54 protein-coding genes, 3 tRNA genes and 1 riboswitch (1 of these 58 running past the window's edge) are annotated in these 57326 nt (G+C 65.1%); of the genes, 26 read left to right on the forward strand and 31 right to left on the reverse strand.

Going from position 1 to position 57326, the window contains the following annotated elements:
• Positions 1-107: 107 nt before the first annotated feature.
• The 9 genes from hpnA to LDL28_RS09165 all read left to right on the forward strand — a co-directional run bounded on the left by hpnA (position 108) and on the right by LDL28_RS09165 (position 12145).
• A complete protein-coding gene (hpnA, locus tag LDL28_RS09125) occupies positions 108-1103 on the forward strand; it encodes a hopanoid-associated sugar epimerase (protein WP_116702173.1) in 996 nt (331 codons plus the stop codon).
• Between the two features lie 11 nt (positions 1104-1114).
• The gene (locus tag LDL28_RS09130) at positions 1115-2365 is read left to right on the forward strand and encodes a glycosyltransferase (protein ID WP_233058260.1); all 1251 of its coding nucleotides are present in this window, start codon (positions 1115-1117) and stop codon (positions 2363-2365) included.
• Positions 2362-3225 carry a squalene synthase HpnC gene (gene hpnC / locus LDL28_RS09135; RefSeq protein WP_233058261.1) on the forward strand — a complete coding sequence of 288 codons (864 nt, stop codon included), beginning with the start codon at positions 2362-2364 and terminating at the stop codon, positions 3223-3225. The genes LDL28_RS09130 and hpnC overlap by 4 nt, the downstream gene beginning before the upstream one ends.
• A 105-nt stretch (positions 3226-3330) precedes the next feature.
• Entirely contained in the window at positions 3331-4212 is an 882-nt protein-coding gene (hpnD, locus tag LDL28_RS09140) for a presqualene diphosphate synthase HpnD (RefSeq protein WP_233058262.1), read from the forward strand.
• Between the two features lie 4 nt (positions 4213-4216).
• The gene (gene hpnE, locus LDL28_RS09145) at positions 4217-5530 is read left to right on the forward strand and encodes a hydroxysqualene dehydroxylase HpnE (protein WP_233058263.1); all 1314 of its coding nucleotides are present in this window, start codon (positions 4217-4219) and stop codon (positions 5528-5530) included.
• A gap of 52 nt (positions 5531-5582) precedes the next feature.
• The gene (gene shc / locus LDL28_RS09150; RefSeq protein WP_233058264.1) at positions 5583-7586 is read left to right on the forward strand and encodes a squalene--hopene cyclase; all 2004 of its coding nucleotides are present in this window, start codon (positions 5583-5585) and stop codon (positions 7584-7586) included.
• Positions 7587-7605: 19 nt separating this feature from the next.
• Positions 7606-8286 carry a hypothetical protein gene (locus LDL28_RS09155; RefSeq protein WP_233058265.1) on the forward strand — a complete coding sequence of 227 codons (681 nt, stop codon included), beginning with the start codon at positions 7606-7608 and terminating at the stop codon, positions 8284-8286.
• Between the two features lie 220 nt (positions 8287-8506).
• The gene (locus tag LDL28_RS09160) at positions 8507-9733 is read left to right on the forward strand and encodes an acetate/propionate family kinase (RefSeq protein ID WP_233058266.1); all 1227 of its coding nucleotides are present in this window, start codon (positions 8507-8509) and stop codon (positions 9731-9733) included.
• A 42-nt stretch (positions 9734-9775) separates the two neighbouring features.
• A complete protein-coding gene (locus LDL28_RS09165) occupies positions 9776-12145 on the forward strand; it encodes a phosphoketolase (RefSeq protein WP_233058267.1) in 2370 nt (789 codons plus the stop codon).
• An 83-nt stretch (positions 12146-12228) separates the two neighbouring features.
• Here the strand turns inward: LDL28_RS09165 and LDL28_RS09170 are convergent, their stop codons facing one another.
• The gene (locus tag LDL28_RS09170; protein WP_233059321.1) at positions 12229-13695 is read right to left on the reverse strand and encodes a L,D-transpeptidase; all 1467 of its coding nucleotides are present in this window, start codon (positions 13693-13695) and stop codon (positions 12229-12231) included.
• 163 nt (positions 13696-13858) lie between these two features.
• Here LDL28_RS09170 and rfbB point away from each other — a divergent pair, with 163 nt between their 5' ends.
• Both rfbB and rfbA read left to right on the forward strand, forming a co-directional pair.
• Entirely contained in the window at positions 13859-14914 is a 1056-nt protein-coding gene (gene rfbB, locus LDL28_RS09175) for a dTDP-glucose 4,6-dehydratase (protein ID WP_233058268.1), read from the forward strand.
• 4 nt (positions 14915-14918) lie between these two features.
• Positions 14919-15818 (forward strand): glucose-1-phosphate thymidylyltransferase RfbA, encoded by a 900-nt coding sequence (gene rfbA, locus LDL28_RS09180; RefSeq protein ID WP_233058269.1) that lies wholly within the window; start codon positions 14919-14921, stop codon positions 15816-15818.
• A 9-nt stretch (positions 15819-15827) separates the two neighbouring features.
• Here rfbA and LDL28_RS09185 read toward each other — a convergent pair whose 3' ends face one another.
• Together LDL28_RS09185 and gmk are read right to left on the reverse strand one after the other, a co-directional pair.
• Positions 15828-17054: a multidrug effflux MFS transporter gene (locus LDL28_RS09185; protein ID WP_233058270.1), complete on the reverse strand. Its 1227-nt coding sequence runs from the start codon at positions 17052-17054 to the stop codon at positions 15828-15830.
• A gap of 143 nt (positions 17055-17197) precedes the next feature.
• Positions 17198-17860 (reverse strand): guanylate kinase, encoded by a 663-nt coding sequence (gene gmk / locus LDL28_RS09190; protein ID WP_233058271.1) that lies wholly within the window; start codon positions 17858-17860, stop codon positions 17198-17200.
• Between the two features lie 94 nt (positions 17861-17954).
• On the opposite strand from gmk, the gene LDL28_RS09195 reads away from it, so the two are divergent.
• The 5 genes from LDL28_RS09195 to LDL28_RS09215 all read left to right on the forward strand — a co-directional run bounded on the left by LDL28_RS09195 (position 17955) and on the right by LDL28_RS09215 (position 24815).
• A complete protein-coding gene (locus tag LDL28_RS09195; RefSeq protein ID WP_233058272.1) occupies positions 17955-18785 on the forward strand; it encodes an SDR family oxidoreductase in 831 nt (276 codons plus the stop codon).
• Between the two features lie 37 nt (positions 18786-18822).
• Positions 18823-22116 (forward strand): efflux RND transporter permease subunit, encoded by a 3294-nt coding sequence (locus tag LDL28_RS09200; RefSeq protein ID WP_233058273.1) that lies wholly within the window; start codon positions 18823-18825, stop codon positions 22114-22116.
• Positions 22117-22187: 71 nt separating this feature from the next.
• Positions 22188-22264 (forward strand) — tRNA-Arg (locus LDL28_RS09205).
• A gap of 155 nt (positions 22265-22419) precedes the next feature.
• Positions 22420-23634, forward strand: coding sequence for a cytochrome b N-terminal domain-containing protein (locus tag LDL28_RS09210; RefSeq protein ID WP_233058274.1), 1215 nt, complete (start codon positions 22420-22422; stop codon positions 23632-23634).
• 67 nt (positions 23635-23701) lie between these two features.
• A riboswitch (TPP riboswitch) is annotated at positions 23702-23798 on the forward strand.
• A 48-nt stretch (positions 23799-23846) separates the two neighbouring features.
• Positions 23847-24815: an ABC transporter substrate-binding protein gene (locus LDL28_RS09215; protein WP_233058275.1), complete on the forward strand. Its 969-nt coding sequence runs from the start codon at positions 23847-23849 to the stop codon at positions 24813-24815.
• A 2-nt stretch (positions 24816-24817) separates the two neighbouring features.
• Here LDL28_RS09215 and LDL28_RS09220 read toward each other — a convergent pair whose 3' ends face one another.
• Entirely contained in the window at positions 24818-25339 is a 522-nt protein-coding gene (locus LDL28_RS09220; protein ID WP_233058276.1) for a DUF2721 domain-containing protein, read from the reverse strand.
• 91 nt (positions 25340-25430) lie between these two features.
• Here LDL28_RS09220 and LDL28_RS09225 point away from each other — a divergent pair, with 91 nt between their 5' ends.
• Together LDL28_RS09225 and LDL28_RS09230 are read left to right on the forward strand one after the other, a co-directional pair.
• Positions 25431-25685 carry a hypothetical protein gene (locus tag LDL28_RS09225; protein WP_233058277.1) on the forward strand — a complete coding sequence of 85 codons (255 nt, stop codon included), beginning with the start codon at positions 25431-25433 and terminating at the stop codon, positions 25683-25685.
• A gap of 451 nt (positions 25686-26136) precedes the next feature.
• Positions 26137-27897 (forward strand): porin, encoded by a 1761-nt coding sequence (locus tag LDL28_RS09230; RefSeq protein ID WP_233058278.1) that lies wholly within the window; start codon positions 26137-26139, stop codon positions 27895-27897.
• 164 nt (positions 27898-28061) lie between these two features.
• Here LDL28_RS09230 and LDL28_RS09235 read toward each other — a convergent pair whose 3' ends face one another.
• The 16 genes from LDL28_RS09235 to LDL28_RS09310 all read right to left on the reverse strand — a co-directional run bounded on the left by LDL28_RS09235 (position 28062) and on the right by LDL28_RS09310 (position 42056).
• Complete coding sequence (locus LDL28_RS09235; protein WP_233058279.1) at positions 28062-29732, reverse strand: glycosyltransferase family 39 protein; 1671 nt, start codon at positions 29730-29732, stop codon at positions 28062-28064.
• A gap of 12 nt (positions 29733-29744) precedes the next feature.
• On the reverse strand, positions 29745-30500 hold the full coding sequence (locus tag LDL28_RS09240; protein WP_233058280.1) for a glycosyltransferase: 756 nt from the start codon (positions 30498-30500) through the stop codon (positions 29745-29747).
• A 21-nt stretch (positions 30501-30521) separates the two neighbouring features.
• Positions 30522-31016 carry a F0F1 ATP synthase subunit B gene (locus LDL28_RS09245; RefSeq protein ID WP_233058281.1) on the reverse strand — a complete coding sequence of 165 codons (495 nt, stop codon included), beginning with the start codon at positions 31014-31016 and terminating at the stop codon, positions 30522-30524.
• Positions 31017-31046: 30 nt separating this feature from the next.
• Positions 31047-31661 (reverse strand): hypothetical protein, encoded by a 615-nt coding sequence (locus tag LDL28_RS09250; RefSeq protein ID WP_233058282.1) that lies wholly within the window; start codon positions 31659-31661, stop codon positions 31047-31049.
• A gap of 16 nt (positions 31662-31677) precedes the next feature.
• Entirely contained in the window at positions 31678-31902 is a 225-nt protein-coding gene (locus LDL28_RS09255; RefSeq protein ID WP_003616715.1) for an ATP synthase subunit C family protein, read from the reverse strand.
• Positions 31903-31963: 61 nt separating this feature from the next.
• Positions 31964-32713: a F0F1 ATP synthase subunit A gene (locus LDL28_RS09260; protein ID WP_233058283.1), complete on the reverse strand. Its 750-nt coding sequence runs from the start codon at positions 32711-32713 to the stop codon at positions 31964-31966.
• 12 nt (positions 32714-32725) lie between these two features.
• Entirely contained in the window at positions 32726-33067 is a 342-nt protein-coding gene (locus tag LDL28_RS09265; protein ID WP_233058284.1) for an AtpZ/AtpI family protein, read from the reverse strand.
• Between the two features lie 123 nt (positions 33068-33190).
• On the reverse strand, positions 33191-33952 hold the full coding sequence (locus tag LDL28_RS09270; protein WP_233058285.1) for a hypothetical protein: 762 nt from the start codon (positions 33950-33952) through the stop codon (positions 33191-33193).
• A gap of 100 nt (positions 33953-34052) precedes the next feature.
• A complete protein-coding gene (gene purH, locus LDL28_RS09275; protein WP_233058286.1) occupies positions 34053-35633 on the reverse strand; it encodes a bifunctional phosphoribosylaminoimidazolecarboxamide formyltransferase/IMP cyclohydrolase in 1581 nt (526 codons plus the stop codon).
• A 113-nt stretch (positions 35634-35746) separates the two neighbouring features.
• On the reverse strand, positions 35747-36559 hold the full coding sequence (locus LDL28_RS09280) for an aminotransferase class IV (protein ID WP_233058287.1): 813 nt from the start codon (positions 36557-36559) through the stop codon (positions 35747-35749).
• Positions 36556-37926, reverse strand: a complete 1371-nt coding sequence (gene pabB, locus LDL28_RS09285) for an aminodeoxychorismate synthase component I (RefSeq protein ID WP_233058288.1) — start codon at positions 37924-37926, stop codon at positions 36556-36558. Before pabB ends, LDL28_RS09280 begins: the two co-directional genes overlap by 4 nt.
• A gap of 7 nt (positions 37927-37933) precedes the next feature.
• Positions 37934-39772, reverse strand: coding sequence for a phosphoenolpyruvate--protein phosphotransferase (gene ptsP, locus LDL28_RS09290; protein ID WP_233058289.1), 1839 nt, complete (start codon positions 39770-39772; stop codon positions 37934-37936).
• The gene (locus LDL28_RS09295) at positions 39759-40049 is read right to left on the reverse strand and encodes an HPr family phosphocarrier protein (protein ID WP_233058290.1); all 291 of its coding nucleotides are present in this window, start codon (positions 40047-40049) and stop codon (positions 39759-39761) included. The genes ptsP and LDL28_RS09295 overlap by 14 nt, the downstream gene beginning before the upstream one ends.
• Before the next feature lie 3 nt (positions 40050-40052).
• On the reverse strand, positions 40053-40511 hold the full coding sequence (locus LDL28_RS09300) for a PTS sugar transporter subunit IIA (protein WP_233058291.1): 459 nt from the start codon (positions 40509-40511) through the stop codon (positions 40053-40055).
• The gene (rapZ, locus tag LDL28_RS09305; protein ID WP_233059251.1) at positions 40508-41479 is read right to left on the reverse strand and encodes an RNase adapter RapZ; all 972 of its coding nucleotides are present in this window, start codon (positions 41477-41479) and stop codon (positions 40508-40510) included. The genes LDL28_RS09300 and rapZ overlap by 4 nt, the downstream gene beginning before the upstream one ends.
• 133 nt (positions 41480-41612) lie before the next feature.
• Complete coding sequence (locus LDL28_RS09310) at positions 41613-42056, reverse strand: HPr kinase/phosphorylase (RefSeq protein WP_233058292.1); 444 nt, start codon at positions 42054-42056, stop codon at positions 41613-41615.
• Here LDL28_RS09310 and LDL28_RS09315 point away from each other — a divergent pair.
• The gene (locus LDL28_RS09315) at positions 42033-42500 is read left to right on the forward strand and encodes a RidA family protein (RefSeq protein WP_233058293.1); all 468 of its coding nucleotides are present in this window, start codon (positions 42033-42035) and stop codon (positions 42498-42500) included. The genes LDL28_RS09310 and LDL28_RS09315 overlap by 24 nt on opposite strands.
• A gap of 125 nt (positions 42501-42625) precedes the next feature.
• On the opposite strand, the gene LDL28_RS09320 is transcribed toward LDL28_RS09315, so the two are convergent.
• Positions 42626-42701: transfer RNA gene (locus LDL28_RS09320), tRNA-Ala, on the reverse strand.
• A 157-nt stretch (positions 42702-42858) separates the two neighbouring features.
• On the opposite strand from LDL28_RS09320, the gene LDL28_RS09325 reads away from it, so the two are divergent.
• On the forward strand, positions 42859-43164 hold the full coding sequence (locus LDL28_RS09325; protein WP_233058294.1) for a YggT family protein: 306 nt from the start codon (positions 42859-42861) through the stop codon (positions 43162-43164).
• Positions 43165-43224: 60 nt separating this feature from the next.
• Positions 43225-43677, forward strand: a complete 453-nt coding sequence (locus LDL28_RS09330) for a YjjA family protein (RefSeq protein WP_233058295.1) — start codon at positions 43225-43227, stop codon at positions 43675-43677.
• A gap of 25 nt (positions 43678-43702) precedes the next feature.
• Here LDL28_RS09330 and hemJ read toward each other — a convergent pair whose 3' ends face one another.
• Genes hemJ through hemE form a run of 3 tightly spaced genes read right to left on the reverse strand, consistent with a single transcriptional unit; the run spans position 43703 to position 45924 of the window.
• Positions 43703-44149, reverse strand: coding sequence for a protoporphyrinogen oxidase HemJ (hemJ, locus tag LDL28_RS09335; protein ID WP_233058296.1), 447 nt, complete (start codon positions 44147-44149; stop codon positions 43703-43705).
• Positions 44149-44859, reverse strand: a complete 711-nt coding sequence (locus LDL28_RS09340) for an HAD family phosphatase (RefSeq protein ID WP_233058297.1) — start codon at positions 44857-44859, stop codon at positions 44149-44151. Before LDL28_RS09340 ends, hemJ begins: the two co-directional genes overlap by 1 nt.
• Before the next feature lie 3 nt (positions 44860-44862).
• Positions 44863-45924, reverse strand: coding sequence for a uroporphyrinogen decarboxylase (gene hemE, locus LDL28_RS09345; protein WP_233058298.1), 1062 nt, complete (start codon positions 45922-45924; stop codon positions 44863-44865).
• A gap of 406 nt (positions 45925-46330) precedes the next feature.
• Between hemE and LDL28_RS09350 the strand changes: the two genes are divergently transcribed.
• The 4 genes from LDL28_RS09350 (at position 46331) to rfbD (ending at position 48974) form a co-directional block, all read left to right on the forward strand.
• Positions 46331-46975 (forward strand): nucleoside triphosphate pyrophosphatase, encoded by a 645-nt coding sequence (locus tag LDL28_RS09350; protein WP_233058299.1) that lies wholly within the window; start codon positions 46331-46333, stop codon positions 46973-46975.
• Positions 46976-47072: 97 nt separating this feature from the next.
• Positions 47073-47148, forward strand: a tRNA-Ala gene (locus tag LDL28_RS09355).
• A gap of 345 nt (positions 47149-47493) precedes the next feature.
• On the forward strand, positions 47494-48054 hold the full coding sequence (gene rfbC, locus LDL28_RS09360) for a dTDP-4-dehydrorhamnose 3,5-epimerase (protein ID WP_233058300.1): 561 nt from the start codon (positions 47494-47496) through the stop codon (positions 48052-48054).
• Positions 48051-48974 carry a dTDP-4-dehydrorhamnose reductase gene (rfbD, locus tag LDL28_RS09365; RefSeq protein ID WP_233058301.1) on the forward strand — a complete coding sequence of 308 codons (924 nt, stop codon included), beginning with the start codon at positions 48051-48053 and terminating at the stop codon, positions 48972-48974. The genes rfbC and rfbD overlap by 4 nt, the downstream gene beginning before the upstream one ends.
• Here rfbD and LDL28_RS09370 read toward each other — a convergent pair.
• Positions 48966-50399, reverse strand: a complete 1434-nt coding sequence (locus LDL28_RS09370) for an MATE family efflux transporter (RefSeq protein ID WP_233058302.1) — start codon at positions 50397-50399, stop codon at positions 48966-48968. The two genes, rfbD and LDL28_RS09370, sit on opposite strands and share 9 nt — an antisense overlap.
• Positions 50400-50893: 494 nt before the next feature.
• Between LDL28_RS09370 and LDL28_RS09375 the strand changes: the two genes are divergently transcribed.
• Positions 50894-51097, forward strand: a complete 204-nt coding sequence (locus LDL28_RS09375; protein WP_233058303.1) for a hypothetical protein — start codon at positions 50894-50896, stop codon at positions 51095-51097.
• A 70-nt stretch (positions 51098-51167) separates the two neighbouring features.
• Here the strand turns inward: LDL28_RS09375 and LDL28_RS09380 are convergent, their stop codons facing one another.
• From LDL28_RS09380 to LDL28_RS09405, 6 genes are all read right to left on the reverse strand, one after another.
• Entirely contained in the window at positions 51168-52106 is a 939-nt protein-coding gene (locus tag LDL28_RS09380; RefSeq protein ID WP_233058304.1) for an electron transfer flavoprotein subunit alpha/FixB family protein, read from the reverse strand.
• A gap of 2 nt (positions 52107-52108) precedes the next feature.
• The gene (locus tag LDL28_RS09385; protein ID WP_233058305.1) at positions 52109-52858 is read right to left on the reverse strand and encodes an electron transfer flavoprotein subunit beta/FixA family protein; all 750 of its coding nucleotides are present in this window, start codon (positions 52856-52858) and stop codon (positions 52109-52111) included.
• A gap of 71 nt (positions 52859-52929) precedes the next feature.
• A complete protein-coding gene (locus LDL28_RS09390; protein WP_233058306.1) occupies positions 52930-54570 on the reverse strand; it encodes an electron transfer flavoprotein-ubiquinone oxidoreductase in 1641 nt (546 codons plus the stop codon).
• Between the two features lie 147 nt (positions 54571-54717).
• Complete coding sequence (locus tag LDL28_RS09395; RefSeq protein ID WP_233058307.1) at positions 54718-55359, reverse strand: 2OG-Fe(II) oxygenase; 642 nt, start codon at positions 55357-55359, stop codon at positions 54718-54720.
• Between the two features lie 69 nt (positions 55360-55428).
• Positions 55429-56796, reverse strand: a complete 1368-nt coding sequence (gene hemN, locus LDL28_RS09400; protein ID WP_233058308.1) for an oxygen-independent coproporphyrinogen III oxidase — start codon at positions 56794-56796, stop codon at positions 55429-55431.
• A 4-nt stretch (positions 56797-56800) separates the two neighbouring features.
• On the reverse strand, positions 56801-57326 hold the 3' portion of the coding sequence (locus LDL28_RS09405) for an OmpW family protein (protein WP_233059252.1). 275 nt of this gene lie beyond the right edge of the window; 526 of the gene's 801 nt are visible here — the last part of the coding sequence; the start codon falls outside the window, past its right edge; the stop codon is at positions 56801-56803.

Genomic DNA, 57326 nt, shown 5'->3' on the forward strand with positions numbered 1-57326 from the left:
AGGGTCTGGCGCCACCGGGAGGTGTCGGGATAAATGGAACCTTCTCCGGTTGCGAGTCCGTATCGCAATCGTGAATTCTGTCCTCTGACGGAGTGATCATTCAGACCATGACTGCCCCAACCCTTGTGACCGGCGCGACCGGTTTTGTCGGCTCGGCCGTTGCCCGCAACCTGGTGGAACGTGGGCACACGCTCCGGCTCATGGTGCGCAAGGGGAGCGACCTGACCAATCTGCGCGATCTCCCCGCCGAACTGGTGGAGGGGGATCTCTCCACCCCCGGCAGCTTCGACGCGGCGGTGAAGGGCTGCCGCTACGTCTTCCATGTCGCGGCGGATTACCGGCTGTGGGTGCCCGACCCGGTCCCGATGATGGTGGCCAACGTGGAGGGCACGCGCGCGCTCATGCTCGCGGCGCAGAAGGCGGGGGTGGAGCGGATCGTGTACTGTTCCTCCGTCGCGGCGCTGGGGCTGATCGGGGACGGCACGATTTCGGATGAGGAAACGCCGGTGCACGAACATGGCGTGATCGGCATCTACAAACGCTCCAAGTACCGCGCGGAGCAGGAAGTCCTGCGCCTGGTGCATGAACGCGCCCTGCCCGCCGTGATCGTGAACCCCTCCACCCCCGTCGGCCCGCGCGACATCAAGCCCACGCCCACCGGGCAGATGATCCTGGACTGCGCGGCGGGGCGCATGCCGGCCTATGTCGATACCGGCGTGAACATCGTGCATGTGGATGACGTGGCCGAAGGCCATGCGCTGGCGCTGGAGCGCGGGCGCATCGGGGAAAAATACATTCTGGGCGGCCAGAACTACCTGCTGCGCGACCTGTTCGCCATGACGGCCGAACTGGCCGGTGTCGCGCCGCCGCGCATAAGCCTGCCGCAGGCGGTGATCTGGCCGGTGGCGGTGGCGAGCGAATGGCTGTCCCGCGCTTTTGGCATCGCGCCGCGCGTCACGCGTGAGATGCTGGCCATGTCGCACAAGAAAATGTTCTTTTCATCGGACAAGGCGATCCGGGAACTGGGCTACGCCCCCCGCCCCGCGCGTGAGGCGGTGAAGGACGCCATAGACTGGTTCCGCCAGCACGGCATGCTGGACTGAGGTTTCCGGTCATGCTCGTGCTCCCCCTTTCCATCCTGACCCTTGTCATCTGGCTGGGGCTGATCTTCTGCCATGGCCGCTTCTGGCAGGCGGGGCCCATCCTGCGCCCGGTGCGCGGCGCGCAGCTTGCCGCCGCCGGGAACCGCCCCGAAATGTGCCTGCCCGAGGTGTGCGTGGTGGTGCCCGCGCGTGATGAGGCGGCCTCCATCGCGCGGTGTGTCGGTTCCCTGCTGGCCCAGGATTACCCCGGTGAGCTGCATGTCATCGTGGTCGATGACAACAGCACCGACGGCACCGGCAGGCTGGCGCGCTCCGTGCCGGATCCGCGCAGGCGGCTGACGGTGGTGACGGGCAAGTCCCGCCCGCCGGGATGGAGCGGCAAGCTGTGGGCGGTGTCGCAGGGGGTGGCGCGGGCGCGTGAACTCATGCCCGATTCCAGCGGCTTCGTGCTGCTGACCGATGCCGACATCACCCACGACCCGCGCCATGTCTCGACACTGGTGGCCAAGGCGGAGGCCGACCATCTCGACCAGGTGTCCGAAATGGTGGAGCTGAACTGCGCCAGCCCCGCCGAGCGCATGCTGGTCCCGGCTTTCGTGTTCTTCTTCACGCTGCTCTATCCCTTCGCCAGCGTGAACAATCCGCGCAGCCGGGTCGCGGGGGCGGCGGGCGGCACGGTGCTGGTGCGCTGGGCCGCGCTCGCGCGCATCGGCGGGATCGAGAGCCTGCGCGGCGCGCTGATCGATGACTGCACGCTGGCGGCCCATATCAAGCACAGCGGCGGCGCGATCTATCTGGGCCATAGCTGCCTGGCCCGCTCGATCCGCCCCTATCCCGACCCGGCGGATATCTGGCGCATGGTGGCGCGCACGGCCTATGTGCAGCTCGACTATTCGCCGATGATGCTGGTGGGCACCATCATCGGCATGATCCTGCTGTGGATCGTTCCCATGCAGCTTGCCCTGTTCGGCCACGGGCTGCCCTGCCTGCTGGGGGCGGGCGCGTGGATCATGTCCATGGCGTCGTACACCCCCACGCTGCGCCGCTTCAGACAGTCACCCGCATGGGCGATGTTGCTGCCGGCCATCGCCGGGTTCTATATGCTGGCGACAATCGGTTCGGCGGTGGACCACCACCGGGGCCGGGGCGTGGTGTGGAAAAGCCGCGCCTATACCGAGCCTGACGGCGCGATCTCGACCTCCATGCGGGGCGAGGGCAACGCCACCGTAATGAACCGCACCATGGGAGACGACGTAGGGTGAACACTGATGAGCGGGCCGTGTGGGGAAACGCGGATGTCTCGTCCGGCAAGGACGCCGGCGATGAGAATTTTCCGGTAGGCTCCCTGCTGATCAGCCGCAGGCTGCGTCCGCACGTACATGCCTATTACGATTTCGCGCGCGTGATCGATGATATCGTCGATACCGACCGCCTGGACCCGCAGGCCAAGATCGCGCGCCTCAACGCCATGGAAGACGTGGTGCTGGGCCGCCGCGACGCCCCCCCACGGCGCGACGCGCAGACGGCAGTGCGCGTGGGCCGCACGCTGGCGCAGACCGGCGTTTCCACCTCCACCGCCACGGACCTGATCGTGGCGTTCCGGCAGGACGCGGTGAAGAACCGGTATGATTCGTGGGAGGAGCTGGCCGAATACTGCCGCTATTCCGCCAACCCCGTGGGGCGGTTCCTGCTGGAGCTGCATGGCGAGGATCCGCGCACCTTCGGCCCGTCCGATGCGCTGTGCACCGCGTTGCAGGTCCTGAACCACCTGCAGGACTGCGCCGATGACCTGCGCAATCTCGACCGCTGCTACCTGCCGCGCCCGTGGCTGGAGCGTGAGGGCGTGCGGGTGGACGACCTGCGCGGGGCCGCCACCGTGCCGGGCCTGCGCCGGGTGTTCGACGCGCTGCTCGACCAGGTGGACAGGCTCAACCGGGAGGCCGCCCGCCTGCCCGGCCTGATCCGCGACCGGCGCATGCGCATGGAGGCGGCGGTGATCGTCGGGCTTTCGCGCAGGCTGGCGGCCCGGCTGCGCGTGCAGGATCCGCTGGCGCAGCGCGTCAAGCTGTCCCGCCCCGATGTGCTGCGCGCCCTTGCCGGTGCGCTGCGCACGCTGCTCTAGGGCCGGGCTCCGGGACCGGGCTCTGGCGCCGGATTTTGTCCTTGGCCGTGATTGCCGCTAAGAACAGGCGGACTGTAATTCGTAAAGTGAACGGAACACGCGGGAATGGGTTTTTTGCGCGCGCGGCATGATGAGGCCCCGGTACTGGGCTGCGATCCCGCCGATCTGGCGGCGGTCGAACGGGTGGTGGTGCGTTCGGGCACCTCCTTTGGCAAGGGCATGCGCATCCTGCCGCCCGAGCGGCGGTATGGCATGTACGCGGTCTATGCCTTCTGCCGCCTGGTCGATGACGTGGCCGATGACGCGGGCGAGGCGGACGACAAATGCCGCAGGCTGGAGGAATGGCGCGCGCGCATCGCCCGGCTTTACGCCGGTGAGGCGCGTGACGGCATCGACCGCGTGCTGATGGCCACCATCCGCCGCTTCGACCTGCGGCGCGAGGATTTCGCCGCCGTGATCGACGGGATGGAAATGGACGCGCGCGGCCCCGTCGTCGCGCCGGACGAGGCGACGTTCGACCTGTACTGCGACCGCGTGGCCTCAGCGGTGGGGCGTCTGTCCGTGCGGGTGTTCGGTGATTCGTCGGCCGATGCGGACCAGGTCGCCTACCATCTGGGCCGTGCGTTGCAGATCACCAACATCCTGCGCGACGTGGCGGAGGACGCGCGGCTTGGCCGCCTGTACCTGCCGCGCGAACTGCTGGCGCGTTTTGACATCCCGCCCGAGCCCGATGCCGTGGTGCGCGCGCCCGGGCTGGAGCAGGTGGGGCGCATCCTTGCCGGTCGCGCGCATGACCATTTCCGCGCCGCCGCCGCCGCCATGGCCCGGTGCGACCGCACGGCCATGCGCCCGGCGCGCCTCATGGGGGCTACCTACGCCGCCATCCTCGGCGCGCAGGAACGCCAGGGATGGGGAACACCGGAACGGCGCGTCTCGCTTTCGCGCCCGCGCAAGGTGCTGATCGCCCTGCGCGCGCTGGTGGGCTGAAGGCATGTCCGGGCATGTCCATATCGTGGGGGGCGGGCTGGCGGGACTTTCCGCCGCCGTGGAGCTGGCTGGCGGCTCCGAGCGTGTCACGGTCTATGAGGCCGGGCCGGCCTGTGGCGGGCGGGCGCGTTCGTATCTCGACCGGCATCTGGGCTGCCGCATCGACAATGGCAACCACCTGCTGCTGTCGGGCAACCCGGCGGTGTACCGCTATCTGGGCCTGATCGGCGCGCGCGATACGCTGGTCGGGCCCAGCCGCCCGGTCTTCCCGTTCGTGGATCTGGCCGAGCGGCTGCGCTGGACGCTGGACCTGTCGCGCGGGCGGGTGCCGCTGTGGGTGCTCTCGCGCCGCAGGCGCGTGCCCGGCATGCGGCTGGGGGAACTGCGCGGGCTGCTCGCACTCATGGACGCGACACCGGACATGGTGGTGGCGGACTGCCTGCAACCCGGCACCCTCGCGCGCCGGCTGCTCGAACCCTTCGCCATTTCCGTACTCAACACCATGCCCGATACCGGCAGCGCCGCCCTGCTGGGCGCGGTGGTGAAGGAAAGCCTGGCGCGCGGTGGCCGCAACTGCCTGCCGCGCTTTCCCGCCCGCGGCCTGTCCGAAAGTTTCGTGGACCCGGCCCTCGATCACCTGTCGGTGCTGAAGGCGGAGGTCCTGCATACAAGCCGGGTCAGCGCCGTGGAAATGGATGATGGCCTCGTCACGGCCCTGCGGCTGGGCGCGGCACGCATTGCCATCGGCCCGCGCGATACGGTCATCATGGCCGTCCCGGCCCCGGTCGCGGCCAGCCTGCTGGCGGCGGAGCTGCCCGGTTTCAGCGCGCCCGATGCGTTCGAATCCATCCTGAACGTGCATTTCGTGCTGCCGGAGGCCCCGCGCCTGACGGGCGGGCTGGCGCAGGCGCGCTTTATCGGCGTGGTGGGCGGCGTGAGCGAGTGGGTGTTCGTCAAGGACCGGATCCTGTCGGTCACGGTCAGCGCCGCCAACCGCTACGACACGCGCGATCAGGATGAACTGGCCGCCATCATCTGGAACGAGGTGCGCGCCGCGATCGACCCCGCCGCCACGGCCCCGCTGCCCGTGGCCATGCCGCCGCTGCGCATCGTGCGTGAAAAGCGCGCGACCTTCGCCGCAACGCCTGCGCAGGACCGCCTGCGCCCCGCCACGCGGACCATGGCGGCCAACCTGCTGCTGGCGGGAGACTGGACGGCAACGGGATTGCCCGCCACAATCGAGGGCGCGATCCGGTCAGGCCATGCTGCGGCGCAGGCCGTCCATGCCCGCAGGGGCCTGCCGGGCCGACCGGAATGAAAACGATATACGGATTTGCAACAGGCCCCCGTCACGCGACGGGGAACGTGGAATGATGGCGAACACAATCGATACACTCACCGCTACCCGCAACACCACAGGCCCGGCGGACGCCGCCGCGCCGGTGGACACGGCCAGCCTGGAGCGGGCCGTCACCCGCGCCCACGCCGCGCTGGGCAGGCGACAGGCCGATGACGGCCACTGGGTCTTCGACCTCGAGGCCGATGCGACCATCCCGGCCGAATACGTGCTGCTGGAACATTACCTGGACCGGATCGACCCGGCGCTGGAACAGCGTATCGGCGTCTATCTGCGCCGTATCCAGGGCACGCATGGCGGATGGCCGCTCTATCAGGATGGCAAGTTCGACCTGTCGGCATCGGTCAAGGCGTATTTCGCCCTCAAGGCCATCGGGGACAGCGTGAACGCCCCGCACATGATCCGCGCCCGCCAGGCGATACTGGACCATGGCGGCGCCGAGCGGACGAATGTGTTCACCCGCCTCCAGCTTGCCCTGTTTGGCGAGGTGCCGTGGGAAGCCGCGCCCGCCATGCCGGTCGAGATCATGCTGCTGCCGCGCACGGCCCTGTTCTCGGTCTGGAACATGTCCTACTGGTCGCGCACGGTCATCGCCCCGCTGCTGGTGCTGGCCGCGCTGCGCCCGCGCGCCATCAACCCGCGCGAGGTACATGTACAGGAACTGTTCGTCACCCCGCCGGCAAAGGTGCGCGACTGGATTCGCGGGCCGTACCGCTCGGTATGGGGGCGTGTGTTCAAATATGTGGATACGGTGCTGCGCCCCATCGAGCGCATGATCCCCGAAAAAACCCGCCGCAGGGCCATCCGGGCGGCGGTGGACTTCATCGAGCCGCGCCTGAACGGCCTGGACGGGCTGGGCGCCATCTACCCGGCCATGGCCAATACGGTCATGATGTTCCGCGCCCTGAACGTGCCCGATACCGACCCGCGCGCGAAAACCGCGTGGGAAGCCGTGCAGCGCCTGCTGGTCAATCAGGGCGAGGAGACCTACTGCCAGCCCTGCGTCTCCCCCATCTGGGATACGGGACTGGCCGGTCACGCCATGATCGAGGCCGCCTCCGGCCCCACGGGAATCGCCCCCGAAGAGACGAAAAAGAAACTGGAAGCGGCGGGAAAATGGCTGCGTGAGCGCCAGATCCTGGATGTGAAGGGCGACTGGGCCATCAACCGCCCGGGCCTGCGCCCCGGTGGCTGGGCCTTCCAGTACGCCAATGACTATTACCCCGATGTGGATGACACCGCTGTCGTGGGCATGCTGCTGCACCGCGAAGGGGATCCCGCCAACGCGGAAGCCATTGAACGCGCGCGGGAATGGATCATCGGCATGCAGAGCACGAATGGCGGCTGGGGCGCGTTCGATGTCGATAACAACCTCGACCTGCTCAACCACATTCCCTTTGCCGACCATGGCGCGCTGCTCGACCCGCCCACGGCGGACGTGACGGCACGGTGCATCTCCTTCCTGGCGCAGCTTGGCCATGTCGAGGACCAGCCCGTCATCGAGCGCGGCATCGCCTATCTCCGCGCGGATCAGGAGGAAGACGGTTCATGGTTCGGGCGCTGGGGCACCAATTACATCTATGGCACATGGTCGGTGCTGTGCGCGCTGAACGCGGCCGGCGTGGCCCATGACGACCCCATGATCATCCGCGCCGCCGACTGGCTGCGCAGCCACCAGCGCGAAGATGGCGGCTGGGGCGAGGACTGCGCCAGCTATGAAGGCGCCGCCCACGGCACCTACAAGGAAAGCCTGCCGTCACAGACCGCATGGGCGGTACTGGGCATGATGGCCGCCGGCCTGCGCGACGACCCCGCCGTCGCCCGTGGCATCACCTATCTGGGCCGCACGCAGGGCGAGGATGGCGAATGGGCGGAAGAGCCGTACAACGCCGTCGGGTTCCCCAAGGTGTTCTACCTGCGCTACCACGGCTACCGCCAGTTCTTCCCGCTCATGGCCCTGTCGCGCTACCGCAACATGCAGGTCAGCAACAGCGGCCGCGTGGGCTACGGGTTCTGAGGGCGGGGGAGCGCTGAACATGTCCGATACGGTATCCGCCCCCCCGTTTTCCCGGCTCGGGATTGTGGTGGGGATGGAGGCGGAAGCCTCGCTGATCCGCCCGTTCCTGCCGCATGCCCGCATCGGTCTGAGCGGGGCGACCCTGTCGGGCGCGCGGCAGGCGGTGCTTGACCTGCTGGAAGGCGGCGTGGACGCCCTGCTGTCCTTTGGTCTGGCGGCGGGGCTCGATCCGGCGCTGCCCCCCGGCACGGTGGTCATTCCCCGGCATGTGATGGTGAATGGCGAACGTCTGCCCGCCACGCCGCCCCTGCTGGCATGGCTGGGCGCGGAGCGGGCCGATGTGACCGGCGGCGACCTGCTGCATAGCGATGTGATCGTGACCGCCGCCCGGCGCAAGACGGAGTTGTTCAGCCAGACGGGCTGCGTGGCGCTGGATATGGAAAGCGGGGTGGTGGCGGAAATGGCCAGCATGCGCAAGGTGCCCTTCGCCGCGCTGCGCGTCATATGCGACCCGGCGGACCGCACCCTGCCGCCCGCCGCCGTCGTGGCGCTGCGGCCCGATGGCAGCCTTGCGGTGGGCGCCCTGATCCGCAGCATCCTGTGCGACCCGTTGCAGATTCCCGCCCTGATCCGCGTCGGCCGCGATGCGGGGCAGGCGCGTGCCGCCGCGCGGACCGTGCTGGCGCACCGTTTTTCCTGATGACGGCCCCCGCCCGGCCGGGGCCTGACACGCGGATGTGATGGGCGGCCTCCCGCCCGCCCCGGCGGGAAACCGGGCGGGGACGGATGTGCTATGCGGGACGCTGCTCCTTACCAGGGATCCTTGACGCCCCGCGCAATGCGGGCAATTGATTCGCATCAATGTCAGTCACGCCGGATGGGCGTGACATTGGCTGGCTGAAAGATCAGGAGAGACAGGCATGACACGCGCTGTGCTGGCACTGAACGCAGGATCGTCCAGCCTCAAGTTCGCCCTGTTTTCCATCGAAAAGGGAGAAGGCGCCACCTCCCCCAGCCACCGCATCGCATCGGGTGAGCTGGAGGGTATCGGCACGCACCCCCATTTCATCGCGCATGACGCCAATGGCCATGTGCTGGTGGATGAACGATGGGATCCCGCCCCCCCTGATGCCGCAGGCAAGGCCAGTGCGGATACCGCCCATCACGGCCCCATGGCGACCCTTATGGAATGGGTGGGCAGGCAGCTTGGGGATGTGGACCTGATGGCGGTGGGCCATCGGGTGGTGCATGGCGGGGCGGAGTTCATCGCCCCCGTCCGCATCACGCCCGACGTGCTGACCCGCCTTACGGCCCTGACGCCCTTCGCGCCGCTGCACCAGCCCGGCAGCCTGGCCCCGATCCGGGCGCTGCTGGCGCAGTATCCCGCCCTGCCGCAGGTCGCGTGTTTCGATACGGGATTCCACCATACCCTGCCCCCCGTGGCGCAGGCGCAGGCCCTGCCGCGCGACTATGCCGCGCGCGGGGTGCGCCGGTACGGGTTCCACGGCCTGTCGTATGAATATATCGCCGCCGCCCTGCGCACATGCGCGCCACGGCTGGCGCAGGGGCGCACCATTGTCGCGCATATCGGCAGCGGCGGCAGCCTGTGCGCCATGCTGGGCGGGCGCAGCATTGACACGACCATGGGCTTTTCGGTGCTGGACGGGCTGGTCATGGGCACGCGCTGCGGCCACCTGGACCCGGGCGTGATCCTTTACATGCTCAAGGAAGAAGGGCTGGGCGCGGCCGAGATCGAGAACATCCTCTATCACCGCGCCGGCCTGCTGGGCGTGTCGGGCATGTCGGCCGATATGCGCGACCTGCACGCCAAGGCCGGAACCAGCCCGGAGGTGACGCAGGCGCTGGACCTGTTCGTCTACCGTTTCACCCAGCAGGCCGGCGCCATGATGGCGGCGCTGGAGGGGCTGGACGGGCTGGTGTTCACCGCCGGCATCGGGGAAAATGACGCCATCATCCGCGCCGCGATCTGCGCGCGGCTGGGATGGACGGGGATCCGCCTCGATGCGCAGGCCAACGCCACGCATCAAGGCATCATCAGCGCGCCCGACAGTGCTGTCGAGGTGCGGGTCATCCCCACCGATGAGGAAACAACAATTCGTCGGCATGTGCTGATGTGTCTGACCTGAACACAGGCCGGATTGGGATGGAATATCTCGGAAGGAACGGAAATGAGTGAAACTGCATCCGCAACACCGCTGTCAGCAGCGGATGTCGCGCTGTTCAACAAGTGGTGGCATGCAGCAAACTATCTGTCGATCGCCCAGATCTATCTGCTGGCGAACCCGCTTCTGCGGGAACCGCTCAAGCTGGAACACACCAAGCCGCGCCTGCTGGGCCACTGGGGCACCACGCCGGGGCTGAACTTCCTGTACCTGCACCTCAACCGCATCATCCGCGAGCAGGACCGCAATGTCCTGTTCATCGCGGGGCCGGGCCATGGCGCGCCGGGCGTGGTCGCCAGCACCTATCTGGAAGGGACGTACACCGAGTATTTCCCCTCCGTCACGCAGGATGCGGACGGGCTGGCGAAGCTGGTCAAGCAGTTCTCCTTTCCCGGTGGCATTCCCAGCCACGCGGCCCCGACCACGCCCGGCTCCATCCATGAAGGCGGCGAACTGGGCTACTCCCTGTCCCACGCCTATGGCGCGGTGTTCGACAATCCCGACCTGGTCGTGGCCTGCGTCGTCGGTGATGGCGAGGCCGAAACCGGCCCGATGGCCACATCGTGGCACAGCAACAAGTTCCTTGACCCCAAAACCGATGGCGCGGTGCTGCCGATCCTGCACCTGAACGGCTACAAGATCGCCAACCCCACGGTTCTGGCCCGCATCTCGCCCGAGGAACTGCTGAACCTGTTCCGTGGCTATGGCTACGACCCCATCGTGGTGGAAGGTGACGACCCGGACACCATGCACCAGAAAATGGCCGTGGCGATGGATACAGCCTTCGCCATGATCACGGACATCCAGAAAGCCGCGCGCGAGAAGGACCAGACCGCCCGCCCGCTGTGGCCCATGATCATCATGCGCACGCCCAAGGGCTGGACCTGCCCCAAGACGGTGGACGGCCTGCGGACGGAAGGCTACTGGCGCGCCCACCAGGTGCCCATTACCGACATGACCAAGCCGGGGCACCTGGAACTGCTCGATAAGTGGCTGCACAGCTACAAGCCCGAGGAACTGTTCGACGAAAACGGCACCCTGCTGCCCGAAATCGCCGCCCTGGCCCCCAAGGGCGATCGCCGCATGAGCGCCAACCCCCACGCCAATGGCGGGCTGCTGCGCCGTGACCTGCGCCTGCCGGACATAACGGAATATGCCGTGACCGTGTCCACGCCGGGGCATGAAACGGGTGAAAGCACGCGCGTGCTGGGTGCATGGCTGCGCGACGTGATGAAGGAAAACCTGCCCGCGGGCAATTTCCGCGTGCTGGCGCCCGATGAAAACAATTCCAACCGCCTGAACGCCGTACTGGATGTGACCAACCGGGCGTGGAACGCCACCACCTATGATTATGACGACCACCTGCGGGTGGACGGCCATGTCATGGAAATCCTGAGCGAGCATACCTGCCAGGGCTGGCTGGAAGGCTACCTGCTGACCGGGCGGCACGGCTTCCTGTCATGCTATGAGGCGTTCATCCACATTGTGGATTCGATGGTCAACCAGCACGCCAAATGGATAAAGCAGGCCGATGAGGTGCCATGGCGCGCGCCGATCGCGTCGCTGAACTACCTGCTGACGTCGCATGTCTGGCGGCAGGACCATAACGGGTTCAGCCATCAGGATCCCGGCTTCATCGACCATGTGCTGAACAAGAAGGCCAAGACGGTGCGGGTATTCCTGCCGCCCGACGCCAATACCCTGCTGTGCGTGGCCAAGACCTGCCTTGAAAGCCGTGACCGTGTGAACGTGATCGTGGCGGGCAAGCAGCCCGAACCGCAATGGCTGGATATGGACGCGGCCATCGCGCATTGCGCCAAGGGCATCGGCATGTGGGAATGGGCCAGCAATGACAAGGGGGGCGAACCCGATGTGGTCATGGCCTGCGCGGGTGACGTGCCGACCATGGAAACGCTGGCGGCGGTCCAGATCCTCAACCGTCACCTGCCGGACCTGAAGATCCGCGTGATCAACGTGGTGGACCTGCTGACGCTTGAATCCAAATCCCAGCATCCCGATGGTCTGGATGATTCCGTGTTCGACAGCCTGTTCACCACGGACAAGCCCGTCATCTTCGCGTTCCATGGCTATCCGGCGCTGATCCACAAGCTGGTTTACAAGCGGGCCAACAGCCGCAACTTCCATGTGCATGGCTACCGGGAGGAAGGCTCCACCACCACGCCGTTCGACATGACGGTGCGCAACAACCTGGACCGCTTCCATCTGGTGCAGAACGTGATCCGCCACGTGCCCGGCCTTGCGGCCAAGGCGGCCTATGCCAACGAGGCCATCAGCGACAAGCTGATCGAGCACAAGCGCTATGTGGCCGAACATGGCGAGGATCTGCCCGAGATCCGCAACTGGCGCTGGTCGTAAGCCCTCCGGCCCCATCGGACAGTGCGGAAAAAGGGAGCAGCAATGCTCCCTTTTTTCATGGCCGCATGAATCGCGGGCAGGGCCTATGGCTGGCCCTGTTCGGGCGGGGTGAGCGGCTGCGGCACCGGAGCCCGCGCCGCCATGTCGGATGAGCGGGGCGGTGGCATTGGCCGGATGGAGATGACCCGCCGCCGCGACGCAGGTGGCGGCATGGCGGACGCTGGAGACCGGGACGGAGCAGGTGGCGGCGTGACGGGCGGCGCGGGCTCGGGCGCGACGATGGGAGACGTGGCGGACGGCACGGGCAGGTCTGGCGCTGGCGGCGGCATAACGGGCGGTGCGGGCTCGGACGCGACGGTAGGAGAGGCGACGGATGGCGCGGACGGAGCTGGCGCTGGCGGCGGCATGACGGGCGGTGCGGGCTCGGGCGCGACGGTGGGAGACGTGACGGACGACGCGGACGGGGCTGGCGCTGGCGGCGGCATGACGGGCAGAGCGGACTGGGGTGCGACGGTGGGAGACGTGACGGACGGCGTGGGCAGGTCTGGCACTGGCGGCGGCATAACGGACGGGGCTGGCGTGGGCGTGGGCGTGGGCGTGGGCGTGGGCGTGGGCGTGGGCGTGGGCGTGGGCGTGGGCGTGGGCGTGGGCGTGGGCGTGGGCGATGATGGCGGTGGTGGCGTGGACGCCGCAAGGTACTGGGCGAAACTGTCCTGTATTTTCCGCGCCTTTTCCGGGTCGGACGCGACGGCCTGCGGGTCGGACGAATCCACTACGACCACCCGGTCCCCTTCCAGCGGGCTGGGAACATGCCCTGCTCCCAGCAGGGCCCGCACGGCGCGTGCGTTCGGGGCGTCGTTGCGCGCCATGAGGTCGAGCCGACGATCCAGCAGGCCATGGCGGTCAATAAAGCTGTTCACACGCGCGGGTATGCGAATGCACCCCTCGGAATCCGCCTGTCCCAGCCGGGATTCGAGAAAGGTGGGGTCGGTCGCATGCATCTCCAGGCGCACCACCGCCAGCGCGCCCCTGCGGTGCCAGTCCTCCGTCGTCTGCCAGCCGAAATCCCATACCCGCATGCCCTTGTCGCCATTGCCGCGGATGCCGTGTTCATTTTTGGTGCCAAGCGCGCGGTAGCCGTAAATCTGCCCGTCATTGAAAAATATGCCCACCGGCGTGCGGAAATGTTCCTTGCGGCCCGGCCGCCCCGTACTGACCGCCACCATGCCCAGCGGGACCAGCGCATGCGCGGCCGGGTCGGCCAGCACAAACCACAGGCGCTGGACGGCGGGCGCGCGATCGACAACCAGAATGATTTCCGTATTCGCGGGCCAGTCGCCAGCCTGATCGAGCATGTCCATGCCCAGCGCCATGGCGCGCTGGGTCTGGCGCGGTGACAGGCGTGTCCGCTGGGGGCCGAGTTCGCGCTGGATGTCCTGCTGTAGCATGATCGCGGCATCGGGCAGCGGCGCGGCCAATGCGGCCTCGGCCTGACATGTCATGGGCAGGGCCGTCAGGATCAGCATTATCCAGCGCATCGGAAGCATCATGCGGGCAGCCCTGGTCGCGAAGGTATGGCGATCTTGTCATTCAGCCCGAACGGGCTGGATGGAAACCATCGCATGCAATCATGAAACGGGAAATACCTGACGAGTATTGGCAGGATATTAACATTTCACCTGTCTGTTAGCATTTTTGGTGTGATGGATTGCCATGCGCGTTTTAGTAACCGGAGGGTGCGGCTTTATCGGGTCGGCCGTGGTGCGCCACCTGATCAGGGACACTGACCACGATGTCCTCAATATCGACAATCTGACCTATGCCGCCAGCCCGGACGCGGTGGCGGAGGTGGCGGCGGACGGCCGCTACGCCTTCAGGCGCTGCGATATCCGCGATACGGCGGCGATACGGGATGTTTTTGCATCCTTCCGCCCCGATGCGGTCATGCACCTGGCCGCCGAAAGCCATGTGGACCGCTCCATCGACGATGCGGGTGTGTTCATGCGCACCAACATCATGGGCACCTTTTCCATGCTGGAGGCGGCGCGGGCCTACTGGCAGGGCCTGCCGCCCGCGCGGCAGGTGGCTTTCCGCTTCCACCACGTCTCGACCGATGAAGTATTCGGCATGCTGGACCCGCATGATCCCCCCTTTACCGAAGCCACGCCCTACAACCCCAGCAGCCCCTATTCCGCCAGCAAGGCGGCATCGGACCATCTGGTGCGCGCCTGGCATCATACCTATGGCCTGCCGGCTTTCATCACCAACACCACCAATAATTACGGTATCTGGCATTTTCCCGAAAAACTTGTGCCGCTCACCATCATCAACGCCCTGGAGGGCAGGACGTTGCCGGTCTATGGCGCGGGCGAGAACATACGCGACTGGCTGTTTGTCACCGACCATGCGGAAGCACTGGTCCGCGCGATGGAACATGGCCGCGCGGGCGAAACCTACGCCATCGGCGCGCGCCAGCCCCGCACCAACCTTGAGGTGGTCCACGCCATCTGCGCCGTCATCGACCGGCTGCGCCCCGATCCCGCCGGGCCCCATGCCCGCCTGATCCGCCATGTGCCCGACAGGCCGGGCCATGATTTCCGCTATGAAATCGACCCCGCGCATGCGGAACAGGCGCTGGGCTGGAAAGCACGGCATGATTTTGAAAGCGGGCTGAACCTGACCGTGCGCTGGTATATCGACCACGCCCCCTGGTGGCGGGCCATCCGCGCCAGATGCCATGACGGCCAGCGCATGGGGCGGGTGGCCTGACAACATGACCCATCACAGCGACGCACGGCTTCCCGCCACCCGGGGCATCCTGCTGGCGGGTGGTTCGGGCACACGGCTGCACCCGATGACACTGGCGATGAGCAAGCAGATGCTGCCCGTGTATGACAAACCCATGATCTATTACCCGCTCTGCACGCTGATGATGGCGGGGATCCGCGATATCATGATCATCTCCACACCGCAGGACCTGCCGCAGTTCCAGCGCCTGCTGGGCGATGGGGCGCAGCTTGGCGTGCGCTTCGCCTACCGCGTCCAGCCCACGCCCGATGGAATCGCGCAGGCGTTCCTTATCGCGGGGGACTGGCTGGCGGGCGCGCCCTGCGCGCTGATACTGGGAGATAACCTGATTTTTGCCGACCACCTGCCCGCCATGCTGCGCGCGGCGGCGCGGCGCGCGCACGGCGCCACGGTTTTCGCCTATCAGGTGCGTGACCCCGAACGCTATGGGGTCGTGACCTTCGCGGCCGACGGCACGGCGCTGGACATTGTGGAAAAACCCGAGCGCGCCCCCTCGAACTGGGCCGTGACCGGGCTTTATTTCTATGACGGGCGGGTCGGGGAACTGGCCGCCAGCCTGCGCCCCTCCGCCCGGGGGGAGCTGGAAATCACCGATCTCAACCGCCTTTATCTGGCGGAAAACGCCCTGTATGTCGAACGTCTCGGCCGGGGGTGCGCGTGGCTGGACGCGGGCATGCCGGACAGCCTCATGCTGGCGGGTTCATTCGTGCAGACCGTGCAGTCGCGTCAGGGCATGCTGGTCGGATCACCGGAGGAAGCGGCCTTTCTCATGGGCTATATCGACGCGGGGCAGTTGCGCGCGCTGGCCGGTCGCATGGGGCGGACCGAACTGGGCCGGACCCTGCTGGGCATTGCGGGCGGATAGCGTCGGCGCCTATCCCCTCGCGCGCCGGTCGCATATGTGCCGCCAGATGTTGCATCCCCCCATGCACAGACAGCCCGCCGTCACCACCACGGCCAGCGGCGCCGGGCTGTGGAAGGGGACATGCCCAAGGATGAAGCCACTCCCCGCGGCGAGGGAGAACTGGATCGTCCCCATGAGCGCCGAGGCGCTGCCAAGCTGGTGCCCATGGTGGGTAAAGGCCATGACCGTGGCGTTCGGGCCGATGAAGCCGAGTGAGCCGGTAATGCCCGTAACCAGCGCGCAGACCAGTAACGGATGCGCCGGCCCCGCCACCCCGGCCAGCGACAGGCCAAGACAGGACAGGGCGACGATCAGGCTGCACGCGATCCCGCCATCCAGCAGGCGCGACAGATCCACCCGGTGCACCAGCAGGCCATTAAGCTGCGCGCAGGCAATGAACATCCCGGCGTTCAGGCCAAAGAACGCCCCGAACTGCCCCGGCGTGAAATGCAGCAGGTGCTCGAACACCACCGGGGCCGACGTAATATAGGCGAACATGACAAAGGAGGAAAAACTGTTGATCAGCGCGCTGGACATGAACACCGGCTCGCGCACCAGCCCGGCATAGCGGCCGATCATGCCCGGCATGGAAAACGCGATCCGCTTGCCCACCGGCATGGTGTCGGGCAGGCAGGCCAGCACCGCCACCAGCGCCAGCGCGCCGTACCCCACCCCCATACCGAAAATCCAGCGCCAGTGCCCGAAGGAAAGCACCAGACTCCCCAGCGAGGGCGCGAGGATGGGCATGACCCCAAACACCAGCATGAGCTGCGACATGATCCGCACGCAGGCGGCCCCGCTCGCCACATCGCGCACGATGGCGCGTGGAATCACCGCGCAGGCCGCCCCCCCCAGCGCCGCGATGAAGCGGCACAGGCAGAACAGGTCGAACCCGCGCACCACCGCGCACCCGACCGAACCGACGCAGAACAGGACCAGCCCGCCAGCCAGCGGCACCCGCCGCCCCAGCCGGTCGGACAGGGGGCCAAGGCTGAACTGCCCCACCGCAAGCCCGGCGAACCAGGCCGCCAGCGTAACCTGGCTGGCCCCGGCATGGCCGCCCGCCAGTTCCTGGTCCATGGCCGGAAAGGCGGGCAGGTACATATCCGTGGCGAGGGGACCGATGGCCGTAATCAGCCCCAGCAGGGCGATCATCCAGAACGGCATGGCGGAAGCTGATGGAAGGGGAACAGGCATGATGATCCGGACGGAGGTCAATAAAGGAAATCACGGGCGGGAGCATATCCGTGGATTTTACACGTCCTGTCCATGCGGCGGATCGCATGCGACACATGCCTGCCACGCCGCCCCGCGCGGCCCGGCGGCCCGGTCGGGCAGGATCAGAGCCCGAAACCCGCGACCAGCCCGGCCAGCCCTATCTGCCGGTGGCGCTCCAGCCGGGCCGCGACCAGCACGGCGCGGGCTTCGGTTATGGCCTGATCCAGTTCGGAATTGATAATGACGTGATCGAATTCGTTCCAGTGCGAAATCTCGTCGCGCGCGGCCTGCATGCGGCGCGCGATCTCATCGGCCTCATCGGACGCGCGACCGTTCAGGCGGCGCTCGAGTTCCGCGATGGAGGGCGGCAGCACGAATATGCTGGCCACATCATCGGGCAGGGCCGCGCGTATCTGCCGGTGGCCCTGCCAGTCTATGTCGAACACCATGTCATGCCCCTCCGCCAGGGCCTGTTCCACCGGCGCGCGCGGCGTGCCGTAACCCCGGCCGAACACGGTGGCCCATTCCAGCATCTCGCCCGCTTCCGCCATGCGCATGAATTCCTCCATGCTGCGGAAATGGTAATGGATGCCGTCACTTTCCCCCGGCCGGGGCTGGCGCGTGGTGACCGAGACGGAATGGAGCAGTTGCGGCTCGGACGCGCGCAGCGCATTGGCGATGGTGGACTTGCCCGCACCGGACGGGGCTGAAATAACCAGACATACTCCCCTGCGCTGGACCGGAACCCGTGAGGTTGCGCGAAGGGAGGGGGCAGGCTGGCTCATACGGCTCTCCATGGGTGGCGGCCGTGCTTTGGGTACGGGCCGGGTGCGGAAACGAAGTAGCGCAGTTCTAACAGGGTGTATGTATTCTGCGAATATGAAACAGGATTCGATACTGATCACAGGCGCCTCGTCCGGTATCGGGCGCGGGCTTGCCCTCGCCCTCGCCCGGCCGGGACGCATACTGCATCTGGGCGGGCGCAACACGCACAACCTGAAGGAGGTGGCCACACGCTGCATCGCCCGGGGGGCGGAGGTGCGCGTGCGGGTGCAGGACGTGCGCGAACAGGCCGGCATGGATGCATGGATCACGACCGCCGGCCCGCTTGATCTCGTCTTCGCCTGTGCCGGGATCACGGCGTCCACCCAGGGGGGGGAAGACGCGCCCCATGAGCCGGATGCCCAGATCCGGCGCATGTTCGCGACCAATGTGGATGGGGTGATCAACACCGTGCTGCCCGCGCTGGCCGTCATGCGCGGCCAGCCGCGTGGCCACGATGGCATGCGCGGGCGGATATGCGCCATGTCGTCGGTCGCGGGGCTTGTCGCGTTTCCGGGCACGCCGTCGTACTGCGCGTCGAAGGCGGCGGTGGACCGATTCATGGTGGCGACGGGGGGCAACATGGCGCGCGCCGGTATCCTGCTGTCCAGTGTCTGCTGCGGTTTTGTCGCTACGCCCATGACCGCGGGCAACACCTTTCCCATGCCCGGCCTGACCCAGACGGGCGACGCGGTGCGGGCCATCCTGTCCGGCGTGGCGCGGGGCAGGCAGCGCATCTCGTTTCCCTGGTGGCTGGCGGCGGGGTCGCGCTTCATGGATCTGCTCCCCATCCGGGTGGCGCAGTCCTGTTACTTCCGCCAGCCGGCGGGACAGGCGGGCACCATGCCGGAAACGGGGCTGGAGCCGCCGGGCGCGCCCACGGCGTGAATGAAGCCTTGGTAATGGCAAGAGCCGGGATCAGGCGTTGAATCCGTGCCGCATCTTCATCCTGCGCCCGGTGGCGACCACGCTGCTGGCCGCGGCCATCATGCTGTCGGGTCTTTTCGCCTACCGGACCCTGCCGGTGGGCGACCTGCCCGATATTGCCGTGCCGGTCATCTATATCATGGCCACCCAGCCGGGCGCGTCCCCCCAGCAGATGGCGAGTTCCGTGACCACCCCGCTGGAGCGCAGGCTGGGGCAGGTCGCGGGCGTGAGCGAGATCGAATCCGATTCCAGCCAGGACAGCGCCTTCATCCTGCTGACCTTCAATGAAACCACCAATATCGACGCCGCCGCCAATGACGTGGAAGCCGCCCTGCGCGCCGCCCGCGCCGACATGCCCGCCACCCTCCAGTCACAGCCGCAGTACTGGAAGGCCAACCCCTCCGACAACCCGATCCTGATCCTGGCCCTGACATCGGACACACAGCCGGTGTCCGAGCTGTACGACATTGCCAAGACGCGCCTGCAGCCCCTTCTTTCACAGGTGCAGGGCGTGGGCTGGGTCGAGATCGCGGGCAGTTCCGCCCCGGCGGTACGGGTGGAAATCAATCCATGGCCCCTGTTCAAATACGGGCTGGGGTTTGAGGACATCCGCTCGGCGCTGGCGTCCGCCAACGCCAATACGCCCAAGGGCGTCGTGGAAAACGACACGACCCGCTACACGCTCGCCACCAACGACCAGGCGCGCACCGCCGCCCAGTACCGCGATCTCGTGATCGGCTACCGCGACAGCCGCCCCGTGCGGCTGCAGGATGTGGCCAGCGTGCGCAACGGCGTGGAGAACGAACGCCGGGTCGGTTTCCTGAACGGGCACAGCGCGGTCATGGCCATCATCCGCCCCCGCGCGGGGGCGAATGTCATCCACGTGATCGACGCGATCAAGGGCCGCCTGCCCACCCTGCGCGCGGCGCTGCCGCGCGGGGTCTCGCTCGTACCCGCCATGGACCGTTCCATCACCATCCGCGCCTCGCTGGCGGATACGCAGTGGACGCTGCTGGCCTCGGTCGTGCTGGTGGTGGGGGTGGTGCTGGTGTTCCTGCGCACGCCGCGCGCGACGCTCATCCCGGCCATTACGGTGCCCATCTCGCTGGCGGGTACGCTGGCGTTCATGGCGCTGTTCCACTTCTCGCTTGATATCCTGTCACTCATGGCGCTGACCATCGCGACCGGCTTCGTGGTGGATGACGCCATCGTGGTGCTGGAAAACATCGCCCGCCACATGGAAGCGGGCATGGACCGCAGGCAGGCGGCCCTGCGCGGCTCGCGGGAGATCGGGTTTACGGTGCTGTCCATCACCATCTCGCTGGTGGCGGTGTTCCTGCCGCTGCTGTTGCTGGCGGGCACGCCGGGCAAGGTGTTTTTCGAGTTTTCCATGACGCTGGCGATCACGGTCACCGTCTCGCTGGTGCTGGCGCTGAGCCTGACGCCCATGATGTGCAGCCTGTTCCTGGAGGTCGGGCCACAGGCGCCGCCGCCGCCCACGGCCCCGCGCTGGCGGCGCTGGCCGCATGAGCTGGGCGAGTGGATGGAGGCGGGCTACCGGCGCCTGCTCCATTACTATGAACACTCCCTCGTCATCGCCCTGCGCCACCATGTCCTGACCGCCGTGACCCTGCCGCTCAGCCTTGCCGTCATGATCGGCGTGATCGTGCTGATGCCCAAGGGGATCCTGCCCAAGGAGGACGTGGCCATGGTCATGAACTTCTTCCGCGTGGACCAGACCACCTCCTTTCCCGCCATGAAGGAGAAGATCCGCGCCATAAGCGACGCAATGGGGGTGGACCAGGACACGCAGGAAGTGGTGGCGTTTTCCGGCGACACGAACATCGAGGGGCAGGCCTTCGCCCAGATGATCGACCGCGCGCAGCGCAGCGACGGCCCCGATGAGATGATCGAACGCATCCACAGGCGGCTGGCCAATATTCCGGGGGTGGACATATCGCTGTTCTCGGCCGGTGACATAAGCGGCGGCGGCGGGCGGCAGAAGGAAGGGGCCTACCGCTACCTGCTGACCAGCGACAACGCCGATGACATCTATACATGGGCGCCCCGCCTGACCGCCGCGCTGCGCGCGGGGCCGGTGCTGCGCGACGTGACGACGGATGTCATGAACAATGGCGCGGCCATCCATGCCGACATCATCCGCGACCTTGCGGCGCGCTACCTCGTCACGCCGCAACTGCTCAGCAACACGCTGTACGACGCCTTCGGCCAGCGCACGGCGTCCAACATATCCACCTCGCTCACCACCTATCACGTGGTCATGGAAGTGGCGGACCGGTACCGTACCTCGCCCGACATCCTGCGCTCCTTCCGCATCTCGACCGCCGGGGGCAGCGCGGGCGGCGGCACGGTGTCGAACACGGTGCGCGTACCGGCGCAGGCGAGCGGGCAGGAAAGCCGCAGCACGCAGCTCAGCCAGCAGTCATTTCGCAACCAGATTGCCAACCGGCTGGCGGGCGGGGCCGGGGCATCGAACGGGTCGGCGGTTTCCTCCAGCACCGAGACGATGATCCCGCTTTCCGATGTGGCGCGTCTTGTCCCCCGCCCCACGGCCATTACCGTCTCGCACCGCGACGGGTTCGTATCCGCCGCCATTTCCTTCAACCTCGCCCCCGGCATGGCCCTGAGCGACGCGGCGGCCACGATTGCCGACACCATGATCGACATGCATGTGCCGCCCTCCATCCATGGCGGGTTTACCGGGCAGGCGGCGCAGTTCCAGTCCGCCATCATCAACGAGGTGCTGATCTTCATCGCCGCCCTCGTCACGATCTATGTGACGCTGGGCATCCTGTATGAAAGCTACATCCATCCGCTGACCATCATGTCCACCCTGCCCTCGGCGGGGGTGGGGGCGGTGATGGCGCTGTGGGCGACGGGGCAGGAATTCTCCCTCATCACCATGATCGGGATGATCCTGCTGGTCGGGATCGTGAAAAAGAACGCCATCCTGATCGTGGATTTCGCCCTGCACGCGGAACGCGACCGGGGCCTTTCCCCGCGCGACGCCATACATGACGCCTGCGTCCAGCGCTTCCGCCCCATTCTCATGACCACGCTGGCCGCCGCCCTGGGGGCCGTGCCGCTGATCACCAATGGCGGCTACGGCATGGAAATGCGCCGCCCGCTGGGCATTACGGTGGTTGGGGGGCTTATGATGAGCCAGTTGCTCACGCTCTACACCACGCCGGTCATCTATCTTTACATGGAACATATGCGCACATGGACCGCGCGGTTGGTCCACCGGCTTATGGCCCGTGGGCGGGCATGAAAAATCTTTTCCGCAAGCTAAAAAAAGGGGTTGCGGGGGGCGGCGGGGTCGGCTAGAAACCGCCTCACAGCGCACCCGTAGCTCAACTGGATAGAGCACCAGACTACGAATCTGGGGGTTAGAGGTTCGAGTCCTTTCGGGTGCGCCAATTTTCCTGAAAATCCTGAATCAGTAAGCGATCACGTCTCTCGTGCCTGTTGGCGCGTGCGCAATCGTTCATGGCCCAAAAAGAAGGGTGCCTGCCGCCTGCCGGGCTGCTACACCCTTGCCTGATCTTTCTTTGTCCGGATTCAGGAAACAGGAATGAACGGGTCCCGCCCCCCCGAAAACATGCCGCAACAGGCCCCATTCGCGCAGCGTGAGGGGATTGCCGGCTGGGTTGACCGCAGGCTTCCGGTCATAAGCGGGTTCCGCAGGGAATATATCGACTTCCCCATGCCGCGTAACCTGAACGGGCTGTGGAATTTCGGGGCGATCCTGTGCGCGGTGCTGGTGGTCATGCTGGCCAGCGGTATTTTCCTGGCCATGAACTATACGCCCACGGCGGCGGGCGCCTTCATGTCGGTCGAGATGATCGAACGCCAGGTGCCCGGCGGGTGGATGCTGCGCGCGATCCATGTCACGGGGGCGAGCCTGTTCATGGCGGCACTCTACATCCATCTGTTCCGGGGGCTGTATTATGGCTCCTACAAGCAGCCACGCGAGATCCTGTGGCTGTCGGGGCTGGGGCTTCTGCTCATGGTCATGGTCACCGCGTTCGCGGGCTATGTGCTGCCATGGGGGCAGATGTCCTACTGGGGGGCGGATGTCGCGGGCAAGGCGGTGGGGGCCGTGCCGGTCATTGGCCCGACGCTTGAACATGTCATGGAAGGCAGCGACCAGTTGGGGGATATTTTCATCCACCGCTTTTTCGTGCTGCATTTCCTGCTGGCGTTCGCCATCGTGGCCATTGTGGTGCTGCATGTGGCCGCGCTGCATGTGCCCGGTCCCAACAACCCCACCGGCAGGCCCCTTCCCGCGCGGGAGAACGTTCCCTTCCATCCCTATTACACGACCAAGGACCTGACGGGGCTTGTGCTGTTCGCGCTGGTGTTCGTGGCCCTTGCCTTCCTGTGGCCCGGTCTCCTGTCCGAGCCGGAGAACTACCGCCCCGCCAACCCTATGCACACGCCCGCCGATATCGAGCCGGAATGGTATTTCCTGCCATTCTACGGAATGCTGCAATCCGTGCCGTCCAAGTTCGGCGGGCTTGTCGCATCGGGCGGCGCGGTGCTGATCCTGTTCGCGGTGCCATGGCTCGACCGCTCCCCCATCCGTTCGGCCCGCTTCCGCCCGTTGTGCCGGGCGGGCCTGCTGGGGCTGGTGGTGGCGTTCGTGCTGATGGGGCTGGTGGGCCGCCACCATGCCGCAGGCGGCTGGATGACCGTGGGGCGGCTCGCGACGCTTTATTATTTCAGCTATTTCCTTGTGCTGCTCCCGCTTTGCGCACGGCGGGAAATGCGCGGGGCCGGGGGCTGAGCCTTCGTGCCTGACGCCACGGGTCCAGCATCCGTGACTTGACGGGCGCGCGCCCCATCCCACACTCTCCGCCCGACCGGGGTGCCCGCCAATGGCGGGCTGAGATCATACCCGTTGAACCTGATCTGGGTCATGCCAGCGAAGGGAGGCTGACCTGTGGCGTCCGTTCCCTGCCTGCCGTGTGCCGTGAAAAAATGGGAAAGGGATTCCACATGCGCGTCATAGCCCGCACACTTGGCCTGGCCACCATCATGGCCTGCATGGCCGTGCTGATACAGCCCGCCCGCGCGGCCGGTCGGCCGGTTACGGTCGTGCTGGACTGGTTTCTCAACGCCGACCATGCCAGCCTGCTGGCCGCGCAGTACAGCGGTGCCTTTGCCCGCCACGGGCTGGACGTGAAGCTGATCGCGCCCGCCGACCCCGGATCGCCCGCGCGCCTGGTCGCGGCGGGGCAGGCGGACCTTGCGGTGTCCTACCAGACGCAGCTGGGCATGCTGGCGGATCAGGACATACCGCTTGTGCGTGTCGGCACGCTGATCGATACGCCGCTCAATGTGCTGATCACCAGCGGCACGATCCATGACCTGTCGGAACTCAAGGGCAGGACCATCGGCATTTCCATTCCCGGCGTGGATGACGCCGCCCTTGACGCCATGCTCCATTCCGTGGGTCTGGGCCTTGCGGATGTGCGGCAGGTCAACGTCAATTTCCAGCTGGAGCAGGCCATCATAAGCCATGCGGTGGACGGGGTGATCGGGGCGGTGCGCACCTATGAACTGATCGACCTGCAACAGAAGGGGATCAAGGTCACCGCCTTCTTCCCCGAGGAACACGGCGTGCCCATGTCCGATGAACTGATTTTCCTGGCCGGGCGGGACCATGCGCATGAGGCATGGATACGGGCGTTCATGGATGCGCTGGCGGAGGGCGCCAATACGCTCATCAACCACCCCGACACCATCCTGGCGCAGGCGGTCGGCGACCACCCGGAACTCGATACGCCCCTGAACCGGGCGGCATGGCAGGCCACGCTATCGCGCCTGTGCAAGCAGCCCGCCCTGCTGAACGTACCCCGCTACCGGGCTTTCGCCGCCTTCCTGCACGCCCATGGCATGATGACCCACGACATCCCGCTTGAGCGGTACGCGCTTGACCCGTTCAGCCCGCCTGCATCGCCCTGAGTTCAGTCCTGCGGGGTAATGCTGGTCAGCAGGTCGCGCCTGTGCGGCAGGAAGGTGGTGATCCGCAGGCCGTGCCAGGCCACGATACTGTCCCCCAGGAACATGCCCAGCGCGATGACGGTACACACCAGCGCGTTGCCGAACATGAGCACCAGCCACCACGCGATGGATGAATCGCGCACGCTGCCCAGAAACAGCGCAAAGGCCGAACCGCAGGCGGATGCGCCCCCCACCCCCCCGAACAGGATCGCCGCATCCAGCAGCAGCGTGCGGTAGTGCAGGAGCCCCAGCCGCTTCATGAGCATGCTGGCGTCCTTGCCGCTCTTGTCGTCCATGCCATCGAGCTTGTCGCGCACCGTCTCGATCCGGTCGCTGACACGGGCCAGCCGGGTGTTGAACATGTTGAGCAGCGTACCGATACCCGACAGCATGAACACCGGCGTCAGGGCGGTCTGGATCAGATGGGCGACCCCATCAACGGATTCATCGGGAATAAGACCGGGAAAGGCAGACACGTCAGGCATATCCTTGGATGGGGGCGGGATCTGCGTTTTTTGGGCTTATCCCCGCCCCCGTCAAGGGGCAGAGTCGCGACAGACGGACCGGGAGAATTTCATGTCACATAATTACGCCACACCCCTTACGCCCGAAAAACGCCTGGCGCGCGTTCTGTCACGCATTCCGGCTGACTGGCCGCTTGCCATCGACCGCCAGCCCGGCCCCACGGGCGCGGCCTGCTGGCGCGCGCGCCTGACCCCGCCGGGGCATGACGCACTGGACTGGACCCCGCCACAGGACACCATGGTAGATGCGCTGGAAGCCGCATGGCGGCAGGCCCGCGCCCTTCTGGCCAGCGGGACTGGCGCTTAGGTTACAGTCAAGAATTAAGTTAATAAACTATAAACACGGATTTGTGAGGGTGAGTCCTGTATTCCTGAAACCAGAAACCCGCTTCCAGTTATTTTTTATTGAATAAATTCAGAAATTCATGCGCACACGATTGTTTGATGCATAGCCGGAAAGGTTCTCAAACTGGACCAGTCCGGCCCCCGAAAACCGCCGCCATACCATGATATCGTACGGGATCAGTCAGGAAACGCGCCCAGCCCTGTCCGGCATCGCTTTGGAACATTGCAATAAAACAAAGGAATTTTTTATTTCGATCCTGCCCGCCCCCCTGTTTTCCCATCGTTCCCGCAGGGCATGCCCCCTGAACAGGGGCATCCCGGTTCCCCTGTCGCGACATGCCGGACGGAGCGGCATGGCCCCATTGACCCACGCGGTTTTATACAACAGGAATGCTGACAGGGAGTTTAATACTATGTCGGCTGGAAAATTGGCGCGTATTGGCGCGGTCGTTGTCATGGCAAGCGGGGGGGCATCCCTTACCTGCCCCGATGAGGCATGGGCCGATGATTATAGTGAACTCCTCGATATCCTGAAGGCCAAGGGCAGCCTGACGCAGGGTGAGTACAACGGACTCCTGACCCATCACATGCAGCATGTGCGCGCGGCCGCATCGGCCGCCCGGGCGCAGCAATACGTACCCGTGCAGCACCATACGCTCACGCCGGTCTCCACGCATGCCGCAATGCGCAGCGCCATGGGCCAGCCGATCCAGCCACCGGGCAATATCGACATCGGTGGTGGCGGGATGGACCCCAACGACGTGCTGGCCCAGGCCCAGCAGGCCGCTGCCGATGCGCAGGCCAGCGCCGCCTCCGCCGAATCCACATGGCTTGCGACCCAGCACGCCATGAACAGTTCCGACTTCGTGCGGGTTAACAAATACGTGCCCGGTGGCGGCCTGACCTTCAAGGCGGGGCCGATCGACATCAACCTGTCGGGGTTCATCAACGGGTTCTACACATTCAACAGCCCAGCAGGCGGCCATTACGTGGCGGGCGGCGTTTCAACGGGCAGCAGCGGGTTCGATTCCTCGGCGCTGCGTAACGGCCTGCTTCCCGCCGGCCTGATCCTCAAGCTCAAGACCACGCAGAACGGCATCGACCTTGCCGCCGTGATGGGCATGTATCCCGGCATCGACAACGCCAAGAACGGCGCTTTCAACGCCAATACCGGCGGCAGCCCGGTGGGGCTGGGAACGGCCGGCATCGATTTTCGTCAGGTTTACGTCACGGCGGGCAACAAGAAATGGGGCACGTTCAAGATCGGTCGTGACCTTGGCATCTTCGGTGGCGACGCCATTCTGGATGACGCGACCCTGCTGAGTGTCGGCTCCACCGGCAGCAACGCAGCACCGGGCAATACCTCGCTTGGCCGTATCGGCGTCGGTTACGTGTATGCCGACTGGATACCGCAGATTTCCTATCAGTCGCCCACCATCAAGGGGTTCCAGGGCACGATCGGCATCCTGCAGCCGCTCGATGAGTTCGATTTCTCCGGCGATGACGCCAATGGCACCGCCTATTCCGCCAGTTCCACCCAGCACAGCTCACCCATGATCCAGGGCAAGGTCACGTATGACTTCAAGATCGGCGGGCTGAGCGCGCGCATCTGGGCCAGTTTCCTGACGCAGCACCAGCAGGATCTGATGGTCAGCAAGACAACATCGGTCACAACCCAACTGCGCGAAGCCAACGGCGGCATTTACAATATGACCACGAGCGGTACTGCGGATGTTTCCGTCATTCCGGGTGAAAAACACGGCGTCACGGCGGAAGCGGGCGAAATCGGCACGAAGCTGACCTATGGCCCGGCGCAGTTCGTGGGCTATTACTACCGTGGCAGCGGCCTGGGCACGACCGGCCTGTTCTTTGATGGCGTGGCCAGCAATGGCCGCAAGCGTGCATCCGAAGGCTATTATGTCCAGATGATGTATAACTTCACCAAGCGCTTCAAGCTGGTCGGCAGTTATGGTGTCAGTAACCTCTATCAGGCCGCTGGCGAGAATGATCCCGATCTCGTACGCCGCAATGAATCGGAAGTGGGTGCGGCCTATTACAAGATGACGGACTGGCTGAATCTGGTGGCGGAATACGCCCATACCAGTTCCGCCGCACATGGCCCGTACAAGGAGAGCGACAACAGTGCCTCCGGCGGTATGATCCTGCTGTTCTGATCGCGAAGCCTGCAGGAAATCCGGGGCATATCCGACACGGACTGGTCCCGGTTTCCTGTCTAAAAATCATGAAAAAGTTTTTGGTGAAGCTTTTTTCAAAAAGCTTCAGGAAACGCCGCCTTTTTGAAAAAAGACGGCACCCAAAAACTTTTACTGTTTACCAGTCAGTTATTTTCAAACGGCGTCCCGACGGCATACAGCCCGATTGTCAGGTATTTGCCCGTGGAATAATTCAGCCCCGTCTGCTGCCCCAGTTCACGGATTTCAAGACCAGTCTGCTGGGTACGCGCACGAAAGGCCGCCAGATCGCGCGTGCCCACCAGCGCCATGCCGCATCTGGGGTTCTGTTGCAGGAAATCCGCGGCGGCGCGCGCATCCAGCAGCCGTGTCGTCTCCCCTAACAGAAAGACAAGGCTGGGTTCCGAATCCGATGTCGAGGCCACGACGGTCTGCGCGCAGGGACGGTGCGCGTCCACCAGCGTAGCAAGGCGCGGGCTCAGCCATATGGTCTGCAAACGCGGGATCACGGTGGAAAACAGGCCGACATGGATGATCACCGCCGCCGCCACCGCAGCCATGGCGGCATGCAGCGCATCGCGGTGCAGGATCAGGTAACCCGACATGACCAGCAGCGGCAGCGCGCCCGCCGGGATCAGCAGCGCCGCAGGCGACAGGATGCCTTCCATCCGCCACAGCAGCACAGGCCCGGCAAAAGCCAGAACGGACCCCAGCGTAAACCAGACCAGCCCATAGGCCGCCAGCAGGCCACGCGCCCATAGCGCCCGCGGCCACTCCCACTGGCCGGAAAAGGATACGATCGCCGCGGCCGTCAGGATGGCGATGGCAGGATAGGTCGGCAGCACGTAATGGGGCAGCTTGGTCGCGATGGCTTCAAACACCAGCCAGTGCGGTATGATCCAGCAGAGCAGGTAGCGCACATGTGGCTGGTGGCGGCGTTCCCATATAAAGGGCAGGCTCATGGCCGCGAAAACCGACCCCGGCCAGAACGCAATGGCAAAAACCACCAGATGATAGCCCGGTGGCAGGCCATGTGTTTCCTGCCCGCTTGCCACCTTGCCCAGAAAATTGTGCCCGACCGCGCGTGAAAAGAAATCCCCGTGGCTGATGACGCCAATCGCGATGCACCATGGCAGCACGATCGCCAGCATGAGCAGCCAGCCCCATGCCGGGCGCAGGCGACGCCACCAGTCGATCCGCCTTTCCACCAGCGCCAGGGCAAGCGGCGTGCCAAAACCGGGAACCAGCACGACCGGCCCCTTGAGCATCAGGCCGCACCCCAGCGCGGTCCAGTACAGCACCGCCGCCGCAAGCGGTGTCGCCCGGTCGCGTTCCCGGTCCAGATAAGCGCGCAGCAGGCCGCATTGCACCAGCAGCACGCATGACAGCAGGGTGGTGTCGATGGTGGCCATCCGCCCTTCCGCCGTCAGCAGCACCGATACGGCCAGAAGGGCAGCGGCCAGCAGGCCGCAGGTGGGGCCAAACAGGGTCGCGCCGATCCATGCGGTCAGGACCGTGGCGGCCGTAACCGCCAGCAGCGAGGGAATACGATAGGGCCAGACGGCATGGCTACCCTCCATGCCGGTCAGACGGACGGCAGCCGCCTCCAGCCAGTATATGCCAGCGGGTTGCAGGTAACGGGGCTGATCCAGAAACCGGACATCGACATAATTGCCGCTGTGCAGCATCTGGGCCGTGGCTTCCATATAGCGCGGTTCGTCACGGTCCAGCGGTGGCATTGCCGCGCGCCCGGGCAGAAACAGCACAAACACGGACAGCGCCACCAGAATATAGTGGCGCAGTGTCAGACGTGTCATGGCACGGTCCCTTCAGCGTTCGGTAACGCGTTTCGGTATCCTGGCGCGGCTGTTCAGCCACATTACGCCCAATATATCCCGAATGCCGACAAGCGCCCGGTTGAGATTGGTGTATTTTGAAGATCCATGCAGCCGGTTGCGATGGTGAACCGGCATGCAGGCCAGCGGCACCCCGCGCCGCCCCATAAGCGAGGGCAGGAAACGGTGCAGTCCCTCGAACTGCGGCAGGCAGAGGAAATCCGCCCGGCGAAACGCCTTGAGGGAAGCCCCGGTATCCGGGCACCCATCATCCAGCAGGCGACGGCGCAGGCCGTTGGCGAAGCGCGAGGCCAGCCTGCGCGAGATATTGTCCCGCCGCTTCGTGCGGACCCCCACGACCAGTGGCGAGCGCCCCTGCGCGGTGCGGCCCAGTTCAAGCATCGGGGCGAAATCGACCGGATTATCCTGCCCGTCGCCATCAAGCGTGATGATCCATTCCCCCCGCGCGGCCTCGATTCCGGTGCGCAGCCCGGCGGATTTGCCGCAGGCCCGGTCATGGGTGAGAATACGCAGGTGGGGCAGGATGCCGTCATTCCTTACGGCCTCAAGGGCCGCAAGCGTGCCGTCGGAACTGCCGTCATCCACGAACAGGACTTCGGCAGCGGGCAACAGGTCAAGAGACGCCGCTATTTCCTGGCACAGGGGACGGATATTATCCCTCTCATCCAGTACAACGGCGACAATGGAAACAACGGGGCTGCGACCAGCCCCGTTATCCGTTCCTGACATTGCGGCTGTGGCCAAGGGCGATCAGGCGGCGCGCTGGGAAAGGGAGGTGGGCAGATCACCGATCGATTTGTCGATAATCTTACCATCCACGTCGGCCGCAAGGCTAGCGGCCAGCGTTTCCTGCGTGGCCTGAATGGCGATTTCAATCGCCATTTCCCGCACTTCGCGCAGGGCGGAACGCTCTGCCGAGGCAATGCGGTCCTTGGCCATCTGCTCGCGACGGGTGGCAATTTCCTCGGCGTTCCGGCGGGCCTGGTCCGCGATGATGGCGGCTTCACGCAGGGAATGTTCGACCAGTTCCTTGGCCTCGGCCAGGGCCGCTTCCCGGTCACGCGTGGCGTCCTCAAGCATCTGCTCGGCTTCGCGGCGCAGGCGCGCGGCTTCATCAAGTTCGGCCCGGATACGCTCCGCCCGTCCATCCAGCGCGCTCACCAGGGGTTTCCACAGTGAGCGTCCGAACAGGACAAAAAACAGGACAAAGGCAACAGCCGACCAGAAGCGGGGATCATGAAACATGATTATGACCTGTCTGTCTTGGGCAGCGGGTCAGAGACCACGTGCTGCCGCGGCAGAACCAACCTTTGCCGTCACGAAATCGGCCGGGGCGGCAATGCCGGATAACTGATGGATCAGCGTTTCCGCCGTATTCGTGGAAATTTCACGCACAGAGGACAGGGCCTTGTCGCGTGCCTGGGCAACGCGGGTCTCGGCGTCACGGATTTCCGTGGCCAGTCGCGCATTCATTTCCTCGGTCTGCCGGGCGGCGGCGATACGCGCCTCCTCGACAACCTTGTCCACATTGGCCTGCGCCTCGGCCATGGCGTCATGCCGGGCCTTGTGCAGTTCGGCCACTGCTTCATCCGCGCGGGTCTTCGCCTTGTGCGCTATCCCCAGATCCGTTTCGATCGTCTGGCGACGCTGGGACAGGACCTTTTCCACCTTCGGCAACGCCGAACGGCTGAGCAGGAGATAGAGTACAAGGAAAATGCCAGCGCCCCATATCACCTGACCGATGACATAGGGATTGCCGAAATCAAGCTGGGGCATGCCCTCGGCGCGCGCGCCAGGGGCAACCATGGCCATCAGCGGCAGAGCCAACGCGGACGAGGCCAGAAAGGTCCCCGCCCTTCGGATGTTATCATACATCACGGCGCGCGCCATGTTCGCCTCCAGCGTATCAGACGAACAGGATCAGGAACGCGATCAGCAGCGCATACAGGGCCACGGCTTCCGTCAGGGCGAAGCCCAGCATGCCCAGGCCGAACACATGCGGCCGCGCGGACGGGTTGCGCGCGATGCTGCTCACCAGCGTAGAGAAGATGTTACCCAGGCCAATGCCAACGCCAGCGAGGGCGATAACGGCGATACCGGCACCAATTTCACGGGCTGCTGCGATATCCATGTCTTTTTTTCCTTGTTTCAGACGTTCTGGATTGAAGCGATGGAAGCGGGGTAGCGACCCGTTAGTGGGCCACCGCCTCCCTCAGATAGATGCAGGTAAGGATGGCAAACACGTATGCCTGCAAGGCACCCACCAGCAATTCGAGTGCCATCAGCGCGATATTGATGACCACGGGACCAACGGCGATGATATCACCGAAGAAGCCCAGACCGGCCAGCATGATCGTGAAGGCGGCAAACATGTCGAACATCACGTGACCGGCGACCATGTTGGCAAACAGACGGATCGACAGGCTCACGGGACGCGAAAGAAAGGAAAGGATCTCGATCGGGATCAGCAGCGGGGCCAGCGCCTTGGGCGCGCCCGCGGGCATGAAGTGGGCAAAGAACCTTGCCCCCTGCACCTTGAGCGACACGATGATCGAGAGGCAGAACACCATCAGCGCCAGCGCCAGCGTTACGGCGATGTGGCTGGTAAAGGCGAAGGAGAAAGGCAGAAGGCCCAGATAGTTACCGGCCAGGATGAAGAAGAACAGCGTGAACACGAAGGGGAAGAAGGACCGCCCCTCCGGGCCGATCGTATCGACCGCCATGTTGTGTATGAAATCATAGCACATCTCGGCCGCGGCCTGGAGCCGGCCCGGCACCACCGCCGCGGGGCGCATGCCCACATACAGGAACGCCAGAACAAGAATGGCGGCTATAATCATCATCATGGGAGACTGGCTGAACCGCAGGGATTCGCCAATTACCCCCATAACGGGGTGGAGCTCGAACTGACCGAGCGCGTCGATGGATGATCCGGCCGCCAACTTCGTTCTTCCCTATATCCGTCCCGAACCGTCATCCGGTCCGTTTGCCTCAGCATTCATGGCTTCGGGCCTGACCAGACGCCAGACATTCAGCACACCTGCCACACCGCCAAGAAGCGAGAACACGATAAGGAACCACGGCTTGGCATGAAGCCAGTGGTCAAGCCCCCAGCCCATGGCAACCCCGACCACAAGTGCCGACACAAGTTCCGTCCCCGCCCTGAGTACAAGGCCAAGGTCGGACATCGCTCCACCGGTGGGACGTTCGGCGGCGGCGCGAGGCTCAAGGCGCTCGCGGGCTGCTTCCAGTCGCCGGTCGAAGGATTCGCCGGATGGATCGGTATCCTTATCCACGTCTCGCACCTCCCAAGGGTGCAGGCGGTAGCTAACGATGCTGCAATAACCTGTCAAGCAATGGCCGCCAAACAAACGCCTTATTCATGCATCTTTTTTAGCGCACGCACGTTTGGCGTCCCCTCAGTCCGCTGAAGAACCGCCGGGAATGACGTCATAACCCGCACTACCGGGGAACGCGCCGGGAAGCGGGGCGTCGGCAGGTTCGATATGGATGGCCTGGTTGACATCAGGCCCTATTTCACGCGCGTTGATGGCGGTCCCCCGCTCCCCCGTGACACCGGTGCCGATGGCATGCAGCGGAGCCCCCGGCCTGAGCCACGCGGCCAGGCGCACGGCATTGGTCTCACCCACGTAAACGACGTTGTGATCCTTCATTATAACACCCTGCACCTTGCCTTGTATACTATATAAAGGAGCAAGAATTGTACCGTCGACCGGAACGTCCGGGCCGATGCTGGGGGAATCAAAGGGCACGTCACCCGTGGCGGGGCGCACGTCGGCAATGCGCTGGCCCCGTGGCCCGGTCACGGCATAGGCCCGTACGATGGGCCGGTTCACACCCTTCAGGCCGCTGATGGTCACCTGTTCGCCGGGGCGGACGATGGCGGGCAGATTTTCCCCCAGTTCATGCTGGCAGAACACCTGCGTGCCGTCCGCCAGCAGCATGCCGGACACCTGCCCGGCGGGTGTGAGGATATATTGCACGAGCTGGCCGGTCGTAACCGGCAGCGGCGCGATATCGAACACCAGCGCGGGCGCGGGAGCAGTGGATTCGGGCCGTGGGGCATGTTTGCCCGCCGCATGGGCGTCACCCGCCACCAGGCAGCCCGCAAGAAGCACGCCCGCAAGAAGGCGGCACGAGGAACGTCGATGAATGTCCATGCAGATACCCGTCTCTCATCAATCTCGCCCGGCATCGGGCCGGGCGTGCTGTCTCAATCTCATTCCATCCCCATGTGCAGGCAAGGGATGTATGTTCGGATCAGTGCCGGAAATGGCGCATACCTGTGAAGACCATGGCGATGCCCGCCTTGTCGGCGGCGGCAATCACCTCATCATCACGGATCGAGCCGCCGGGCTGGATCACGGCGGTGGCGCCCGCCGCGATGGCGGCTTCCAGCCCGTCGGCAAAGGGGAAGAACGCATCGGACGCCACCACGCTACCCTGGGTCAGCGGATGGTCGATCCCGGCTTCCCGCGCCGCGTCGGCACTCTTGGTCGCGGCGATGCGCGCGGAATCGACCCGGCTCATCTGCCCCGCGCCGATGCCGACCGTGCTCTGGCCCCTGGCATAGACAATGGCGTTGGACTTCACATGCTTGGCCACGCGGAAGGCAAAGATCAGATCCGCCATTTCCGCCGGAGTCGGCGCGCGCTTCGTCACCACCTTCAGCGCATCGGGCGTGATCCGCCCGCTATCGCGCGTCTGGGCCAGGAACCCGCCCGCCACCGAGCGGACAATCACCCCGCCCGCCGCCGGATCAGGCAGCGCGCCGGTCAGCAGCAGGCGCAGGTTCTTCTTGCGCGCAAGGATCTGGCGCGCGTCCTCGGTCGCGTCGGGGGCGACGATCACCTCCGTGAAAATCGTGGCGATGCGCGCGGCGGCCTCGGCCTCCAGCGTGCGGTTGAGCGCCACGATCCCGCCAAAGGCGGAGACCGGGTCGCAGCGCAGCGCGTTATCCCACGCTTCCACCTGCGTTGCCGCGGTCGCCACGCCACACGGGTTGGCGTGCTTGACGATCACCACGGCGGGCGTATCGAATTCGGCAACGGCCTCGAATGCCGCATCGGTATCGTTGATGTTGTTGTAGGACAGGGACTTGCCCTGAACCTGCGTGGCCGTGGCGACGCCGGGGCGGGTGCTGCCATCGGTATAGAAAGCCGCCTTCTGGTGCGGGTTTTCGCCATAACGCAGGCTTTCGCGCTTTTCACCCGCCACGATCATGCGCGGGGGCAGCACGTCCCCTTCCTGCCGGGCGAACCATGTGGCGATGGCCGCGTCGTAAGCGGCGGTGCGGGCATAGGCCGCGCCGGCCAGGGCCGTGCGCTGCGCCAGCGTGGTGCCGCCATTGCCCAGCGCGGTCATGATCTCCCCATATTGCGCCGGGTCGGTCACGATGGCGACATGGGCATGGTTCTTGGCCGCCGCGCGGATCAGGGCCGGGCCGCCGATATCGATATTCTCGATACAGTCCTCCGCCCCGGCGCCGGAGGCCACCGTGGCCTCGAACGGGTAAAGGTTCACCGCCACGAGGTCGATCGGGGCGATCTGGTGTTCTTCCATCTGCCGGACATGGGCGGGCAGATCGCGCCGGCCAAGGATGCCGCCATGCACCTGCGGCACCAGCGTCTTGACGCGGCCGTCAAGAATTTCCGGAAAGCCGGTATGTTCCGATACGTCACGCACGGCGATGCCAGCCTCCCGCAGGGTGCGGGCGGACCCTCCTGTCGAGAGGATTTCGGCGCCATGGGCGACAAGGGCACGGGCGAGGTCAAGCAGGCCGCTCTTGTCGGAAACGGAAATCAGGGCACGCCGAACCGGCACGGTCTTCGGGGGGGTCATCAGCGGGTGACCTTTCACGCAAGCTGGAAATGAGCCAATGCGGGTGGATTAGTCCAACCGTGTTGCGCTGGGCAATAAGCGAAATGCCATGGCAGGCCCCTGCACGGCGGAAATCAGGGGTGAACGCAGGCCCGCAGGGTCGCCAGCAGGTCCGGCCTGCGCGGGATTTCGTGGCCATCGAGCATCGCGACTTCACGCGCGCACAGGCTGTTGAGGGTAAAGAGGGCCTCCGCCCCGCGCAGCATGTCCGGCGTCATGCGCCGTATATGCAGCAATCCCGCATCCACAAGCACGCCACGGGCGGTTCCGGGCAGCGCACCATCGGAAACCGGCGGCGTGACAGGCTGCCCGTCTATGCAGGCGACCAGCGTGCTGGCGCTGGTCTCGGCCACGTATCCACCGCGATTGAGCAGCACGGCATCATCCGCGCCATGGCGGCCGGCATCCATCCGGGCAAGGATGGAAGGCAGGTAATTCAGGCTTTTCACGCGCGAAAGCACGCTATCCTCATCACGGCGGTACGGGGATGTGACCAGCCGGACCGGCCCCTGCGGCGCGATCGTGGCCGATGCCGTGACCAGAACGGTCGGGGCGATCTCGGCCGGGGGCAGCAGCCCGCGCGGCCCTGGCCCCCGCGTGCAGGTCAGCCGGAGTGAACCGGCCCCCAGCGCGCAGGCCGCCAGCATTTCATCCACCGCCGCCGCGAGCCGTGCGCGATCCGGCACGGGAAGCATGAGGATCGTGGCACCTTCCGCAAGCCTGCGCATATGACGGTCGAAATGCATGACATGCCCGCTCGAGACACGCATGGTCTCGAACAGGCCATCGCCCAACAGGAAGCCACGATCCGCCGGGTCGATACGCGCCTGCCCCGCGGGCAGCAGACGGCCGTTCAGCCAGACCGGCAATGGCGCCATTACGGTCATGCGCCCGCGCCCTCCGGCGGGTTCCCGAAAATCGCCAGAAGGGCGGTTATTTTCAACTGCATTTCACGATATTCGCGCATCGGGTCGGAATCGAAGGTGATGCCCCCCCCGGCGGCGGCGATGATGTGGTGCCGCGTCATGACCAGCGTGCGGATGATGACCGAACTGTCCATCGCGCCATCGCACCCGATCCAGGCCACGACACCGCAATAGGCCCCACGGGGGGAGGCTTCCAGTTCATCGATAATCTGCATGGCGCGATGTTTTGGCGCGCCGGTCACGGAGCCGGGCGGCAGCGTGGCGCGCAGCAGGTCGGGCGCGTCACACCCTTCGCGCAGTTGCCCCGTCACTTCCGACACCAGATGATGCACATGGGCAAACCGCTCGACACCGAACAGTTCGGATACCGCGACGCTGCCCAAAGTCGCCACGCGCCCGATGTCATTGCGCATGAGATCCACGATCATCAGGTTTTCCGCCTGTTCCTTGGCGTCATGGCGCAGAGCGTGGGCCAGGTGCGCATCCTCGGCGGGGGTTGCGCCGCGCGGGGCCGTGCCCTTGATGGGCCGGGTGCTGATCGCGCCATGGGCCGCAAGGGAGACAAACCGCTCGGGCGAAGCGCCGAGAAGGGCCCATTCCCCATTACCCGACAGAAACGCCCCGAAGGGCGCGGGAGAGGCCGCACGCAGGGTACGATAGATATCAACCGGCGCAAGCCCGGCGGGCCGCGCCGCGCGCATGCGGCCGGTGATGTTGACCTGAAACACCTCGCCCGCCGCGATCCGCTCCACCGCCTGCGCCACGCGCCGCCGGTAGGTCGCGCCATCCTGATCCGCCACAAAACGCACGCATGGCAGGACAGGCGCGGGAGATGGCGGGGAAATCGCTTCCCATCGCGCGATCAGGGCCGCCGCGCGGTCCGCTGTCATGCGGGCGGGACCGGATGTGGCCAGCCATGCCGCACCCGTTGCGCGGTCCAGAACGAAGGCATGGTCATACAGGCCGAACGCCGCCTCCGGCTCGCCCGCTTCCGCCATATGCCGCGTACCGATGGCTTCCATCCGCTGGCCCGCGCCATAGCCGATGAACCCGACCGCCCCCCCGGCAAAGGGCACCTGTGGCGGGCATGTGCCCCCCGCGGGCAGGCACTGGCGCAGCAGCACGGCAAGATCCCGGCTGTCGGGCCGTCCATCCAGCAGGCACCGGCCCGCCTGCTGCACGATCACATGAAGGGGGTCACGGCAGACGATCACCCACCGCGCCCGTGCGCCCACCTCGCCCCCGCTATCCAGGCAGGCCAGCCATGGCAGATGCCCCCACGCGGCCAGAACAGCATCCACATCCCGCCATGGCAGGGGCCAGAGCACCTGGTGCCTATTCATCCGTGGCGGGGCGCATAGTGGCCGCGTATGTGGCGAGCATGGCGCTGACCTCCTGCCCGTCCACGGCTTCCAGCGCGCGGCTGGCCATGCGGCGGCAGTCATCCATCGAGACGGCCCTGATCGCGCGCTTGACGCGCGGCACGGCGGAGGCATGCATGGAAAAGGACCGCAGCCCAAGCCCCACCAGCAGGGGCACCGCCTGGGGGTCGGACGCCATTTCCCCACAGATGGAGACCGGCCTGCGCTGGCGCAGCGCGGCATCCGCCGTCATGCGCACCAGTTGCAGCACGGCGGGATGAAACGGGTCGTACAGGGCGGCCACATCCGTTGCCGCCCGATCCGCCGCAAGGGTGTACATGGTCAGGTCATTGGTCCCGATGGCGAAGAAATCCGCCTCCTGCGCCATGACATCGGCCATAAGGGCGGCGGCCGGGGTTTCGATCATGACACCAAGGGGCGGCAACGGATCGGGTATTTCCACCCCCTTGCGCCGCAGCCTGCGCCCGACGCGGGCATAAATCTCACGCGCGATGCGCAGTTCCCCCACCGAGGAGACGAGCGGCAGCATGACCCGCACCGGCCCCGCGCGGGCGGCGCGCAGGATGGCGGCGAACTGTGTTTCCAGAATCGCGCGGTGCTGGAGCAGCAGCCTGATGCCGCGTATGCCCAGCGCCGGATTGATGTCTCCGCCATCGCCAATGCCCGCGCGCGCCAGGGCATCGCTGTTTTTCTCGCTGCCCCAGTCCACCACGCGAATCGTCACCGGATCCCCCGCCATGGCGGTGATCATGGGCTGGTAAACCGCTTCCTGCTGGACTTCATCGGGCACGGTTTCAGCGTTCATGAACAGGAATTCGCTGCGTAACAGCCCGATCCCCGCCGCACCGGACTGCGCGATCATGGGCAGCTCGGCCGGAATTTCCAGATTGGCCTGAAGGGTCAGCACCTCCCCGCTGGAAAGCCGCGCGGGCAGGCGGCGCAGGCGGCCCAGTGTCTGGCGTTCACGCGCATAGGCCGCGACCTCCACCCTTGCCGCCGCCGCCGTGCGGGTGGAGGGGCGGATGATGATCTGCCCGGTCGTGCCATTCACCACCAGCCGGGTGCGCCGCCCCAGTTGCGCCAGAAGCCCATGCGCCGCCAGAACGGCGGGAACCCCCAGCGCGCGCAGCAGGATGGCGGTGTGGCCGGTACTGCCGCCTTCCTCCGTCACGACGGCGGCGATGCGTGAGGGGTCGATCAGGGCGGCATCGGCGGGGCGGATCTGCTCGGCCACCAGAATGGCCCCGTCGGGCAGGGCGGAAAAGGAACGGTAGGGCGTGCCGCTGAGGTTCCGGATCAGCCTGCGCCCGATTTCACGGAATTCGCCCGCGCGGCGGCGGGCGGCCACCGCGTCCTCCCCTTCCGGGGCGGGCCTGCCGGGGGGGGCGAGCATGAACCCGGCCAGCGCCTCGGTTTCCTGCATCACGGCGGCTTCGGCCACCATGCCCTGGTCCAGCCGCACCTCGATCCCACGGCGCAGGCGTGAGGGGCCAAGCATGCGCCGATAGACTTCCAGCAGCGACCCGATTTCCACCTGCCCATCTTCGGGCAGCAGGGAAAGGCGGTCATGCAGCCGCACAAGTTGGGCCACCGAACGGCTGACCGCGTCGTGCAGCCGGGTGCGTTCATGCGCGGGGTCGCAGTCGCGGCGCGCGATGTCCACCGCCGGGGCCACGGGTTCATGCGCGATCGCGGCGTAGCCGATCGCCACACCGGGGGAGACCGGCTGCCCTTCCAGCCTGACCTCTCCCGCACGGACCCGGCGCGCGGGGGAGCGTTCAGTCGTCTTCATCAAACCCGGCCCCGACCAGCTTTACCAGGGCCGTGAGCGCCTGCGCCGCCTGCGGGCCCTGCGTGGCGATGCGGATCGTCTCGCCCCGGCCCGCCCCCAGCATCATGAGCCCCATGATGGAATGACCGCAGACCGTCATGTCCGCATGGATGACCTCGACGGACGCATCGAATTTTTCCGCCACCGTCACGAATTTTGCGGCGGCGCGCGCATGCAGTCCGCGCTGGTTGACAATGCCCACATCCGCCGTGTGGGCCATATCCTGGTCCCGCGCCATGGGTTAGTCCCCATGCCCCGCGATGCTGTCGGCCCCGCCCAGACAGTCACCTGTGCCGGACAGACAGGCGGGCGGCAGGTGCGAGGCGACCGATATGTAGCGCCTGCCCGCCGCTTCCGCCCCGGTCAGGCAGTCCTGCATGCTGGCATGGCCGCGCATCTGCGCAAGCTTGACCAGCATGGGCATGTTCACGCCCGCCAGCACTTCCACCCGGTCATTCTTCAGGGCGGACAGCGCCACATTCGACGGCGTGCTGCCGAACATGTCAGTCAGCAGGATGACGCCTTCGCCACTGTCCACCGACTCGATGGCTTCAAGCAGCGCGCACCGGCAGCTTCCCGGCACGGCGGCGGGGGTGACATTGAACACGGTCGCCTGCGCCTGCGGGCCGACCACGTGTTCGAGCTCCCCCTTCAGGGTCTCGCCCAGAATACCATGCATCACGAACACAAGGCCGATCATTTGGGGACTGTCCGCTCCGTTGTTTCCGACAGTCCACGCGGGCGATTGGCCCAGCGCCAGCTGCTGCGCCCCTGACGGGCAAGTTCTCGATGCATGACCACGACCGGCCATGATTCATGGGGATGGGCGTTTCCCACCCGTTGCGCAAGCCTGCGCGCCAGCGCCTCCACCAGGGTGACGGAACGGTGTCGCCCCCCTGAACAGCCCAGCGCGATGGTCGCGTATTTCTTCCCCTCCCGCACGAAACGCGGCAGCACGAGTTCCAGAATTCCCACGATCCGGTCAAGGAATTCCTGATAATCGGGGTCTTTTTCCACATATTCGGCAACCGCCGCATCCAGCCCGGTCATGGCGGACAGCGTGGGTTCATAATAGGGATTGGTCAGGAAACGGGCGTCGAACACCATATCCGCCTCCCGCGGGAGACCGGCGGGAAAGGCGAAGGACATGAGGGCGACCGTCAGCCCGTCCAGCCCACCGGCCGACCATTCCCCGAACCGGGCCTCGACAAGCTGGCGCAGTTCGGGCGGCGGCAGGTCGGAAGTGTCGATCACCACATCCGCCGCCTCACGCAGGGGGGATGTCAGGCTGATTTCGGATTCGATCCCTTCCTTCACGGTGCCATGCGCGGCCTGCGGGTGGCGCCTGCGGGTGGCGGTGTAACGGCTGAGCAGCACGCTTTCCTCCGCCGTGGCGTAGATCAGTTCCGCGCTGAGGCCGGGATTGGCGCGCAGCCGGGCCAGCGCGGCCAGCACGGCGGAGGCGTCGAAACCGCGCGTGCGCGAATCCACCCCCACCGCCACGGGCCGTTCGGCGCGGGCCACGATTTCGTCCAGCATGCCAAGCGGCGGATTGTCGATCACCTCATGGCCCAGATCCTCCAGAATACGGAGAATCGAGGATTTTCCCGCCCCGGACAGGCCGGTCACCAGCAGGATGCGACGGGGAAGGGGGGTGTCTTCGTGCATGGTATCAGTCACGCAGAACCTGACTTCCGTCAGCCATATGCCGTATGACAGATCGCTGTATCATGACGTGATCGAGACCTTTTCCTGATCCTATTGTTCCCCGAAAGGGCAATAATGAAAAGTGACGGCAGCATCACATCTGCCTCTCATCCAGCAACTGCCTATGCCCGGCCACGCAATCCAGCACCAGCCCGACCCGGGCCACGGCGGAAGGCAGCGCGGGATCAAGCAGGAATTCCGGCCTGCCCGTCACCTTATCACATCGCGGCCCGCGCGGCAGGCGCGCAGCATAGTCCCGCGGGGTCACCAGCCTTGCAACAGCGGCAATACGCACCCGTTCACGCCAGCCCATGCGCACGATTCCGATCCCGCGCACTTCCAGCAGCCCGGCCAGCGGCGGCGGGGCGCTGGCCCAGCCATCATGCAGGCGGACCCGGTCATCCGCCACGAGATCATATCCCGCATCGACAAGGCGCAGCAGCAGATCCGACTTGCCCGCGCCCGATGGCCCGACCAGCAGAATCCCCTGCTCGCGCCGCGCCGCGCAGGAAGCATGGATCTGGACCGGATCGTTCATGAATTTAAGACTTATCCGAAAGCGGTCGTTCCGGCGAAAGAAAAATTTCTATGGACAAAAGATGACCATTTTGTGATTCTGGTGCAAATGCAAGAAAATATGCTGTTTCGCTCTCCGCCAGAAATAGAAATCCGCCACCTGACCGGTGTCGATGCCGCAACGGGGACGTTCGGGCCAGATGTGTTCAGCCAGATCCGCCAGGCGCTGGCGGACGGGATGGCGCAGCTCGCGCTTCATGGCCTGACGGCGCAAAACGTGACGCGCATCGTGTTCGTCCTGTCCGAGACCGAGGGATTCAGCACCTGTTTCCCGTTGCTCAATGACCTGTTCGGCCGAACCTGCCCGGCAACGACCCTGCGCCTGGTCGATCATTTCGACAATCCCGGCCAGCTTGCCGAAATCCGGCTGGTCGCGATGGCGGAGCAGGAAACCGAAATCATATAGCCCGCACGGCCATGACCAGCATGGATTCCCGACGGAGGGGGGAAAACGGCTGCCCGACAGCCCGGATCCCGTTTGCCGGAAACCATATATTGACGATTCGGTTTTTTACTGGAGATGCAGGATCGTGGTGGAGCTGAGGGGAATCGAACCCCTGACCTCCTCATTGCGAACGAGGCGCTCTCCCATCTGAGCTACAGCCCCACATCCTGCGCGATAAATACCCGCCCCACCGGGCAAGTCAAGGCCCATTTTCCAGCCTGCCACCTGTTTTCCACCTGACATGCCCCATTCATAGCGGTTGTATGCGGGGCCTGCGGACACTAAATTCCCTTTCCCGTCATCTACGAAAGTTGGCCCGTTGATTTCCATCATCTTTCAGCTGCTGTTTGAACTCATCCAGCTTTATACATGGGTTGTGCTGCTGGCCTGTCTGTTCAGCTTTCTCATCGGCTTTGGCATTCTGGATCCGCGCAACCAGATTGTCTGGAAGATATCGAATTTCCTCTACCGCATGACCGAGCCCCTGCTGCGCCCGATCCGTAACGTGCTGCCCAATGTCGCCAATATCGACCTCAGCCCGCTCGTGCTGCTTCTGCTCATCCAGTATGTGCTGATGCCGCTCATGGGCCGGATCTATGGCATGCTCATGGTCGGGATCGCCTGATCCCACGCCCCTGTCACGGGCCGCTTCTTCCTTCAGACCGAATTCCGGGAGTTGTTTTACATGAAAAAATCCAACCGTTTCCTGACCCTTCTCGCCGCCCTGCCCGTGGCGGCGGCCCTTTCGGGCGCGCCCGCGCATGCGCAGGGTCTGGGTGGGCTGACCGGCGGCTCATCGGGTGGCCTGGGTGGCGGGGCGGCGGGGCTGCTTGCGGGCAGCGGGCTCAACATCCCCTCCGTCTCCTCGCTCGCGCCCTCCAACGTGACGGGGCTGCTGGGCTACTGCGTGGAAAACAACTACCTTCAGGGCAACACCCCCTCGACGCTGCTTTCATCGCTGAAGCAGAAGGCCGGGTTCGACACCACGGGAAGCCAGTACACAAACGGCCAGAAGGGTATCCTGGACACCGGGAACGGCAACACCTTCTCGCTCGCCACGCTGAGCGGCAACCTCAAGCACAAGGTCACCACCAAGGTGTGCAACGCGGTGCTGAAGCAGGGCCAGTCCCTGCTCTGAGCATAACGGCTCCGTCCGCCCGTTTTCAGAACGGGCGGACAACCACCATGATGACGATGACCATCATGAGAACGGTCGGCACCTCGTTCGCCATGCGATAGAACCGTTCGGTGTGCGTATTGCGGTCATGGGCGAAATCCCGCCGCCAGCGCGCGCATGCGCCCTGAAACCCCGCCAGCGCACCCACCGCCGCCAGCTTGGTGAACCACCACCCGGCATGCCAGTCCACCAGCCCCGGAATGGTCGCCAGCGCCCCACCGAAGATGAAGGTGCTGATCATGGCCGGCAGCATGATGAAGCGCAGCAGCCTGTATTCCATGACCTTGAACCGTTCGGATTCCGCTGATCCCGCTTCCACCTGGCAGTGATAGACAAACAGCCGTGGCAGATAGAACACGCCCGCCATCCATGCGATGAGCGATATGATGTGAAACGCCTTCAGCCACAGCATGAAGGGGACCAGCGCGGTCATTACGCCCTGTCTCCCGCGCCATCCTGACTGCTCAGGATACGGCGGAGCAGCGGCACGAATTCATCCAGATGCGCGATACGCAGCAGCCCGGGCCACGAGGGGGCGGGCAGGCGCGCCGGGCGAAGCAGCACGCAGCCCATGCCCGCCGCCTGCGCGGCGCGGGCGCCGGTTTCGGTATCTTCCAGCACGATGCAGGCATCGGGCGGCACATCCTGTGCCCGCGCCGCGGCCAGATAGACCGCCGGGTCCGGCTTGGGGCAGCCCATGTCCCGCGCGGAATGGATGCATGCGGGAACAATCAGCGCATCCAGGCCGGTGCGGGTGAATTTCGCCTCCATTTCCATGGACGAGGAATTGGATCCGATACGGTAGGGCAGGCCCAGTTCCGCCACGCCGCGCAGCATGGCGGGCGCGCCGTCAATGGTTTCGGCCTCATTGCGCATGAGGGTGACAAGGTTGCGCTGCATCCGCGCGGGCCAGTCACCGGGCAGGCTGATCCCCTCCGCCTGTTCGATCTCATGCTTCAGCGCCGTCAGCGCATGCCCCGCGAAGCGGCGGACCGCTTCGTCATCGCTGATCTCGCGGCCATATTCGCGTATCGAGCGGGCGATCATCCGGCATGACGGCCCCTCGCTGTCGATCAGGACACCATCGCAATCAAAGATGACGAGCTTGAGCGTCCCGTCGGGGCGCAGGGCGGCAGGTACCATGGCTCACACCGTCCGGATGGTCTTGATGAGATCGCCCACATGCTCGGGCGGCGTGGCGGGAATGACGCCATGGCCCAGATTGAACACGTGGGGGCGTCCCTTCATGGCGTCGCGGATGGCGCGTGCTTCCTGTCGCATCCCCTCCCCCCCGGCAAGGACGCGGATGGGGTCGAGATTGCCCTGAAGCACCAGCGTTCCGGGCAGTTTTTCCGCCAGCGCCTTCATGTCCGCCCCGGTATCGAGCGCCAGTGCGTTCACGCCGGTCCTTTGGCCATATTCGATCGCCATGATCCCGCCCAGGCGCGGAAAACCGATGACCGGCACGCCCGGATGGCGGCTGTTGATGATTTCCGTAATCCGGCGCGCCGGTTCAATGACATGCTGGCGGAACTGCGAGGGCGGCAGCAGGCCCGACCAGCTATCGAACAGCATCACCGCCTCGGCCCCGGCCTCGATCTGGGCGCACAGCATCTCCGCCGTCGATGTGGTCAGCAGGTCGATCAGGTGGTTGAAGAATTCGGGGTCCGTGTAGGCGCGCGTGCGGGTTTCCTCGAACTCGCGTGAACCATGGCCTTCGACCATGTAGCACGCCACCGTGAACGGCGCGCCCGCGAAGCCGATCAGCGTGACCTGTCCGGGCCGGGCGGGACCGATCGGCTCGGGGCCATCCACAATGGCGCGCAGCCGCTTCAGCGTTTCCATGACCGGCTGGACGGCCTGCGCCACCCGGCCGGGGTCAAGCCGCGCCAGATCCGCCATCGAGCGCACCGGCTCCAGCACCGGGCCCCTGCCCGGCACGAACTCCAGCGACTGGCCCATAGCCCAGGGCAGGATCAGGATATCGGAAAACAGGATCGCGCCATCCATGCCAAAACGCCGGATGGGCTGAAGCGTGATGTCCACCGCCATATCCGGTGTCATGCAGCGGGTGAGGAAATCCGCTTTTTCACGCAAGGCCCGGAATTCCGGCAGGAACCGCCCCGCCTGCCGCATCAGCCATACCGGAGGGGGCCATGTCGCCTCTCCCAACAGGGTGGCGAGCAGGGGTTTGCGTGTTTCTGTCATTGATCCGTCGTTCTGTTTCATTGTGGCCGGACTATCTCGTACTTTCCGCCCGGCGGATAGCGGGCAAGCACGACGCGCGCGCTCCCTTCAAATCAATAAAAGAAAAGAGAAAGAAAATTTTTGATGTGCTTTAAGTGCTGTGGATGACGGGGTACCCGCACTTCCGAAAATGTACCCCACTTTTCCCACAGAGTGTACAGTTTCCGACTCCAAGGATTCCCGTGGCTGTGGGAAGTTATCCAGATTGTACCGACATAAGCCTGTGTACAACCCACCGCGAACGGAGGTGTACCCGTTGTCCACGGTACTCGGTACGGCGGCGAATTGTTTCGAGTACTGTCCCCATGTACCCCAGTACTCTCGCGGGCTGAATTTCATGTTTCACTTCCGCAGTACGGAGAAGGCGATGCCGGACGACTCGAATTTAGTACTAAAGGCCCCACCGTTACAGGCGGAGTCGCCGCCGATAGTACTCGCAAGCCGCTCCGCCGCGCGCAGAAGCCTGCTGGAATCGGCGGGGTTGCGGGTGACATGTCAGGCCGCGGATGTGGATGAACACGCCATCCGCCACCATGGCAGGGCCCGTGGGCTGGACGCGGACCAGACCGCGCTCGAACTTGCCCGGGCCAAGGCGCGCGCGATTGGGGGAAGCCCGGGCGCGGTCGTGATCGGGGCGGACCAGATGCTGTCCTGTCAGGGGAGATGGTTCGACAAGCCCGAAACCGTGGCGCAGGCGCGCGATCATCTGCGTGCCCTGCGGGGGCGCTCCCACACGCTGCATACGGCGGTGGTGCTTGTGCATGAGGGATGCGAGATATGGCGGCATGTCGCACGCCCGGTGCTGCACATGCGCGCCTTCAGCGATTCCTTCATGGAAGGCTATCTGGCGGCGGAGGGCGATGAAATCCTGTCCTGCGTGGGCTGCTACCGGCTGGAAGGGCCGGGTATCCAGCTTTTTTCCCGTATCGAGGGCGATTACGCCGCGATTCTGGGCCTGCCGCTCCTTCCGCTGCTCGAGGCACTCCGGGCGCGGCATATCATCTTGCAATAAATCGGTTTGCCGGGGGTTGCATTGGTCCGGAGTTATGGTTATACCCCGCGAACCGAACCACGGTGGACCATCTGGATGGTCAGCCGGTTGGAACAGTGGGGCCATAGCTCAGTTGGGAGAGCGCCTGAATGGCATTCAGGAGGTCAGGGGTTCGACTCCCCTTGGCTCCACCAGATTCCGCATCTGGTACCCCCACAAAAAATCCTGTAAATCATACAGAAGTTTCTGGTGAAGTCTTTTTCAAAAGGCTCCCATAAACACCGCCTTTTTGAAAAAAGGCGGCGCGGTCCTGTCTTAATCAGTTGGTAACGTCCATCGCGTTAAACTGTTTTCAGGATGATGAAACGAAGAACACGCGCTGCCATTTCCATGCCGGGCGCGACAGATGGGCGGATCCCGATGCGGGTTTTAACCTGCTTCGCATTCACGCCCCCGCATGGTGCCTGCATGGGAATGAACGCCATAAGGAGCGCATGGCCTGTCCATTTTTCCCACGGTCGCGGGAAAGGACAGTGACCGTGAAGATGGAGTCCCTGCCACTTGAAGGGGTGCTGCTGCTGACCCCTCCCCGGTTTGACGACTGTCGCGGTTTTTTCAGTGAAACATATAACGCCGCCCTCTGGGCCAAGGTCGGGATCACCACGCCCTTCGTGCAGGATAATCATAGCCTTTCCCGCCATCGCGGCGTTGTGCGCGGTCTGCACTGCCAGGTCCCGCCCTGCCCGCAGGGCAAGCTGGTGCGGTGCAGCCAGGGGGCGATATGGGATGTGGCGGTTGACGTGCGCACCGGCTCCCCCACTTTCGGCCAGTGGGTCGCGGCGACCCTGAGTGCTGAAAATGGCAGCCAGTTATGGATCCCTCCGGGCTTCCTGCACGGTTTTTGCACATTACGCGAAAATACGGAGGTGCAGTACAAATGCACCGGCCTGTGGGACCGGGCCTGTGAACGGGTCGTGCGCTGGAATGATGAAACGCTGGGTATCGAATGGCCGGTAAGCGACCGCCAGGCCATCCTTTCCCCCCGGGATGAACAGGCCCCTGCCTTTTCCAGCGTGATCGACTGGTTTCAGTGGCCATGACGTCGGCCTTCCCTTCCCCCCCTTTCCTTACGGATTTCCGTATTCTGGTCACCGGCGGGTCCGGTCAGCTCGCCACCGCCCTGCACCGGCGGGGTGGCGCGGCGGTCAGGGTGGTGGGACGGCCGGAATTCGATTTCGGCAGGCCCGATACCGTCGTCCGGATCATGCAGGACATCCGGCCCGATCTGGTCATCAACGCCGCCGCATGGACCGCCGTGGACGCGGCGGAGGACCAGCCCGACCTGGCCCGGCAGGCCAATGTGGAAGGCCCGGCCCTGCTGGCATGGCTATGCGCGGGGCAGGCGGTGCCGGTGCTGCATGTCTCGACGGATTATGTATTCAGCGGCATGAAGGGCCAGCCCTATACCGAGGCGGATCCGGTCAGCCCGCAATGTGTCTATGGCCGCACCAAGGCGGAGGGGGAAACGGCGGTGCTGGGCGCCTGCGCGCAGGCCATGATACTGCGTACGGCGTGGGTGTACGGCCCGACGGGGCGAAATTTCATCCGCACCATGCTGACGGCCGCCCGCAGCCACCCGCGACTCCGGGTCGTGGCCGATCAGTCCGGCAACCCGACCAGTGCGGGGGATCTGGCCGATGTCCTGCTGGGCATCGCCGCGCGGATATTACATACGGGCTGGCAGCCGCATTATCGCGGTGTGTTCCATGCCGCTGGCAGCGGAAGCTGCACATGGCATGAACTGGCCTGCGTGGCGCTGAAGCATGCGGGCCTTACGCACCCCGTCATGCCCATTACCACCGCCGACTGGCCCACACCCGCCGCGCGGCCCGTGGATGCCCGGCTTGACTGTTCACGGTTGCGGCAGGTCTTTGCACTTGAACTGCCGCACTGGCGCGACAGTATAGGCCCGGTGGTGGCGGCCATTGTGCAACACGACAGGCAGGCCGCATCAGGTTGAGTGGTCGAGTTCGTCCAGTTCGATCATTCCGGCCTCGCCACTTTGCGGTGGGGGAATGACCGGCATGGCCGGCTCGGTCGCCCTGTCACCGGGGTGTAGCCGCCGGACCACGCTAAAGGCGGTCATGACCGCGCAGGATCCAAACAGCACGCTGCCCAGAACCTGCCCCACCTGCACGCCCGCCGGCCCGAAGCGCATGCCCATCCACACGAACGGAATGGTGCCCAGCGTCGCCCGCCCCCAGTTGAACAGGGTGGAGTAGAGGGGGAAGCCAAGGTTGTTGAAGGCCGAATTGGCCACGAACAGCATGCCGATAAAGACGTAACCCGCAATGGTCCAGTTACAGAACAGGTGGATCAGCATCGCCGCCGTGCCCTGCGCCGAGAAAACCCGCACGACAATATCCTGCGTCAGGAACAGGATGGCCCATGTTATGGCGACACAGGCGGCAACCAGCCACAGCGAGGCCACCAGCGTCTGCCGCACCCGGTCCAGCTTTCCTGCCCCCAGATTCTGCGACATGATCGGCCCGACCGATCCCGTCAGGGCAAAGACGAACGCGAAGGCCACCGGCACGATCCGGTCGATGGTGGCCTGCCCCGCAACCGCCGCCAGCCCGAAACCAGCCATGGCATGGGTCACGAACACCCCACCCACGGGCGTTGCCAGGTTTGTCAGGATGGCGGGCATGGCCACCTGCCCCACCAGCCTCGTATCCGATAGCACATGGGTCCGCACGGGCCAGCCGAACAGGCCGTGCTTCAGCACGCAGCGAAAACCGATCAGCGCCACGATCAGGCGTGAAAGGATGGTGCTGATCGCGGCCCCCTTCAGGCCGAGCCCCATGACCAGGATCAGCAGCGGGTCGATCAGGGCCGAGATCACCGCCCCCATCAGCGTGACATTCATGGAGATCCGCGCCGCCCCGATGGCGCGCAGCAGGCCCGAACACCCCATGCCCACCGCGATCAGCGGCAGGCCGGGCGAGACGATTTCCAGAAAAGTGGTCGCCTGCCGCGCGGCCTCCCCCTTCGCCCCCAGCAGGGCCAGTAGCGGTGCCGCCAGCCATGCCGTGGCCAGGCCGATCAGAAAGCACGCCCCCAGCATGACCACACCGAAGGAGGACGCGACCCGCCGGGCCTGTTCGATCCGGCCCGCGCCGATCAGCCTGCCGGTGATGGCCCCGATCCCGATGGACAGGCCGATGGATACGGCAATCTGCACATAGCTTATGACCCCGGCGAACCCGATGGCCGCCGTCTGTGCCGGGTCACCCAGCCATGAGATGTAGAACAGGTTCAGCAGATCGACGATAAAGACCGCCATGAGGCCAATGGCCCCCGTGCCCGCCATAACGACAACGTGACGGATGATACGGCCCGTGCAGAATGCGGCATGCGGTCGTTTTACGGGATTTCCCCCCATTCGGGTGTCCAGTCTGCTGTCGGTCAGATGATCTGAACCTGCATGATGGGGGGCAATGAAAGGCGGCACAAGGGCCTTATATACCCCGTTTTTTAGGATATGGCAGAAAAATGGCAGGCTGTTCTGTATATACTGCCAGCACATTGTGCGCTGCAAAATAAACATAAGAATTGTGCAGTGCAAAAAAGTAAAAGCATATTTTTTATTTATATTTATTGTTGACCTTTAAAGATAAGGATGGCATACAGGCGCATACGGAGCCTGCAGGCTTCCATAAATACCAAGAAAATCCGGTAAAAAATCCGGATAGAACGCGATGCTACCGCACCGGCGTTTCACTGGCAGGGTCCCCGCAGGGGGGCCCTGTTTTTTCATGGCGAATAGACTGGGGTGCCATCCCTCTTTTACGTATCTGGCGCCGCCGGGTTTTCTCTACCCTCTGCTTTCCCCCGCCTTTTCATGGCGGGAATCGTTTTGTTGAGGGAGAATGACCGATGTCCAGACTGACTGCGGCCGAACGTGATGCATTGCCCGATTCAGCCTTTGCCCTGCCGGGGCGGCGCTATCCCATACCCGATGCGACCCATGCGCGCGATGCACTCGCCCGGGCCAGTGAAATGCTGCACCGGGGCGATCTGACCCAGCAGGAATATGACACGGTGGTAGCCCGCGCCCACGCGGTGCTGGAAGACGAATAGGAAGCCATAAAAAAAGGGCGCGGGATAAACACCCGCGCCCCTTTATTTACAGTGTGGAAACCGTTCCGGTTCAGCCAGCCTTGTCCAGTTCGGCCTCAAGCTGCGGCAGGACCGTGAACAGATCCCCCACGATGCCATAATCGGCCACCTGGAAGATTGGTGCCTCGGGGTCCTTGTTCACCGCGACGATCACCCGGCTGTCCTTCATCCCGGCCAGATGCTGGATCGCACCGGAAATGCCAAGGGCGATATAAAGCTCCGGCGCCACGATCTTGCCGGTCTGGCCCACCTGGTATTCGTTGGGAACGAAACCGGCATCCACCGCCGCGCGCGATGCGCCAATGGCGGCGCCAAGCCGGTCGGCCAGCGGGTTGAGGAGCTTGAAATTCTCCTCGTTCTGCATGCCGCGTCCACCCGACACCACCACGCGCGCGGATTCCAGTTCCGGGCGTTCGGACTGGGACAGTTCGGTGGAAATGAAGGTCGAACCACCCGGACCGGCGGGCAGGGCGACGTCCTCGATCACGGCGCTGCCCCCTTCGGCCGGAACCGGGTCGAAGGCGGAAGCGCGGACCGTGATCACTTTTTTCGTGTCAGCGGATTTCACCGTGGCCAGCGCGCTGCCCGCGTAGATGGGGCGGACGAAGGTATCGGCATCATTGACGGCGATGATGTCCGGGATCGGCTGCACGTCCAGCAGTGCCGCCGCGCGCGGCAGCACGTTCTTGGCCGTGGCCGACGACGCGGCGAGGATATGCGTATAGTTTCCCGCCAGATCCGCCAGCAGGGCCGCCATGGGTTCGGCCAGTTCGCTATTGCCGGTGTCATCGGTGACCTGAAGCACCTTCTTCACGCCCGGGATGGCCGCCGCCGCCCTGGCCGCCGCCGCCGCATCGGCCCCGGTGACCAGCACATCGATGTCACCCAGCTTCGTCGCCGCCGCAATGGCCGAACGGGACGCCTGCCGGATCACGCCAGCATCATGATCCAGATAAACAAGTACGGTCATGATCAGATCACCTTTGCTTCGTTGCGCAGACGCGAAACCAGTTCAGCCGCCGAGTCGAGCTTGATGCCCGCCTTGCGTTCCGGCGGTTCGGCAACCGAAATCACGCTCAGGCGCGGCGTCATGTCCACGCCCAGATCGGCGGGCGTGATTTTTTCCAGCGGCTTTTTGCGCGCCTTCATGATGTTGGGCAGCGAGGCATAGCGCGGTTCGTTCAGGCGCAGGTCGGCCGTGATGATGGCGGGCAGCGCCAGCTTCACGGTCTGCAGCCCGCCATCGATCTCACGCGTGACGGTCACTTCGCCATCCGCGGCTTCCACCCTGGAGGCGAATGTCGCCTGCGGGCGGCCCAGCAGTCCGGCCAGCATCTGGCCGGTGGCGTTCATGTCATCATCAATGGCCTGCTTGCCCAGAATGACCAGATCCGGCTTTTCCTTTTCCACCAGTACCTTGAGCACCTTGGCTACGGCCAGCGGTTCCGTGACCGTATCGGTTTCCACCAGGATGGCGCGGTCGGCACCCATCGCCAGGGCCGTGCGCAGCGTGTCCTGCGCCTTGGCTTCCCCGATCGAGACCGCGACGATTTCCGTCACCACGCCTTTTTCCTTCAGGCGCACGGCTTCCTCAACCGCGATTTCGTCAAACGGATTGATGGACATCTTGAAGCCAGCGGTTTCAACGCCGGAACCATCGGCCTTTACGCGTGCCTTGATGTTGTAATCAAGCACGCGCTTAACGGGTACAAGAACCTTCATTGCATATTTGCCTGTCTGTATTCGGATAAGGGCAATCTGTGTGGCAGCTACATACCGTACCTGCCGCCAGATTACATCCCGCCGGGATAGTTCGGGCCGCCCGCCCCCTCCGGTGTGGTCCAGTCAATGTTCTGGGCCGGGTCCTTGATGTCGCATGTCTTGCAGTGCACGCAGTTCTGCGCGTTGATCTGCAGGCGCGGATCCGTGGCTTCATCCGCCACTTCATAGACACCGGCCGGGCAGTAACGGCTTTCGGGCGAGCGGAAGACATCCCAGTTCACCGTTTTCCACAGCGAGGTATTGCGTACCTTCAGGTGGACCGGCTGGTCTTCCTCATGGTTGGTGGCGGACAGGAACACGGAGGAGAGGCGATCAAACGTGATCTTGCCATCGGGTTTTGGGTAGCTGATCTTGGGCGAGATGGAGGCCGCTTCCAGCGTCTCGTTATCGCCATGGCGCGTATGCAGGGTCCACGGCGCCCGCCCGCGCAGCAGCATGGCGTCGATGCCGGAATACAGCGCCCCCGCCTTCATGCCGAACCTGGCGAAGGCCGGACGGATGTTGCGCACCGCGCGCAGTTCCTGCCACAGCCATGAATCCCGGATGCGCCGCGTGTAGGAACCTGGTTCCACACGGTTCGTGGCCAGGGCCTCCGCCACGGCCTCGGCCGCCAGCATGCCCGATTTCATGGCGGTATGGGTGCCCTTGATCTTGGGCACGTTCAGGAAGCCCGCCGTATCGCCAATCAGCGCCCCGCCGGGGAATGTCAGGCGCGGGATGGACTGGATCCCCCCTTCCGACAGCGCGCGCGCGCCATAGGCGACGCGGCGGCCATTCTCGAAATAGGGGCGGAAGGCGGGATGCAGCTTCGCGCGCTGCATCTCGTCAAACGGGGAAAGCCATGTGTTGGGATAGTCCAGCCCGACCACGAACCCGTAGGAGACGAGGTTTTCCCCGAAATGGTACATCCATGCCCCGCCATAGGTCCGGTCATCCAGCGGCCAGCCGAAGCTGTGCTGCACCAGCCCGGGGCGATGCATTTCCTTGGGGATTTCCCACAGTTCCTTGATCCCGAGGCCATAGGTCTGCGGATCGACGCCCTTGCGCAGGTCATACATCGCCGTGACCTGCTTGGTCAGCGAACCCCGGCAACCTTCCGCGAACAGGGTATATTTCGCGCGCAGTTCCATGCCGGGGGCGTAATTTCCGGTTGGCTGGCCATCGCGCCCGATGCCCATGTCGCCCGTCGCAACGCCGGTGACGCGGCCACTATCGTCAACCAGCACCTCGGCCCCCGCGAAACCGGGATAGATTTCAACGCCAAGTTCCTCGGCCCGGCCGGCAAGCCAGCGGCACAGATCCCCAAGGCTTACGATGAAGTTGCCGTGGTTGCGCATATGCGGCATCACGCGCTCAAGGAAGGGGACTTCAAGGCTGCCGGTGCGTGTCAGGTAGAGCGCCTGCTCCTCTGTCACGGGGGTGTCCAGCGGGGCGCCTTCCTCACGCCAGTGCGGCAGGAGTTCCTGGAGCGCGCGGGGTTCGATTACGGCGCCCGACAGGATATGCGCGCCGATCTCGCTGCCCTTCTCGATCAGGCAGACGCTGGCGTCCGGCGCCAGTTGCCGCAGCCGGATGGCCGCCGCAAGGCCCGATGGACCGCCACCAACGATCACGACATCGAATTCCATAGTCTCGCGCTGGGTCTCGCTCATACCTCTGTTGTCCTCTTGCGTCATGACCGGGATGACATGGGATGAATGGGATTTCACCTCAACCGTACTGCTTCCTAGAGCCGTTTGGTTCCGGAATAAAGTCCTGTTGCGCATTCCGGGGCCAAACGGCGCGCGGGGCGGGGGGACTCAGGCGTTGGGGGCGGGGCGGGCCAGTTCATCCGTCGCCAGCCATTCGGGGCCGACGTAGTTGACGATCAGCGTGCGGCGCACCCCCGTCAGCGGGCGCGGCAGGAAACCGTGCCATGACCGGTCCGATGGAATGAACAGCAGCCCGGAATTGAACAGCCCCGAGGCCCGCGCCACCGGCGCGCCTTCCGCCGTCATGATATCCGTGCCCCAGTCGGCCGCTTCCGCGCCCATGGAAAGCGAGACCAGAAGCGTCAGCCGCTTGGCCCCGATATCGGTATGGGGTTCAAGCCAGAACCCATCCGTATCAAGGCAGAGTTCAAGACGCAGGGCCGCGTTTTCAAGGTCCGCGTCGCAACAGGAGGTGAATGTCGCGCGTGTCCGCCCGTCATCGAACAGGCGGGCCAGATCGTCCAGCGCCGGATTGGCCGCGCGGAGTGCGGGGGTAATGAACAGCCGGCGTCCGTTGCGCCCGGCCCGCTGTCCCCCGCTCTCCCCCCCAAGGAAGCGCGCGTCCGGCATCCACGTCACCAGCGCCGAGGCCACCGATGCGGGCAGTACGTCGTGCATCTGCCAGTGGGGAAAGGGCCATGGCAGGACAGGGCTGGCGGTCAGGGCAGCAATGACGTGGTTGGGTTGCATGGCCGGATGTTTTATCTGCCGGGTCCGGCGCGGTGACCGCGCCATGGCCGGAATGGGGGAAGAGACGGGTTACAGGGCGCTCGCATGGCGTGTGCTGCTCTGCGGGGACAGGTAGCGGTCAAACACCGATGCGACATGGCGCACGAAAGCGCGCCCTTTTTCAGTAACCTGCACATGCCGGGCGGTCATGTCCACCAGCCCGTCCTGCACCATGGGCACCAGACGGGACAGTTCCGGGCCGAAACTGCCCGCGGGCAGGTGGTACTCCGTAATGATCTGGTCCACGTCCACCTGCATCGTGCACATGAGCTGCTTGATGATGGCGGCGCGCACATGGTCATCGGCCAGCAGGGGCACCCCCCGCATGACCGGCAGCCTGTCCGTCATTTCCGCCATGAGCCGGGCATAGGCGGCGGATGTCGTGGCGTTCTGCGTCATGCCGTCGGGTAGGGAGGAAATGGCGGACGCGCCAATACCGATCAGGGCCGGGGCGCTGTCCGTGGTGTAGCCCTGGAAATTGCGGTGCAGCGTGCCCGACTCCATGGCGCGCGCCATGCTGTCATGCGGGCTGACATAGTGATCCAGCCCCACGGGCAGGAAGCCTTCGTCGCGCAGCACGGTGTCGATCGCGGCGCGCTGCGCAATCCGCGCCTGCGGGCCGGGCAGTTCGCCCACCGGCATCAGGTTCTGGCGCTTCTGCTTCCACGGCACATGGGCATAGCCGAACACGGCCAGCCGGTCGGGGCGCAGGCTCGCCACCGCACGCGCCGTGCGGGTGACGCTGTCCGTATCCTGCCGGGGCAGGCCGTAGATCAGGTCGATATTGATGGAGTCCACCCCGGCCGCGCGCAGCGCGTCGAGACAGGCGCGCGTCTGCTCCCAGCTCTGGATCCGGCCGCAGGCCTTCTGCACGTTCGCATCCAGATCCTGCACGCCCATGCTGGCGCGGTTGAAGCCGAGTTCATGCAGCAGGGCGGGATATTCGGGCGGAAGGTGGCGGGGATCGACCTCGATGCTGATTTCTGCATCCGGGGCGATCACGAAATCCTGGCGTATGGCCTGCATGACGCGGCGCATCGCGCTGGCGGGAAGCGTGGTGGGCGTGCCGCCGCCCCATTGCAGATGGGTGACACGGCGGCCGGGACCGATCAGGGCCACGACCCGGCGCAGTTCCTCATGCAGCAGGGCGGCATAGGCCGCGCGTGCATCCGTATCGCGCAGCACGGCGGTATTGCACCCGCAGAACCGGCACAGAATGTCGCAGAAGGGAACGTGCAGATAAAGGGAAACCGGCTGTGACGCCGGCAGAGCGGAGAGCCATTGCTGACTTTCCGCCGGTCCCACCGCATCGGAAAACTGTGCGGCGGTGGGATAGCTGGTGTAACGCGGCAGATTGCCACCGTAGCGCGAAAGCAGGGTGCTGTCTGCCGCGTTCATGCCATTAGAACCGGTAGGCGATACCAGCGGACACGACGGTCGGGTCGAGCGAGTCGTGGGCCTTCACCTTCAGGCTTTCGCTGTCGTTTTCAGCCCAGGCGTGCATGCGCACGAACATCTGCTTCACGTCGAAGTTGAAGAACCAGTTGCCCACGAGCTGGTAATCCACACCGGCGTTGATGGACGGGCCACCCGTGAAGCCGGAGTTCAGCTTGTTCAGGCCAAGCGCGCCGCTGCCGCTCATGTTGTGGAACCACATGAAGGTGCCGCCAACGCCCACATACGGGTTCAGGCGCTTGTGCGGACGGAAATGCCACGCGACGGTGACCGTGGGCGGCAGAACCCATGCGCTGCCCGCGTCGGTCTTGCCATGTCCGGTCAGGCCTTGCAGCGCGCCGCCTTCGGCCGCGACTTCATGGCGGGTGCTGGTGGCGATCAGGTCAAGGGAGATGTTGTCGGTCAGGAAGTATTCGAACGTCAGTTCCGGCATGACCTGGTTGGTCGTCTTGACGCGGGTGTTGGCCATCGCC

The sequence above is a fragment of the Komagataeibacter sp. FNDCR2 genome (assembly GCF_021295395.1).
Taxonomy (GTDB): domain Bacteria; phylum Pseudomonadota; class Alphaproteobacteria; order Acetobacterales; family Acetobacteraceae; genus Komagataeibacter.

Coding starts and splice junctions, on each gene's coding strand:
- LDL28_RS09185 (WP_233058270.1), bottom strand. CDS start 17,054: ATGCCTGTTCCCCTTCCATCAGCTTCCGCCATGCCGTTCTGGATGATC.
- LDL28_RS09390 (WP_233058306.1), bottom strand. CDS start 54,570: ATGAGCGAGACCCAGCGCGAGACTATGGAATTCGATGTCGTGATCGTT.
- ptsP (WP_233058289.1), bottom strand. CDS start 39,772: ATGAAGACGACTGAACGCTCCCCCGCGCGCCGGGTCCGTGCGGGAGAG.
- LDL28_RS09130 (WP_233058260.1), top strand. CDS start 1,115: ATGCTCGTGCTCCCCCTTTCCATCCTGACCCTTGTCATCTGGCTGGGG.
- LDL28_RS09300 (WP_233058291.1), bottom strand. CDS start 40,511: ATGATCGGCCTTGTGTTCGTGATGCATGGTATTCTGGGCGAGACCCTG.
- LDL28_RS09375 (WP_233058303.1), top strand. CDS start 50,894: ATGTCCAGACTGACTGCGGCCGAACGTGATGCATTGCCCGATTCAGCC.
- hemN (WP_233058308.1), bottom strand. CDS start 56,796: ATGAACGCGGCAGACAGCACCCTGCTTTCGCGCTACGGTGGCAATCTG.
- LDL28_RS09385 (WP_233058305.1), bottom strand. CDS start 52,858: ATGAAGGTTCTTGTACCCGTTAAGCGCGTGCTTGATTACAACATCAAG.
- LDL28_RS09155 (WP_233058265.1), top strand. CDS start 7,606: ATGTCCGATACGGTATCCGCCCCCCCGTTTTCCCGGCTCGGGATTGTG.
- LDL28_RS09270 (WP_233058285.1), bottom strand. CDS start 33,952: ATGGACATTCATCGACGTTCCTCGTGCCGCCTTCTTGCGGGCGTGCTT.
- LDL28_RS09370 (WP_233058302.1), bottom strand. CDS start 50,399: ATGGGGGGAAATCCCGTAAAACGACCGCATGCCGCATTCTGCACGGGC.
- LDL28_RS09380 (WP_233058304.1), bottom strand. CDS start 52,106: ATGACCGTACTTGTTTATCTGGATCATGATGCTGGCGTGATCCGGCAG.
- LDL28_RS09240 (WP_233058280.1), bottom strand. CDS start 30,500: ATGTCAGGAACGGATAACGGGGCTGGTCGCAGCCCCGTTGTTTCCATT.
- LDL28_RS09395 (WP_233058307.1), bottom strand. CDS start 55,359: ATGCAACCCAACCACGTCATTGCTGCCCTGACCGCCAGCCCTGTCCTG.
- rfbB (WP_233058268.1), top strand. CDS start 13,859: ATGCGCGTTTTAGTAACCGGAGGGTGCGGCTTTATCGGGTCGGCCGTG.
- LDL28_RS09230 (WP_233058278.1), top strand. CDS start 26,137: ATGTCGGCTGGAAAATTGGCGCGTATTGGCGCGGTCGTTGTCATGGCA.
- purH (WP_233058286.1), bottom strand. CDS start 35,633: ATGACCCCCCCGAAGACCGTGCCGGTTCGGCGTGCCCTGATTTCCGTT.
- LDL28_RS09245 (WP_233058281.1), bottom strand. CDS start 31,016: ATGTTTCATGATCCCCGCTTCTGGTCGGCTGTTGCCTTTGTCCTGTTT.
- LDL28_RS09165 (WP_233058267.1), top strand. CDS start 9,776: ATGAGTGAAACTGCATCCGCAACACCGCTGTCAGCAGCGGATGTCGCG.
- LDL28_RS09340 (WP_233058297.1), bottom strand. CDS start 44,859: ATGGTACCTGCCGCCCTGCGCCCCGACGGGACGCTCAAGCTCGTCATC.
- LDL28_RS09160 (WP_233058266.1), top strand. CDS start 8,507: ATGACACGCGCTGTGCTGGCACTGAACGCAGGATCGTCCAGCCTCAAG.
- hpnA (WP_116702173.1), top strand. CDS start 108: ATGACTGCCCCAACCCTTGTGACCGGCGCGACCGGTTTTGTCGGCTCG.
- rfbD (WP_233058301.1), top strand. CDS start 48,051: ATGACGTCGGCCTTCCCTTCCCCCCCTTTCCTTACGGATTTCCGTATT.
- LDL28_RS09310 (WP_233058292.1), bottom strand. CDS start 42,056: ATGAACGATCCGGTCCAGATCCATGCTTCCTGCGCGGCGCGGCGCGAG.
- rapZ (WP_233059251.1), bottom strand. CDS start 41,479: ATGCACGAAGACACCCCCCTTCCCCGTCGCATCCTGCTGGTGACCGGC.
- gmk (WP_233058271.1), bottom strand. CDS start 17,860: ATGAGCCAGCCTGCCCCCTCCCTTCGCGCAACCTCACGGGTTCCGGTC.
- LDL28_RS09350 (WP_233058299.1), top strand. CDS start 46,331: ATGCCGGACGACTCGAATTTAGTACTAAAGGCCCCACCGTTACAGGCG.
- shc (WP_233058264.1), top strand. CDS start 5,583: ATGATGGCGAACACAATCGATACACTCACCGCTACCCGCAACACCACA.
- LDL28_RS09315 (WP_233058293.1), top strand. CDS start 42,033: ATGGATCTGGACCGGATCGTTCATGAATTTAAGACTTATCCGAAAGCG.
- LDL28_RS09170 (WP_233059321.1), bottom strand. CDS start 13,695: ATGATGCTTCCGATGCGCTGGATAATGCTGATCCTGACGGCCCTGCCC.
- LDL28_RS09195 (WP_233058272.1), top strand. CDS start 17,955: ATGAAACAGGATTCGATACTGATCACAGGCGCCTCGTCCGGTATCGGG.
- LDL28_RS09250 (WP_233058282.1), bottom strand. CDS start 31,661: ATGGCGCGCGCCGTGATGTATGATAACATCCGAAGGGCGGGGACCTTT.
- LDL28_RS09220 (WP_233058276.1), bottom strand. CDS start 25,339: ATGCCTGACGTGTCTGCCTTTCCCGGTCTTATTCCCGATGAATCCGTT.
- LDL28_RS09295 (WP_233058290.1), bottom strand. CDS start 40,049: ATGGCGCGGGACCAGGATATGGCCCACACGGCGGATGTGGGCATTGTC.
- hpnD (WP_233058262.1), top strand. CDS start 3,331: ATGGGTTTTTTGCGCGCGCGGCATGATGAGGCCCCGGTACTGGGCTGC.
- LDL28_RS09330 (WP_233058295.1), top strand. CDS start 43,225: ATGAAAAAATCCAACCGTTTCCTGACCCTTCTCGCCGCCCTGCCCGTG.
- hpnE (WP_233058263.1), top strand. CDS start 4,217: ATGTCCGGGCATGTCCATATCGTGGGGGGCGGGCTGGCGGGACTTTCC.
- hemE (WP_233058298.1), bottom strand. CDS start 45,924: ATGACAGAAACACGCAAACCCCTGCTCGCCACCCTGTTGGGAGAGGCG.
- hemJ (WP_233058296.1), bottom strand. CDS start 44,149: ATGACCGCGCTGGTCCCCTTCATGCTGTGGCTGAAGGCGTTTCACATC.
- LDL28_RS09225 (WP_233058277.1), top strand. CDS start 25,431: ATGTCACATAATTACGCCACACCCCTTACGCCCGAAAAACGCCTGGCG.
- LDL28_RS09235 (WP_233058279.1), bottom strand. CDS start 29,732: ATGACACGTCTGACACTGCGCCACTATATTCTGGTGGCGCTGTCCGTG.
- LDL28_RS09215 (WP_233058275.1), top strand. CDS start 23,847: ATGCGCGTCATAGCCCGCACACTTGGCCTGGCCACCATCATGGCCTGC.
- rfbA (WP_233058269.1), top strand. CDS start 14,919: ATGACCCATCACAGCGACGCACGGCTTCCCGCCACCCGGGGCATCCTG.
- LDL28_RS09210 (WP_233058274.1), top strand. CDS start 22,420: ATGAACGGGTCCCGCCCCCCCGAAAACATGCCGCAACAGGCCCCATTC.
- LDL28_RS09255 (WP_003616715.1), bottom strand. CDS start 31,902: ATGGATATCGCAGCAGCCCGTGAAATTGGTGCCGGTATCGCCGTTATC.
- LDL28_RS09280 (WP_233058287.1), bottom strand. CDS start 36,559: ATGACCGTAATGGCGCCATTGCCGGTCTGGCTGAACGGCCGTCTGCTG.